Consider the following 57,671-nt stretch of genomic DNA (forward strand, 5'->3'; position numbering starts at 1 on the left):
CGTGTCCAATTCCCGGTCGAAGCGGGCCCCCTGCGAAGCAGAAGATTTGTTACTGCGCTTTCCAGTTCTTCGCTTTCGCGTTTCCCTTTCCGGCGGTTCCAACCTTACCAGACTCTTTTTCGTTTCCGTTTCCGGTCCGAATTTGATTCCGGTGGCCTTTGGAGTGGCCTTTGCCTTTCGGCGGATCCGACTTTATCAGAAGTTCTGAGTCGGAATTTCCGACCCGCTCGGGGCCGCCTCTGCGCACGAGTGCGCGGGCTGCTTCCCGGTCAGGCGGAGCCGTAAACGTACTGGAGCGGGGCGCCCGATGCAAATCGGGGGCCCCACTCCGGAGTTCGCGCCTGTCGGAGGGTCAGACCTCGACGACGACGGGGAGGATCATCGGGCGCCGACGGTAGGTGTCGGAGACCCACTTGCCCACCGTGCGGCGGACGAGCTGCTGCAGCTGGTGCGGCTCCATCACGCCGTCCTGGGCGGACTTGTTGATCGCTTCCTCGATCTTCGGTACGACGGCGCTGAATGCCGCGTCGTCGATACCGGAGCCCCTGGCATGGATGTCGGGGCCGCCCGTGATCTTGCCGGATGAGCTGTCGACCACGATGAAGACCGAAATGATGCCTTCCTCGCCGAGGATGCGGCGGTCCTTGAGGGAGATCTCGGTGACGTCTCCGACCGAGAGGCCGTCGACGTAGACGTAACCCGCCTGGACCTTGCCGACGATCTTGGCCTTGCCGTCGATGAGGTCGACCACGACGCCGTCCTCGGCGATGACGATGTGATCCTTGGGAACACCGGTAAGGGCGCCCAGTTCGGCGTTGGCCCGCAGGTGGCGCCATTCGCCGTGCACCGGCATCAGGTTCTTCGGCTTGCAGATGTTGTAGAAGTACAGCAGTTCGCCGGCCGAAGCGTGGCCCGAGACGTGGACCTTGGCGTTGCCCTTGTGGACAACGTGGGCACCCCAGCGGGTCAGGCCGTTGATCACGCGGTAGACCGCGTTCTCATTGCCCGGGATCAGGGACGACGCCAGGATCACCGTGTCGCCCTGGACGATCCGGATCTGGTGGTCGCGGTTGGCCATCCGGGACAGCGCGGCCATCGGCTCGCCCTGCGAGCCCGTGCAGACCAGCACGACCTCGTCGTCCGGCAGGTCGTCGAGGGTCTTGACGTCGACGACCAGGCCCGCGGGGACCTTCAGATAGCCGAGGTCGCGGGCGATGCCCATGTTGCGGACCATCGAGCGGCCGACGAAGGCGACCCGGCGGCCGTACTCGTGTGCCGCGTCCAGGATCTGCTGAATGCGGTGCACGTGGCTGGCGAAGCTCGCCACGATGATCCGCTTCTGGGCGTTCGCGAAGACCGTGCGCAGGACGTTGGAGATGTCCCGCTCGGGCGGTACGAAGCCGGGCACCTCTGCATTCGTCGAGTCGGAGAGGAGGAGGTCGATGCCTTCCTCGCTCAGCCGGGCGAAGGCGTGCAGGTCGGTGAGACGGCCGTCCAGCGGGAGCTGGTCCATCTTGAAGTCACCGGTCGCGACGGCCATGCCCGCGGGGGTGCGGATGGCGACCGCGAGGGCATCCGGGATGGAGTGGTTGACCGCGATGAACTCGCAGTCGAAGACGCCGATGCGCTCGCGCTGGCCTTCCGCCACCTCAAGGGTGTACGGACGGATCCGGTGCTCCTGAAGCTTCGCCTCGATCAGTGCGAGGGTCAGCTTGGAGCCGATGAGCGGGATGTCCGGCTTCAGGCGCAGCAGATACGGGACGCCACCGATGTGGTCCTCGTGGCCGTGCGTGAGGACGATGCCATCGACGTCGTCGAGGCGGTCCCGGATCGTGGAGAAGTCGGGCAGGATCAGGTCGATTCCGGGCTGCTCCTCCTCGGGGAAGAGCACTCCGCAGTCGACGATGAGCAGGCGGCCGCCGTACTCGAAAACCGTCATGTTGCGGCCGATTTCGCCGAGGCCGCCGAGCGGGGTGACACGGAGGCCGCCCTTCGGGAGCTTCGGCGGGGTGCCGAGTTCGGGATGCGGATGACTCAAAAGACTCTCCTTACCACGCACGCCACGTACCGCTGAGGCACGTGGCGTGCATGTCATTCGTGCACTTGCTGTTCTCTGACGTCGCTCTTGTGATTGTTCTTCGCTTATTCAGTTGTGAAGTCTGTGGTTACAGCTGTACCCCACCGGCGGCGAGGTCGATCTTGAGCTGGGCCGCTTCCTGTGCGGTGAGTTCCACCAGAGGGAGGCGCAGCGGGCCTGCGGGCAGGCCCTGGAGCGCCAGCGCGGCCTTGGTGGTGATCACACCCTGGGTGCGGAACATGCCGGTGAAGACCGGCAGGAGCTTCTGGTGGATCTCGGTGGCCTTCTGGACGTCGCCGCCGAGGTACGCCTCGATGAGGGCGCGCAGGTCGGGGGTGACGACATGGCCGACGACGGAGACGAAGCCGACTGCGCCGACCGAGAGCAGCGGGAGGTTCAACATGTCGTCGCCCGAGTACCAGGCGAGGCCGGACCGGGCGATGGCCCAGCTTGCGCGGCCGAGGTCGCCCTTGGCGTCCTTGTTGGCGACGATACGCGGGTGCTCGGCGAGCCGGACCAGCGTCTCTGTGTCGATCGGCACACCGCTGCGGCCGGGAATGTCGTAGAGCATCACCGGGAGACCGGTGGCGTCCGCGATCGCCGTGAAGTGGCGGAGGATGCCTTCCTGCGGCGGCTTGTTGTAGTACGGCGTGACCGCGAGAAGGCCGTGGGCGCCGGAGCGCTCGGCCGTGCGGGCGAGCTCGATGCTGTGGCGGGTGTCGTTGGTGCCGATGCCGGCGACGACATGGGCCCGGTCCCCTACAGCTTCCAGGACCGCCCGTACGAGCTGGTCCTTCTCCGCGTCACTGGTGGTCGGGGACTCGCCGGTGGTGCCGTTGATGATCAGGCCGTCATTGCCTGCGTCCACCAGGTGGGCGGCGAGCCGCTGGGCACCGTCGAGGTCGAGTGCGCCGTCCGCCGTGAAGGGCGTGACCATGGCGGTGAGGACCCGCCCGAAGGGAGTCTGCGGAGTGGAGATCGGAGCCATGGGTAACACGCTACTCGCTGCTCAGCGCCCGGTGGTCCCTCGGGGGGACGAGGGAGAGGAGCCCGGCACTGCCTGCTCGGGGGTTCAAGCAGTGCCGGGTCCGTTTGATCAGCCTAGATGAACTTCACGAAACGCCGCAATACGGACACCGCCTACGGGGCTACGCGTCCATTCTTGTTGAAGGCTGCATGGGTGAGCGGCATGAGCCGCGCCCAGTGCTCCTCCATCTGTTCGCCGACCATTTCGATCTCACGCTGCGGGAAGGACGGGACCTTCGCCAGCTCGTGCTGGGTGCGCAGACCGAGGAAGTGCATCAGCGAGCGCGCGTTGCACGTGGCGTACATCGACGAGAACAGGCCGACCGGGAGCACGGCCCGGGCGACCTCGCGGGCGACGCCGGCGGCGAGCATCTCCTGGTATGCCTCGTACGCCTGGCAGTACGAGTCCTCCATCACGCGGCCGGTGAGCTCCTGCTGGGCCGCGGTGCCCTCGACGAACTCGTACTTGCCGGGGCGGCCCTGCTGGACGAGCTTGCGGGCCTCACCGGGAACGTAGAAGACCGGCTCCAGCTCCCTGTAGCGGCCCGATTCCTCGTTGTACGACCAGCCGACGCGGTGGCGCATGAACTCGCGGAACACGAAGATCGGTGCGCTGATGAAGAACGTCATCGAGTTGTGCTCGAACGGGGATCCGTGACGGTCCCGCATCAGGAAGTTGATGAGTCCTTTCGAGCGCTCCGGGTCCTTGGTGACCTCTTCGAGGGACTGCTCTCCGGCCGTGGAGACACGGGCGGCGAACAGGACGTCGGAGTCGGCCGCGGAGTGCTTCACCAGCTCGACGGTCACATCGCTGCGGAAGCTGGGCTTTGCGGGCTCGGGGGTCTCGGTCACCGGCGGGGTCCTTCCAATTGCATCGCTCGGGCGGCGCCCACTCTACGGGCCGCCACTGACAACGTGCGTCAGAAGGTCCGTCCGAGGATTTCTTCGGCGAATTCGGCGATTCGGGGCACCGAACGGGCCCGCCGTGCGTCTGACTCGATAGCACCGCCCCTATCAGAGTTCAAGGAGAGATTCCTCATGTTCCGCCGGCGTGAAGCCGTCCCGTTCGCTTTCGTGGCCGAGGCCGACCGATTCCGCAGCAATGTCGCCCCGCCGCCCCGGGAGCGCGCCACCGTCTCGCAGCTGGCGGCCCGCTCCCTCGTGGGGCTGACCGTGATCGCCGGTCTCGCCGGATCGCTGCTCCTCGGCCTTCCCGCCCTCGCCCCGGAGCAGGCTCCGTCGCACAGCCAGCAGACCGAGGCCGCCCACCGCTGACTCGTACGGACCCCTGGGGTGGTAGGGACGGGGGCCTGCTCGGTAGCCTCACCGGGCACAGCAATCGAGCATGCTTGTGAGTGAGGATCAGTCGTGCCCCTGCCCTTCCTGACGGCCGACCGCGTGTTTGACGCGAGCGCTGAGGACATTGCGCTGCCGTTCGACGACCACGACAGCTGGCGGCGCCCCTACCGCCCCGGGCCGTGGCGGGTCGCGGCGGCGGCCACCCTGTTGTTGCTCGCCTCGTTCGTGCTCATCGCGGGCATGATCATCGCGTTTGCCGGGGCGTTGCCCGGGGCTGCCCTATGTGTCGGGCTCGCCCTTGTGGTGATCTTCTGCGCCCTGCGACTGCTGCGGGTGGGTGCCTGGGTGAGCCGGCACGGGGTGCGGCGGGTGGGCTTCTTGGTGACGACGACCGTGCCGTGGGACCGGGCAGCCACGGTCCGTACGGTGCAGCAGCCGGTGAGGTGGCTCGGATTCCCACGCACCGTGCAGGGTCAGGCTCTGATCGTCGTACGGAAGGGTGGCGAGGCCGTGCCACCGCTGCTCACCGACTGCAATGCGGACTTCCTCGGGCGTGGCGAGGCGTTCGACCGGGCCGCCGACACGATCGAGGCGTGGGGGGACGAGTACCGGCGCGGTTAAGGGTTGTCCCGTAATCCCTGGCGTATCGGCGCACGGCGTCAGATGCGGTGCTTCGCAAGGCGGAGGAGCGTCCTCATACTCGAGGCGGTCTCAACCGGTCGATGCATCACCCGTTGTGGATGATGCCGGCCGGAGGTGGGCGTAGGACTCTTGCGCGAGCAGGAAGGCGAGCTGTGGGAGTGGTGGGGACGTGGTGATCCTGGTCGGGTGATCGCCCGCGCGCTGGGCTGTCATCCCTCGCGGGTGCGCGCAGTGCCGGCCGCCTCTGGCGGGGTCTGCCCGGGGCCTCTGGTATCTGATCGCCCTCAGGCCCGGAGAGCGGCGTCGAGATCGGTCGGTCTCAGTTGGCACGGCTCAGTCTTGCCGCAGGTCGCCGGGTGTCGTGAGGCACTCGCTGCGTGCCGGGCCGGCGACACCCTCGTGGTGACCAGACTCGACCGGCTCGCCCGAGCCATCCGGGACGCCCGCGACATCGTCGACGAGCTCACCGACAGCGGCGTGAAGCTCCAGATCGGCTCCGGCGTGCACGACCCCGATGACCCCGTTGGCCGGCTGCTGTTTCAACGTCCTCGCGATGGTGCGTACCCGCGTGTGAGCCGTCGTGCGCGAGACGCCCGTCTCGGCTGCGGCATGGACTTGGCGTACGGCGGCCGGTTCTGTCCTCGGCCGCCGTACGCGCTCGAACGATGTCCTCAGTCGCCGGACGGGACCGAGGTGGCGGACGAGCCCGGTGCGCCCGTCGGCGTCGGGCTCATGTGCAGGGCGATGGCGCGCTGCATGGCCTTGCGGGCGCGAGGGGTGTCCCGGGCGTCCTGGTAGGCGACGGCGAGGCGGAACCAGCAGCGCCAGTCGTCCGGCGAGTCCTCGGTCTCCTCGCGGCGCCGTGCGAACACCGCGTCGGCCGAGTCGCGGTCGATACGGCCTCCCGGGGTACGGACCAGTTCATCGACCGGCAGGCCGCCCTCGGCGTCCAGCTCCGCAGCGAGGGCGTTGGCCCTGCGGACGAACTGGGTGTTCTTCCAGAGGAACCAGATACCGATCACCGGCAGGATCAGCACCGCGACCCCGAAGGTGACCGTGATCAGCGTGCCGTGCTCGATGAGGAGCAGGCCACGGCTGCCGACCAGGACGAAGTAGAAGACCAGGACGGCAGCGGTGACGAGATAAGTGATCTTTGCGCGCATGGCGGTGGGCTCAGTCAGTTCAGGTCGAGGAAGTGTTCCAGGCCGAAGGTGAGGCCCGGGGTGGTCGCCACGCGGCGTGCGCCGAGCAGGATGCCCGGCATGAAGCTGCTGTGGTGCAGGGAGTCGTGGCGGATGGTGAGGGTCTCTCCCTCGCCGCCGAGCAGCACTTCCTGGTGGGCCAGGAGGCCGCGGAGCCGGATCGCGTGGACCGGGACCCCGTCCACGTCCGCGCCGCGGGCGCCGTCGAGCGCCGTGGCCGTGGCGTCCGGCTGCGGGGCGCAGCCGGCCTTCCGCCGGGCCTCGGCGATCAGCTGGGCGGTACGGGTGGCGGTGCCGGAAGGGGCGTCGACCTTGTTGGGGTGGTGCAGTTCGATGACCTCGACGGACTCGAAGTAGCGGGCTGCCTGCTCGGCGAACTTCATGGTGAGGACTGCGCCGATGGAGAAGTTCGGCGCGATGAGCACACCGGTCTCCGGGGAGCCGGAGAGCCAGGTGTTCAGCTGCGCGAGCCGTTCGTCGGTCCAGCCGGTTGTGCCGACGACCGCGTGGATGCCGTGCCGGATGCAGAACTCGAGGTTCCCCATCACCGACCCGGGCGTGGTGAGTTCGACCACGACCTGGGCGTCGTTCTCGGCGAGGGTCTCCAGCTTGTCGCCTCGGCCGAGAGCGGCCACCAGTTCCATGTCGTCGGCGGCCTCGACGGCTCGTACGGCTTCCGATCCGATGCGGCCGTTGGCGCCGAGAACGGCCACGCGCAGCTTGCTCATTGCTCTGCTTCCTTACGGGTGGAGTTAGGAGACCGCTTCGTCGAGGCGGCCGGCCTGCTTGTCCTTGAGCGGACCGATGACGGAGAGCGACGGTCGCTGCCCGAGGACTTCGCCGGCCACCGCCCGGACGTCATCGGGGGTGACCTGCGCCATCCGGGACAGCAGGTCGTCGACCGACATCTGGTCGCCCCAGCACAGCTCGCTCTTGCCGATACGGTTCATCAGCGCGCCGGTGTCCTCCAGGCCGAGGACGGTGGAGCCGGAGAGCTGGCCGATGGCGCGGCCGATCTCCTCGTCGCTCAGTCCGTCGGACGCTACCCGGTCGAGCTCGTCACGGCAGATCTTCAGGACATCGTGGACCTGGCTGGGCCGGCAGCCCGCGTACACGCCGAAGAGTCCGCAGTCGGCGAAGCCCGAGGTGTACGAATACACGCTGTAGGCGAGGCCGCGCTTCTCCCGTACCTCCTGGAAGAGGCGGGAACTCATGCCGCCGCCGAGGGCGGTGTTGAGTACCCCGAGTGCCCAGCGGCGCTCGTCGGTGCGGGCCAGACCGGGCATGCCGAGGACGACGTGGGCCTGCTCGGTCTTGCGGTTCAGTACCTCGACCCGGCCTGCGGTGCGCAGGGTGCGGGATCCCTGGCGCGGTGCGACCGGGACGGCGTCGGTGCGGGTCAGCGCGCCGGCGCGCTCGAAGGCCCGGCGGACCTGGCGGACGACCGTGGCGTGGTCGACATTGCCCGCTGCGGCGACGACCAGGTGGGTCGGGTCGTAGTGCTTCTTGTAGAAGCGGGCGATCTGGCCGCGGCTGAGCGCGTTGATCGTGTCGACGGTGCCGAGGACCGGGCGGCCGAGGGGGGTGTCGCCGAGCATCGTGTGCGCGAACAGGTCGTGCACGCAGTCGCCCGGGTCGTCCTCGGTCATCGCGATCTCTTCGAGGATGACGCCGCGCTCGGCGTCGACATCCTCGGGGGCGATCAGCGAGCCGGTCAGCATGTCGCAGACGACATCGATGGCCAGCGGCAGGTCGGTGTCGAGGACCCGCGCGTAATAGCAGGTGTACTCCTTCGCCGTGAAGGCGTTCATCTCGCCGCCGACCGCGTCGATCGCGGACGATATGTCGAGGGCACTGCGCCGGTCCGTGCCCTTGAAGAGAAGGTGCTCGAGGTAGTGCGTCGCGCCGTTCAGCGTGGGTGTCTCGTCGCGTGATCCGACGTTGGCCCAGATCCCGAAGGTGGCGGAGCGTACGGAGGGCAGGGTCTCGGTGACGATCCGCAGACCGCCGGGGAGGACCGTGCGGCGGACGGTGCCGACGCCGTTGCTGCCCTTGAGAAGCGTTTGGGTACGGGCGACGGCCCGCGCCTCAAAGGAGGCGCGGGCCGTCGTCACGGAACTACGGGACGTCACTTGGCGGCGTCGTCCTTCTTCTCGTCCTCTTCGCCCTCGATCACGGGGATGAGGGAGAGCTTGCCGCGGGAGTCGATCTCGGCGATCTCGACCTGGACCTTGGATCCGACCGCGACCACGTCCTCGACGTTCTCCACACGCTTGCCACCGGCGAGCTTGCGGATCTGCGAGATGTGCAGCAGGCCGTCCTTGCCCGGCATGAGGGAGACGAACGCACCGAAGGTGGTGGTCTTGACGACCGTACCCAGGTAGCGCTCGCCGACCTCCGGCATGGTCGGGTTGGCGATCGCGTTGATCGTGGCGCGGGCGGCCTCGGCCTGCGAGCCCTGCTGGGCACCGATGTAGATGGTGCCGTCGTCCTCGATCGTGATGTCGGCGCCGGTGTCCTCCTGGATCTGGTTGATCATCTTGCCCTTGGGGCCGATGACCTCACCGATCTTGTCCACCGGGATCTTGACCGTGATGATCCGCGGGGCGTTCGGGGACATCTCGTCCGGGACGTCGATGGCCTCGTTCATCACATCGAGGATGTGGAGGCGGGCGTCGCGGGCCTGCTTCAGCGCGGCGGCCAGGACCGACGCGGGGATGCCGTCGAGCTTGGTGTCGAGCTGCAGCGCGGTGACGAACTGCTTCGTACCGGCGACCTTGAAGTCCATGTCACCGAACGCGTCCTCGGCACCGAGGATGTCGGTCAGGGCGACGTAGTGGGTCTTGCCGTCGATCTCCTGGGAGATCAGACCCATGGCGATACCGGCGACGGCGGCCTTGAGCGGCACACCGGCGTTCATCAGCGACATGGTGGAGGCGCAGACCGAGCCCATGGACGTCGAGCCGTTGGAGCCCAGCGCCTCGGAGACCTGGCGGATCGCGTAGGGGAACTCCTCGCGCGAGGGCAGCACCGGCACGATGGCGCGCTCGGCGAGTGCACCGTGGCCGATCTCGCGACGCTTGGGCGAGCCCACGCGGCCGGTCTCACCGACGGAGTACGGCGGGAAGTTGTAGTTGTGCATGTAGCGCTTGCGGGTCACCGGGGAGAGGGTGTCCAGCTGCTGCTCCATGCGGAGCATGTTGAGGGTGGTGACGCCCAGGATCTGGGTCTCGCCACGCTCGAACAGCGCCGAGCCGTGCACGCGCGGGATGGCCTCGACCTCGGCGGCGAGCGTACGGATGTCCGTGACGCCACGGCCGTCGATGCGGACCTTGTCCTTGATGACGCGCTCGCGGACCAGCTTCTTGGTCAGCGCGCGGTAGGCACCGGAGATCTCCTTCTCGCGGCCCTCGAACTGCGGGAGCAGCTTCTCGCCGGCGATCTCCTTGATGCGGTCCAGCTCCGCCTCGCGCTCCTGCTTGCCGGCGATGGTGAGCGCCTTGGCGAGCTCAGTGCTGACGGCGGCGGTGAGCGCCTCCAGGACGTCGTCCTGGTAGTCGAGGAAGACCGGGAAGTCGCCGGTGGGCTTGGCAGCCTTGGCGGCGAGGTCCGACTGGGCCTTGCAGAGGGCCTTGATGAACGGCTTCGCGGCCTCGAGACCGGCGGCGACGATCTCTTCGGTCGGGGCCTCTGCGCCGTCCTTGACGAGCTGGATGGTCTTCTCGGTGGCTTCGGCCTCGACCATCATGATCGCGACATCGCCGTCCTCGAGGACGCGACCGGCGACGACCATGTCGAAGACGGCGTCCTCGAGCTCGGTGTGCGTCGGGAACGCGACCCACTGGCCCTTGATCAGGGCGACACGGGTGCCACCGATCGGGCCGGAGAAGGGCAGGCCCGCCAGCTGCGTGGAGCAGGAGGCGGCGTTGATCGCGACCACGTCGTACAGGTGGTCGGGGTTGAGCGCCATGATCGTCTCGACGATCTGGATCTCGTTGCGCAGGCCCTTCTTGAAGGAGGGGCGCAGCGGCCGGTCGATCAGGCGGCAGGTGAGGATGGCGTCCTCGGAGGGGCGGCCCTCGCGGCGGAAGAAGGAGCCGGGGATCTTGCCGGCGGCGTACTGCCGCTCCTCGACGTCGACCGTGAGGGGGAAGAAGTCCAGCTGGTCCTTGGGCTTCTTGGACGCGGTGGTGGCCGACAGCACCATGGTGTCGTCGTCCAGGTACGCAACGGCGGAGCCGGCGGCCTGCTTGGCCAGGCGGCCCGTCTCGAAGCGGATGGTGCGGGTGCCGAAGGTTCCGTTGTCGATAACGGCCTCGGCGTAGTGGGTCTCGTTCTCCACTAGCGTTTTCTCCGATACATATCGTCTTCTCGCCCCCACGCCCGTGTGGCGGGGGACGGTGCGGAGAAGCCCTCCATCGGCGGGCCGGTCTTCGATCGAAGCACCCGGGTTGCTGTGTCCGGGGGCCACTACCGAGGACCGGCGGCGGGGAGGCTGCTTCTCGCTCGTCTGTAGGACGTTCTGGGACCAGGTTACTGAGAATCGGCTCAGCTTGGCATTCCGGTCGTCCGGGCGAGCCGGACACGTCCCGTGCATACAGCAAAGGGAGCGGCTCCCTCAGTCGTGGGAACCGCTCCCTTCACGGCGTCTTACTTGGCGCCGCCGGCCGCACCGCGGCGGATGCCGAGGCGGTCGACCAGGGCACGGAAGCGCTGGATGTCCTTCTTGGCCAGGTACTGCAGGAGGCGGCGACGCTGACCGACCAGGATCAGCAGACCACGACGGGAGTGGTGGTCGTGCTTGTGGATCTTGAGGTGCTCCGTCAGGTCCGAGATCCGGCGGGAGAGCATGGCCACCTGGACCTCGGGGGAACCGGTGTCACCCTCCTTGGTGGCGAACTCGGACATGATCTGCTTCTTCGTAGCGGCGTCGAGCGACACGCGGTACTCCTCTTTGATGTTCGATGCGCCCGCGAGTGCCCCTGGTCTTGATCTCAGGGGGTCTTCCGTTACTCGGGGGCGAAGGTCCGATGAGCGCAGCCCTCAGGATGATCCGGGGGCGCGTACACAAACGGCCGTCACACAGCGTACCAGGCCGGCGCAGCCGGTTCGGCCGGGGCGCGGTGGCCCGGGAGCGGCCGGGGGGGTCGCTTTGTTCTCGATCGCCCCACGGGCTTGTTTTTGCCCGGCTGAGAGCCTGTCGGGCGACCTTCGATCGGAAAGCGGACGCGGTCTGGTGCGTGCGATTCCAAAGCGCCGGAAGGCCCTCGGACGGGGTCTCCCCTGCTCGAACGAAGCTGAGAGCTTGGGGAAGGAGCTACTAGGGCATTTCGGCAACGCGGGAAGCGTGCGTGCCAGGGCGCGGCCGCCCGCTCAGAGGTCGCCCGACAGGCTCTGAGCTGGGTTTTTGACCGGGCGGGCCCGCAGGGTCAGCTGGTGAGGGCGCGGATCGAGTGGTAAAGATCGAAAACGGCGAGGCACAGGGGCATCAGCGTCAGGAGCACGCACGCTTCGGCGATCTCCAGGAAGCGCCCCCAGAACGGGGTGACTCCCTTGCGCGGCACGATCAGCCCTATGGCAGTGATCAGGGCGGCGCCGCCCGCGACGGCTGCGGTGAGCCAGATCGTACGGATGTCGAGTGCGGTGCTGTCCCCCGCGACGGCCTCGCGCAGCATTTCGGTCGGCGGATTGAGGGACAGGCCGAGGCCCAGGAGCACGAGTGCGCCGAGACCCGCCGCCAGGGCGCAGCCGACCTGGGCCGTGTAGCGGAACAGGTGGGAGCGCATCAGCATGGCAACTCCGGTGGCAAGCGCCAACAACTGGCCCCAGATGTTGTCCGAGAACCCCAGGACGGCTGCGGCGCCCACGGCCACCAGCGCGCATCCGCCGACCAGGCCGACGAGCAGTTCGTGGCCGCGCCGCGCCTGGGCGGCAATGCGGTCGGCGTCGACCGGCCCCTGCGGCGCCGGTTCGGACGTCCCGTAGTCACCGACGGTGGTACGGGGCGGCTCGAAGCCGATGGGGAGGCGGGCGAAGCGGGTGGAGAGACCGGGCAGGAAGGCGAGGACACCCACGGAGAGCGGGGCGCACACCGCCGCAGTCTCGGCAGGCTCCATGCCGGTCATGATCGCGATGAAGGTCACCAGCAGGCCGATGGCGGCGGCGAACACGAACGCGACGAAGAGACCGTCCCCGCCGGGGGCGGCGATCATGAGGATTACCGCCGCCACCAGCACGGCGGCGCAGGCGAGCAGGAACTGGAGCCTGCCGATGCCCTGGCCCTCGCCGAGCGGCAGCAGCCCGGCACCGGAGACCGCGGCGTTCGTAAGCGCGCCGATCCCCAGAGCTGTGGACGATCCCCGGTCGTCGTACACACGCGCGCGTACGCAGGCGAGCGCGAGAGCGAGTACGGCGATGACGGCGGCAAGGACGCCCGGCAGGCCGTGCATGTCGTGCCGGGGGCCGGAGGTCCACAGCACGAAACCGAGCAGGACCAGCAGGAGCGACCCGCCGAAGAGCCCGGCTCCGCGCATGAGGCTGTCGCCCCAGAGAATGCGGTCCCGGGCGACGGCGGTGGCGACGGCGTCGGAGACGTCGTCGAAGACCGCGGGGGGCAGCGACTCGGAGAAGGGACGCAGGGACAGCAGTTCACCGTCGAGGATGCGTTGACCGGCCAGGGTGCGCCCGCTGTCGAGGACGGTGCCGTCGCGGCGTACCAGGTGATAGCCGACCGGAGCGCCCTGGGCGGGGCTCTGCCCCGACAGCCGGAGGATCTCCGGGTACAGGTCGGCGACCGGGATGTCCTCGGGCAGCGCCACGTCGACGCGGCTGTCGGGCGCGACGACCGTGACCCGGCAGAAACCGGTTCCGTTGCCGGCCGGAACTCCGGGACCCGGCCGACCTTGTCCGGTGGCCGCCGCTTGGGCCGTCATAGTCACCTGCTGCTCCCCCTCATCGTTCCCCTGAAACGAACCCCGGGAACGCGGGCCTCGCTCGCGCCCCGAATGACCGTTTCCTTGCGGTAGTTAGCGAATGCTTACACGCGTCGCGACACCCTATCGCTCTCGGGTCATCTCGTACGCCAGTAGGATCCTCCCGCGGATGGAGCCCGTCGCCACGGGGGCGCCGATACGAACAGTTCTGTCCGGCAAGGGAATTGGTGAGCTGTGAGCCAGATTGTCGTCAAGCGCCCACCGCGGGCCCTGCCCTCCGAAGTGCCGGACGAGCAGGTGCAGTTGCAACCTCCGCCCGAGCTGCCTCGTGGTCAGCAGGAGGGGGTGATGATGCAGCTGCTGCCGATGCTCGGCATGGGTGGTTCCGTCGTCTTCTTCTTCATGACCCCGAACCCGATCATGCGAATCATGGGCATGATCATGATCGCGTCAACGATCGCCATGGCCATTGCGATGATCGTCCGCCTCCGGCAGGGCACCCAGGGGCAGCTCGCGGACATGCGGCGTGACTATCTGAAGTACCTGACGCAGACAAGACGCGCCGTGCTGAAGACAGCCCGCAAGCAGCGCGACGCGCAGTTCTATCTTCACCCGTCCCCGGAGCAGTTGTGGGCACTTGTCGCCGAGGGCAGCCGGGTGTGGGAGCGCCGCGTCGGTGACGCCGACTTCGCGCAGGTACGCATCGGCCTGGGCAGTCAGGAACTCGCCACGCCGCTCATCGCGCCCCAGACCGCGCCGGTCGATGAGCTGGAGCCGCTGACCGCGGGGGCGATGCAACAGTTCTTGACGACCCACAGCACGCTGGACGGCCTGCCCATGGCGGTCTCGCTGCGCGCCTTCTACCACCTGACAATCAGCGGCGAAGCGGAGTCCGTCCGTTCCACGGCCCGTGCGATGGTCGGTGCGCTCGCCTCGCTGCACTCCCCCGAGGATCTGATCATCGCCGTCGCGACGGGGCAGGACGCTGTCCCGCGCTGGGAATGGGCGAAGTGGCTTCCGCACGTCCAGGCCCCGGACTTCGTCGACGGCGCCGGCAGCCGCCGCCTGATCACCACCAGCATCGCGGAGCTGGAGGAGATGCTCGCGGGCCGGCTCGACGGCCGGCCGCGCTTCCAGCCCGACGGCCAGCCGCTCATGGACCAGCCTCATGTCGTCGTCGTGCTCGACGGCCAGTCCGTATCGCCGGTGTCGACGCTCGCTGCGGCCGAGGGCCTCCAGGGCGTGACGGTCGTCGAGGTCGTACCGGGTGAGGTCAACGGGGCACGCGGCGGCCTGTCCGTCGTGGTGCACCCCCATTCGCTGCGACTGGAGTCCGAGCACGGGCTGGTCTACGACGGCGTTCCCGACCTGCTCAGTTACGAGGCCGCCGAAGCACTGGCCCGGCAACTGGCGCCGCTCCATGCGACCTCGGGCGGGGACGACGACGAACCGCTGCTCGCCAATCTCGAATTCACCGATCTGCTGAACCTCGGTGACGCGGCCTCGATCGACGTCAGCAGGACCTGGCGGGCCCGCTCCCAGGCGGAGCGGCTGCGCGTCCCGATCGGCGTCGGCGAGGACGGCAGCCCCGTGATGCTCGACCTCAAGGAAGCGGCGCAGGAGGGCATGGGACCGCACGGCCTGTGCGTCGGCGCCACCGGTTCCGGCAAGTCCGAACTGCTGCGTACGCTCGTGCTCGGCCTTGCCGTCACCCACACCTCGGAGACACTCAACTTCGTCCTCGCGGACTTCAAGGGCGGTGCCACCTTCGCCGGTATGGCACAGATGCCCCACGTCGCAGCGGTGATCACCAACCTCGCGGACGATCTGACGCTGGTGGACCGCATGGGTGACTCCATCAGCGGTGAGCTCAACCGCCGCCAGGAGATGCTGCGCGACGCGGGCAACTACGCCAACATCCACGACTACGAGAAGGCACGCGCCGCGGGAGCCCCGCTGCAGCCCATCCCCTCCCTCGTCCTGGTCATCGACGAGTTCAGCGAACTGCTGACCGCCAAGCCCGACTTCATCGAGATGTTCGTGCAGATCGGACGCATCGGCCGTTCGCTGGGCGTCCATCTGCTGCTGGCCTCGCAGCGCCTCGAAGAGGGGCGGCTGCGCGGTCTGGAGACCTATCTGTCCTACCGGATCGGCCTGCGCACGTTCTCGGCGGGCGAGTCCCGGGCGGCGCTGGGTGTGCCCGATGCCTACCTCCTGCCCAACGTCCCCGGTTCCGGCTACCTGAAGTACGGCACGGACGAGATGGTGCGCTTCAAGGCCGCGTACGTCTCCGGGGTGTACCGCTCGGGCGCCCAGTCGGCCGTCTCCTCCGGCCCCCTGCCGGTGGACCGCAGGCCGGTGGTGTTCACGGCGGCTCCGGTGCCGGTGCAGTACGTACAGCCGAGCCCTCGGACCGGGGCCTCCGTACCCGACGCGCGTACACCGGAGGACGACGCCCTGGCGGACACGGTGCTCGATGTGATCGTGCGCCGGCTGGAGGGCCGGGGGGCCTCCGCGCACCAGGTGTGGCTCCCTCCGCTGGACAACCCACCGTCGCTGGACGAGCTCCTGCCGGGGCTCTCCGCGGTCGAGGGCCGTGGGCTGACCCAGCCCGGATTCGAGGGTTCGGGCCGTCTCGTTGTCCCCCTGGGCGTGGTCGACAAGCCGTACGAGCAGCGGCGCGACACGCTCTACCGGGACTTCTCCGGGGCGGCAGGCCACATGCAGATCACCGGTGGTCCGCAGTCCGGCAAGTCCACGCTGCTGCGCACACTCATCGCGGGCTTCGCACTCACCCACACGCCGCAGGAGGTCCAGTTCTACGGACTCGACTTCGGTGGCGGGGGCATGGCCTCGGTCTCCGGTCTTCCGCACGTCGGCGGGATCGCCTCCCGGCTCGACCCGGAGCGGGTGCGGCGTACGGTCTCCGAGGTGTACGGGATCATGGCGCGGCGTGAGGAGTACTTCCGCAGCGCGGGCATCGACTCCATCGCCACCTTCCGCAGGCTGCGGGCGCGCGGCGACATCTCGGTGACGGACCAGCCGTGGGGCGATGTCTTCCTGATCATCGACGGGTGGGGCAACTTCCGTACGGACTACGAGGGCCTGGAAGCGGCAGCCGTGGACATCGCGGCGCGCGGCCTCGGATACGGCATCCACTTGATCGTCACGGCGTCGCGTTCCATGGAGGTCCGGGCCAACCTCAAGGACCACCTGATGAACCGGCTCGAACTGCGGCTCGGCGACGTCATGGACTCCGAACTGGACCGCAAGGCCGCGGTCAACGTGCCGGCCGGCGTGCCCGGTCGTGGTCTCACGCCGGAGAAGCTGCACTTCATGGCCGCGGTACCGCGGATCGACGGCATCAACTCCGACAGCGACCTCTCCGAGGCAACGGCGGCCATGAACCAGGAAGTCGCCCGGCACTGGACCGCGGCGCCCGCCCCAGCGGTCCGGCTGCTGCCCCGCGAACTCCCGGTGCACAAGCTGCCCGCGGGCTACGCGCATCCGGAGCGGGGCATCGCGTTCGGTATCGACGAGAACAACCTGGAGCCGGTCTTCCTCGACTTCGAGCGTGACCCGTTCTTCCTGGTGTTCGGCGAGAGCGAGTCCGGCAAGTCCAATCTGCTGCGGCTGCTCATCAAGCAGTTGGCCGAGCGGTACGACGGGAACACCTGCAAGTTCTTCGTCATCGACAACCGGCGAGCGCTCCTGGACGTCACCCCTGCGACGCACCTGGCGGAGTACGTGCCCATGTCCAACAACATGGAGCACCACATGGACGCGCTGTACGACCTGATGAAGCGTCGTACGCCGTCGCCCGACGTCACGGCGCAGGAACTGCGCGAACGCAGCTGGTGGAGCGGCCCGACGGTGTACGTGGTCGTCGACGACTACGACCTGGTCTCCACGTCCAGCGGGAACCCGCTGGCCAAGCTCACGGAGATGCTGCCGTTCTCACGTGACGTCGGCGTCCGGTTCATCATCGCCCGTAGCACGGCGGGGGTCGGACGGGCCCTGTACGAGCCGTTCATGCAGCGCATCATGGAGCTGGGCGCGCAGGGCCTGATGCTCTCGGGCGACCCCATCGAGGGGGACGTCCTCGGCAACGTACGACCGCGCCCGATGCCCCCGGGGCGCGGGGTCTTCGTCACGCGGCGGCGGGGGAATCCGCTGGTGCAGTCCGGGCTCATGGACGGGGAGCGGTAGCGCCCGCCGGCCACGGCAGGGTGCTGGGCGGCACACCTCTGGTGGCTCGTCCGGCTCCCGGCCGTTGCTCGCAGTTCGTTCCGTCAATCCGACAATTCCGGAACCGCACTGGAGGGTTCTGCACATGGCTTGGGCCGAGTGGGAGCAGCTGAAGGCCGATGCGGCCGTCAGGAACGGCGCGCAGATGCAGCTCAACAAAGCCGGACCTACGAGCGGCGGCAGCAAACAGGGCGACCTCGCGGTCAATCAGACCGACCTTTCAGCCGTCCGTGACGAGGCATCCAAGCTGCACGGGCGCTTGTGGAAAGAAGCCCGTGTCGCAGGCCCACCAGCGAGACGGCAGCAAGCGACCTCACCACCCAAGGCCTCGAACTCGGCGGAGCCCTCCAGCACGTGGCGGACCGGTGGGACAAACAGCTCCAGTCCCTCATCGATGCCTGCGGACACATATCGAACCTCGCCTCCGCGAACGTGAGGCCGCAAGCTCCTCGAAATGATTCACCCAATGGTTGACCTGATCTGTCGAAGTTACCCAGAAGATAGATTTGCTGGAACAGTACTCTGTCAATTGTCATCTGAAATCGGCTTCAAAGGCGGGACCTGCGAATGACCACACGCGTGAATGGACGGTCCGCCTCGGCCTGGATCGCCGGGGTGACGCTGCTTCTTCTGACCGGATGCGGCGGTGAGCGTGGGAGCGGCAGCGCTGACAACAAGGCGGCGGCATTGAGCGCAAAGCAGGTGGAGTCGGCCTTGCCGGGTGGTGTGGCCATGCCGGGCTGGACGGTGGCCGAGGAGCCAGAGGCAATTCCCATGAACAGCATGTACAAGCAGCGTGTGTGCCCCAATGAGGGCAACAAGGGCTGCGAGGACGCTCGTTTCTACGGCCTCTCGACCTTCTACCGCGACGACAAGAACGCCAATGCCTACTTCCAGATGGCAGCCTATAAGGACGAGCAGAAAGCCGAGACGGCATACGACGCTCTCTGGAAGATCAACAGTCGGGGTCCAGGGCCGAAGGCGGAGGACCTGGATCTCGGCGGGCTCGGACAAGAGAGCAACGCTCGCGTCGGCACTGTGGGCTTCAAGGGGGAACCGGGAGCAGTGGCTCAGGTGCGAGTCGGCACGACGCTGCTCTGGGTTCAGGTCACTGGCGCCCACAAGGGCGACATTGAAGACGCCCTCGTCAAAGACATGGCCTCGCTGTTCAGTGAGCGCGCCGAACAGGTGCAGAACGGCGACACGCCGTCCGCCGCTCTCGGCCGCTGAGCGCCGGCCGAGCAAACGGCGCTCGGCCGTGATGTCCCCGACCCACTTCCGGCCGGGTCGCTTGGCGGTGAAATCACGGCCCGCCAGGTCCAAGACCCGGACATCCAAGTATCAACCTGTCCAGATCAGAGGAGAACTTCGCCCTGCCACCTTGGCTACGCGCCGGTCACCCGGTCAGCTTTGATCGACGCGAGCAGTGCGGACAGGCCGACACTGCTGGCGACGAGTATCACGTTTGGCTCGTCGCTTTCTCGCAGCCGGAACGTGCCATCAGACGCGCCGGCGACATTGACGCAGTTCGCGCCCTCGGTGCTGTACGAGGACTTCTGCCAGTTGTACTCGGACATGAAATGGCCTCTCAAAGACTTCTAGCGATCTTATGGACGAAGTCCCGGCTTTGCGCGGGGCTGAGCGCGCAGCTCTCCATGCGGTCCAGGACAGATCTATAGCGTGCAAGCTGTGCCTCAGCATCGAGGAAATCACAACCGTGATCGGAATCCAGCACAACGGTGTCCAACTGTGGCACCTTCCCGGCGACGTAGGTGATCGGCTGCCCAGCAGCGGGGAAGTCCTGGCGCTCGAAGGGAATCACTTGGATCGTGACGTTGTCCTGCTCCATCATCGCGGCCATGTGAAGCAACTGCGCTTGAGTGACCTCAGGTCCACCGAACCGCATACGTAGCGCTGCTTCATGAACGATGGCGGTGTAGGGAAGTGTGACCTCCCGGAAGAGCGCCGCTTGGCGCTTGACTCGGAAAGAAGCGCGATGTTCGATTTCATGGGGTCGCAACTGCGGAACGCTCTGCCTGAACACTGCTCGAGCGTGCTCCAGCGTCTGTACCAGTCCCGGCATGGAGACCACCACCCCCACGCGCACCGCGGTCGCCCAGTTCTCACACTCCGCGACCTCGATCAGTCCCGCAGGTAGCAGCTCACGGTACTCGTCCCACCAGCCGCGCTCTCGGCCACCTGTCATCTCTGCCATGGCATCCACTAGAGCGGCGTCATCGCATGAATAACTGTTCGCCATGGCACGCACTCGGTCAGCGCTCACCGCATAACGCCCAGCTTCGATCATGCTCATTCTCGCCTGCTGAACACCGACGCTCGCCGCAGCCGCCGTCGACGAGAGTCCGGCCCGCTCCCGCAGCTTGCGTAGTTCGGCTGCCAGGCGCCGCTGCCGCAGCGTCGGAGGCATCGTTCGCGCCACCCGACCCCACCTCCATTCGCGCAGGTATTCCATCCGTCACCCACACGAACGGAATACTAAACTCTCCCCATGAAAGGGATACATCTATCCCTATGCAAGCTACGTTATCAATGCGGTTCAACTCCTCCCGTCGACAGGAGACTTCGCATGGCTAACGTATCGTCACCTTCCTCCCCCACTGGCCCTCCCGATCGCTTCGCCGACGAGATCCGCGCCCTCGTCGAAGCCACCGCACCTCGCCTCTTCGCCGTGGTCGAGCAGTTCGAAACCGACAGCGGCGAGCCTGACGCCCGTGTCGCCGCGTGGGGCCTCGCGCACGACGACGGGAGCGCTCAGGTCACCGCCGTGGACGGCGGGTTCCGGATGTCGCTGCGTACTCCCGGCCGTGCGACCCAACTGATTTCCCTGCGCCCGGGAAGCATCGGATACCTGGTGGGGCCGGGGCCAACCACCCATATTACGCCCGCGAGTTGACAGAGATCAGCTCTCTCGCCCCGTACCTGCTGAGCCTCCGAGACGGGGATGGTGCTGCTCCGGGGTCCGGTGACAGCGCCCCTACCTCGTGCCCGGGGCGCTGCACTGTACTCGGCTTGGCGTTCGGGACACAGGTCAGGGTGGGCACCTCCCGTGCGTGCCCACCCTGACCTGTGTTCTGTCGAGAACTACTCGAAGTTGGCCTTCCCCCGCTTGTCGCCGGCCTGGTAAGCAATTCCAGCCTCGCGCACCTTGCGAGAAATCTCGCTCAGGGCGGTGTGAATCGCCGTGGCGTCCTCATTCCAGCCGTGCTGAGCGTGGTCATAGGCACTCTTGGCTTCGCCCACCCAGAGCTCGGACACATTGGCGATCATCCGCTTGATGGACGCAAGGTCCTCTTGGAGCTGCTTGCTCTGCCGGTCAATGGCACTGGCTGCGAGATCCAGGCTCGAGTAAGTGACAACCATCGTGCCGTCGTTGTTGTTCGGCATGCGGTCCTCCCGTGTTATCTGGGTTTGGTGTGACGGCCTCGTACGTGGTACGGGCGCGGCAAGGTCAGAAGTTGTTGAGGTTCGAGGTCCTGGCCTCCACGGCCGCGTCACCCGAGTAACCGCTGACGACGTCGACGCCCTGGAGGGCCTGCTTGACTTCGTCTTCGGTGTTGCCCGAAATGGTTCGGGCCGCCTTGATGGCCTCCTGGTACCTGACGAGCCGATGGGCGATGCTGACCATCTTCTGGTTGATCTCGTCCTGCTTCGTGTTGAAGGCGCCGGCGCCGATGCCCTTCCAAGCGCCTTCCAGGCTGTCGATCGTCGCCTGCAGCGTCTTCAGCTGGCCTTTCACGGAGTCGAACCGCGTGGAGAGCTCGCCCTCCAGCTTGAGGAGAGCGGCATCTGAGAGCTTCTGATCAGCCATGTTTTCGGCTTCCTTTCTTGTGCCCTTATTCGGTCCGGCTGTACTCGCCGGTGGCTACGGGTGAAGGACCTACGGTCAGTCAGGCGGTGCGGCGCTTACGGACGAGCGCGAAGGTTCCGCCGCTAAGCACGATTACCGCTGCCGCTCCGCCGAGGATCAGGCCCAGTTGACTGTTGTCGTCCTTCTCAGCGCTGGAGCCTGCCACGACGGTGTCCTCAGCCTTTTCTTTCTTCTCGGGCTGTGACGAAGCTGATGCGGACGGGGCGGATGAGGCCGGAGAACCGGACATCTTCTCCTTGGTGAGAGGGCTGATGTCCGGGGCGCCAGGGTTGCCCTTGCCCTTGAGGATGTTCATGGAGGGGCGGATCAGGCCGTGGCCGAGGTACTTGCTCAGCGTGCCCTTCTCCCAGTCACGGCCGGCGGTATCGAAGAGCACATTGAGGACCTGGTTCGCGGTCCAGTCCGGGTGGGCGGACCACACCAGGGCTGCGGACGCAGATGCGATGGCTGTGGCAGCACTCGTTCCGCCATCGCCGTCGCAGTAGCTTTGAAATGCGGTGTCGCACCAACGTGGGATGTCATTGCCAGGAGCGGCGATATCTACGATGTTCCCGTTTTGGGAATACTCGGCCACCTTGCCATCACGGTCAGCTGAGGAGACGCCAACGACCTGCGGGTACGCGGCAGGATATTGCTCTCTGTTATTTGCCTCCGCATTGTTCCCCACGCCCGCAAAAAACAGCTTCCCCTTACTCTGGGCGTACTTGACAGCTTCTCGTTCTTCTCTGCCTGGAAAGTCACTACCGAACGACATACTGATGATCTGCGCATCACTGTCCGCCGCAGCTCGGATAGCATCCTCGGAGTCATGCGCATTCACCGAATGCTCATTCTGGAACTCCGTATCGGTGATACGCATCGGGATGATCTTCGCACCTGGGGCGAGGCCTTGCAGGCCCCCTCCCTTGCCCGTTCCAGCAATCAGCTCAGCCATGGTGGTGCCATGCCCGCGATAGTCGTCGTACTCATCACCATCGGCTCCCGTGGCGTCAAGCCCTTTCAGGACCTGCCCTTTAAGAGACGGCGTCGATGAGTTGACGCCACTATCGATGACAGCAACCTTTATGCCCTCACCCGTGGTAACTTTCCACATTTCCTCGGCCTGCATCGCGCTGAGGTACCACTGCTTCGATTGGACGTCCGCGGCGATTGCGGAGGGAGCCACCCCTGCGAATCCCACGCTCCAGGCAGCGGCCACAACCACCGCGCCGAGCAGGCGTCCTCGCAATCCGAGAGACATGCGGCGCTTCCGGGTCTGGCTCATTCCTGCTGTCATCCTGACTTCCGAATCTTCCCTGTACCTACTCGATCACCGGAGGTGCGACTCCACGCCGTCCGGCCTCCCACGTCTCTCTGTCTTCCGTCAGGTAGTCCGGACGCGGCGTGCCGCCATCCTGATCCTCGTTGTCAGAGTCCCTGCGGCCTGCAGGTCCACGTACGAGGCCTGCGCCTCCAGCGGTGAAGCCCTTTGCGCCGCCGGATCCGGCAGCACCACCACGAGCCGTACCCACGACTCCGTTCGAACTGGGAGTGCCTCGTCCACCAGGCCGAGGCGCGCTGCTCGCTCCCCCGGCTCCGATCACTCCCCGTGGGTTGGCACCACCGGCAGATCCGCGCGTTTGTGCTGCACCTCCGGCTCCGATGACCGTGCCGCGCGAAACACCACGGGCTCCCCCAGGCGTACCCGCGCCTGGGGTGGCGCGCTGCGGCGTTCCACCTACGATGCCGCTTGCCCGGCCAGCACGCGGCCCGGCGGTTCCGGATGTACCTGCATGGCCTCCTGCCACGGGCCTTCCGCCAGTCACACCGGACCGGCCGGCAACAGGGGACTGGCCCCCGCCGCCGCGTCCGGATGTGCCTGAGGCCGAACCTCCGCCCAGGGGAGTCGGACGCCCCACCGGGGCTCCGGCGCGACCATTCGCCGCAGGGCCACTACCAGTGGAAACCGCGGCTTTGGATGCGCCGCCCCCGGGCTGTCCGACTGCCCTGGGCGCGCCTGCTGATCCCTGGGACCACCGCGCGCTACCTGTCGCGGGGTTCACAAAGCCATTCGCCATGGGCGGAGTCGGGCCGCCGCCTGGGACCGTAGGACCTGTGGCTGGAGAGGCTGGAGAAGCTGGAGAGGCATTGGGAGCGGTCACTGGAGCCGGTGGCGTGGCCACACTGTTGATCTCTGTCGAGGTGCTTTTGTCCAGCACGGGTGCAGTTCCGAGCGCCTCGATCGCAGCTTGCCCACCAGTACCTGTGGCACCCGTGCTGGCTGCACTGCGCGTGGCAGCCTGCTCCGAACTCTCTCGTGACGTGCCGTTCCCCACCGCCTCAGAGCCTACTGATGAGTTGCCGGAGTCAAGAGGCGTTCCAAAGCGCCCCCGCGGCCGCGGCATGGCAACATCAAGCTGCTTGTCGAACCGCGGCGGCTCCTGCGCCGCTAACATCTCCTCCGAGACCGAGTAGTACGACGCCAGTCGGTTCGCCTGGTTGATGGCCTCCTGGCGGTCCTTCTCGACCTTCACCGCCGCGGCGTACTCCGGGTTGCCCTCGATCCGCTTCGGGGCCTCGATCTCGTCGGGGGACTTGCGACTGAGACGGCTGTCACGGGGCGGCAGTGAGTTGCGTACCGAGGCGAGGCCTGTCCCCGCGACCGTGATCTGCGTGCCGGCCGCCTGCGCGAACTCACCCAGCTTGTCCGCATGGGCGACCAAGCCATTGCCCCAGTCACGGAAGGCGGTTCCGGACTCGCCCTCCCAGTGGACAGCCGCGATGAAGTCGCCCAGTTCCTTCGAGGCGTCGCTGATAGCGGTCCTTGCCTTCAGGAGCGCCCGACCCGCCTCCTCGAGGTGCTCCGGGTTGGAGTTCTCCATCAGGTCGATCATCGCGTTGAGCTCATGGCCCTCGAACGAGGTCCGTCCCGAGGAGCCGGAGCTCCCGAAGCCGAATACCTCCAGGACGCCCTGGAGCTGCCGGTTGACGTCGGTGACGAGCAACTGGCCCTGGACGCGTGCCTGATCCTGCTCCTGCTGTTCCTGCTGAGTCAGTTCCGGCTTCTTCGGTTCGCTCATTCGGCTGCCCACCCCGAGTCGCTCTGCTTGTCAGCGTTCTGCTCAGGCTTGCCCGTCTTCTCGGCCTGCGCCCTCTCGCGCTCAGCGTCCAAACGCACCTGGATCTCGTAGAACCGCCGCCGCACGTCGTCGTCCACGTTGTCGAAACCCACAGCCGCCGCGTGCACGCCGAGGCTCAGGTACTCGATCTGGTCGCCCAGCGATTGCGAGAGCGTGACGAGCGACTCGTGGACGCGGTTGTACTGCGTGTAGAGCCCGTCCGCTTCCGCAAAGCACGCGTTCTGACCGCTCAAGGAGGCGCGCGACACCGCCTGTGCCGCGATTTTCGACTTGCCGGCTGCCGAACCTTCGAATTCCGCCAGCAACGCGTTCACGCGCTTCTGGAACTGTTCGAGGGCTCCTACGCCGCGCTGGAGATCCCCCGAGCCTCCCCAATCCGTACCGTCGGTCACGATACTGCCCTTCCCCGATTCCCCGTTTACTCAGACCGCCTCACGTTGCTATCGCACCCGCGTGAACAGGTCTGGCCTCATAGCATCAACCCTAGCCAATGGAACTGACATGACCAACTGTCTTGTCCATCACGTGACTTCTCGGATTGACGCAATCCACGTGTCCGAGTGCCGATCGCCGCGGCAATGTCAGGTACCGCCAATTCGCCCCGGACGCCCGGACCGTCGTCGCATGTCGCGCACGGCCACGGCCGCACCCGCTATGGCGGCGACCAGTACGCCCCCGCCCACCACCACATAGGTCGCCAGGCGTGCGTTGCGTTCGTCCGCCGTTTCGCCCAGGTGGAGTTCAGCCGGTGTCGGCGCTTCGCCCTTGCTCACACCTTCGTTCGCCACCGGGCGTTCGATGGGCTTGTCGTCCTCCGTCAGGGCACGCACCGGGTCGACGACGCCCCAGCCCACCAGACGGTCGTGTCCCGCGACCGAGCGTTCCGCCGTCTGCTGGATCTGGGCGACGATCTGCTTCTGCGTCCAGCCCTGGTGCTTGGCCTTGATGAGGGCGGCGACTCCTGCGACGTACGGGGCCGAGAAGCTGGTGCCGTTGTCGGCGCAGTGTCCGCCGCCGGGCACCGTCGAGATCATGTCCACGCCGGGGGCGGCCACGCCCACGAATTTGCCGGACTGGGAGAAGGCCGCCCGTTCGTTGTTGCGGTCCGACGCGGCCACGGCCAGGACACCGTCGTACGAGGCCGGGTAGGTCTCCTTGACGTTGCCGCCGAGCCCGTCGTTGCCGGCGGAGGCGACGATCACGATCTCCTTGGCCAGGGCGGCGTCCACTGCCTGCTTCAGAACGCCCGCGGGCTTCACCGCGTTGGCCGTGTCCTGGGAGATGTTGATGACGTCCGCATCGGCGACGTCGGCTGCGTAGGTGATGGAGGCGGCCAGCGATTCGGCCGTTCCGTGGCCCTGGGCGTCGTTCTGCTGAATCGGAATGATCGTCGCGTCCGGAGCCAGGCCCGTGAAGCCGGTGCCCTTCGCCTCTCGTGCTGCAATGATTCCGGCGACCTTGGTGCCGTGACCGACCGTGTCGGTGGTGCCGTTCTCATTGCCGCGCTCGATCTTGCTGCCGTTCTCGTCCTTGAGGTTCTTCCGCAGGAAGTTACGGCCGCTCCTGACGTCCACGGCCGCCTTGAGCTGAGGGTTCTTGACGTCCACACCCGTGTCGATGACGGCCACCCGTACCCCCTTGCCGGTGGACTGCTTCCACAGCTCGTCCATCAGGACACGCTGCAACGCCCAGGGGCGGCCCGCGTACTTCTTCGAGGGGAAGGTGCACTGGGTTGAGTCGTCCGCGGCGGCGGGCAGTACGGGCAGCGTGACGAAGAGGACGGCGGTGGCGGCTGCGGCTGTCAGCGGACGCCGGTACGGAGAGGAGTGCGTCGTCATGTGGATGCGCTCCTCAGGAACCCTGCGGCTGACGGGCCGCGCCAGTCGACAGGCGTGGTCCCGTGGGCAGGAACGAGGACCAGGCGGCCGGGATGGGCGCGGGCACGACGTCCTTGTATCCGAGCTGGTTCTGCGCTTGTTGCGCCTCCTGCTGCCGCTGCGCCCTCTCCTCCTTCGTGCCTGATTCGCCGATGCCGGAGTCGTCCTGCACGCTGTCGCCGTTGGACTGCATGGCATAGCGCAGACCGGTGTCGGTGACCAGGAAGAGGGGGCCGGAGTCGGCGCTGGACCCCTTGAACTGCCGGAAGAGCTGTCCGGATCCGGGGGTGACGTAGGCGCTGCTGGAGCCGGTGGGGAGCGTTGCGGGGAAGCTCGTGCCCGCCCACGTGCTGAGCGTGCCGGCCCCGTTCTTCGTGGCGACACCGCGCAGGACGTTGCACACGGTGTTACGGCTGCCGGCCGCGGCGCTCGCGGAGTTGACGGGCTTCGGCTCCCTCGTGGGCCAGTCCATGTCCTGCCCGAAAGCCTCGCCGGGCTCGAACGCTCCTGCGCTGACAGACCTCTCCTTGCTGTCCTGGCCGAGGTTGACCAGGGCCCGGCTGCTGAGCAGGAGCTTCGCGACGAAGTCCGATACGGGGGCGACCCGGCCGCGCAGGACCACGTACTGCTGGGTCCTGGTGCCGGACGGCGCCGCGAGGACCATGCCCACCCTGTTCGCCTCGGGCGGCAGCTCCCCCGGGATGCCCGCGTCGGCGCGGGGGGTTCCGGGGACGGTCGGGAAGTCGATCGCGTCTCCGGTGTGCAGGGTGTCCAGCCACGCGGAGGAGACCCGCTGGGGGGCGCGGCCGTCGCCGACCAGGGTGCGAAGCAGCAGTTCGTCCTTCTTCACCTTGTACGCCTTGCCCGCGGCGTCCACGATGTAGCGGGTTCTGTCCGGTCCCGGTCCCTCGACGTACATCAGCTCACCGCCGTGCAGCCGGCCCGCGCCCTCGGTCTTCTTCTGCTCGCGCTCCGCGAAGACGAACGCCGCCTTCTGGATGGCCCTGCCGCCCTCGCCGGGCCGCTCGCAGACGGCCCACCGCTTCTTCGATCCGGCTTCGCCCTTGTCCGGCAGCCGGTCGGGGGCGTACGGGATACCAAGGGTGGCGCCGTGCGGGATCTTGCCGTTGTCGAGGACCGATTCGTCGACGTTGATGACCTTGCCCTTGTCCGGGTCAAGGAGGAGCTTGGCCGAGGACATGTTCAGCACCGGGTGGAGCTGCGTCTTGCCATCGGTTTTCAACACCACATATCGCGTGGTGGATTTGCTGGCGATAATGACATTCTCGTAGGGGGTGTCCCATTTCTGGGGTGCTACGGGCTTGAACATCCCCCAAGCTCCGAACACCGCGAGGATGACGACGCCGACGATCACACCGGGCACCACCGCACGCAGGGGGCGCGGTGCACCCTCCTCCGAGCCGGTCGGGTTGGGTTGCAGGAACTGTGCGATCAACCTCCGCTTCGCGAAGGTGTAGGCGTTGAGTTCGTCCCGCCGTGATGCCATCTGTCCGCTGCCCCTTTTCCCCAGTGGGCGACCAGGTTCCCACACACGCCGTGGGCCACTGTCGTCGACTGGGCCCCCTACTATGCCTGTTGGCGCTTGACCGTCACTGCTCAGGTTAGGGTGATCACCCGGTCAACGCCCGTGAAAAGAAACGGTAAACAGGGACACGAGGGGGCAATGCGGCGATGGGTGCAGCGACGCGCGAGCGCACGGGGCGGTCTACCCATCGAGCGTCCAGCCCTTCCCGAAGGCAACACGGCAACGAGCCGGACGGCGCAGCACCCACCCCGTCGGTGAACGCCCCTGCGGCGACGACTCTGCGGCCGATCTCGCGGACCGGTCGCCTCGGTCCCGTACTCCGCCAGATGGTGCTCGTCGAGGCGGCCCTGGCGGTCGCCGCGGTGGGTGCCGCGCTCGGCGGTCCCTGGCTGGTGCCCGCAGTCGCGGTCGCCTGCCTGCTGGTGCTCCTCGCGGTGGTACGTCGCCGGGGCCGCGCCGTGCAGGACTGGCTGTCGACGACACTCTCCCTCCGCGATCGCAGGCGGACCGCCGTGGCATCCGCCGCGGATGCGGAGCCGCAGCTGGCGCCGGTGGCGGAAAGTGTGCCGGGATTCGCTCCGTACATCTACGTCGACCGGGACCGCCGCACGGTGGGCATGCTCGGGGACGGCACGTTCCTGACCGCTGTCGTACGGGTCGAGGCCAGCGGTGAATCGCTCCGCCAGGCGCTCGGTGTGCGGGCGCTCCCGCTGTCCCTCCTGGGCGATGCCCTCTCGGTGGACGACATCGTGCTGGAGTCCGCGCAGCTCGTGCAGCAGGTACGCCCCGCTCCGGCGCAGCATCTGCCGCAGCAGTCGGCGGCGCGGCTCTCCTACGCCCCCCTTCAGGAGCAGACCGGGGCGACCGCGCTGCGGATGACCTGGGTGGCCGTGAAACTGGATCCGGAACTGTGCCGGGAGGCGGTCGAGGCGCGCGGGGGCGGAATCGGCGGAGCTCAGCGCTGTCTGGTTCGGGTCGCGGACCATGTGGCGAGCCGGATCACCGGCGCCGGATTCCGGGCCGTGGTGCTGGACCAGGAAGAGCTGCACTCCGCCGTGGCGACATCCGCGTGCGCCAATCCCATCCTGTCGGCCCGCGCCGGACGCCGGGATGCCGCGCCGCAGCGGCGGACGATGGAGACATCGAGGGTCTGGCGGTGCGACGACCGTTGGCACACCGCCTATGCGGTGGACCGCTGGCCCGAGTTGGGCCGAGGGGCGACTCCTCTCCCGCGCCTCGTATCGCTGCTGACCTCGGTCCCCGCGTATGCGACGACCTTCAGCCTGACGGTGCGACGCGGTTCACACCAGGGCGATGTGTCCGTGTCCGGTCACGTACGGATCACCGGCGGCTCCGATACCGAACTGGTCGGGGTGCGAAGGACATTGGAGCAAGCCGCACGGCACGCCAAGGTCGGCCTGGTGCGACTGGACCGCGAGCAGCTGCCGGGCGTGCTGGCGACGCTCCCGCTGGGAGGCGCACAGTGACGAATCGCACCGAGCGGAGGCGGGGACTGCGCGGCCCTCGCCACGCGGGGCACACCCTGGCGACGGAGCACCTGGGCGCGCTGTCCTTGCCGGTCGGGGACGACGGCGTGATCATCGGCAGCGATGCCGAGGGGCGCCCGCAGATGATCGGGTTCCACCGCCCGGCGCCGTACGACGTCCTGTTGATCGGCGGCCTGTGGACCGCGCAGGTGCTGGCGCTGCGCGCGGCGGCTACGGGTGCGCGGGTAGCGGTCGAGACCGGGCGCACCCAGGCCTGGACCACTCTGGCGCAAGCCGCGGGTGCCGGTCTTGAGTGCGTCTCCCTCCATGACGTGGGCCGGGTTCCGCCGACCGGAGCGACCGTGGGCAGCCCGGTGGTGGTGGTGCGCGACTGTGGTATGCGCCCGCCCCGTGGCCGGGTGGTGTCCTCGCCATGGCAGTCGGTGTTGACGCTGCTGCCCTATCTGAGTCCTGTGGCGCCCCGGTTGATGCGGGCTTCGACGCTCGTGGGTATCCAGCGGGTCTCGCCCGCCGAGGCGGACCAGATCGGCCGGATCCTGGGGCTTACTCGGGCCGAGAGCGAGGCTCTGCCCACCCTGGCGGACGGTGTCACGCTCTGGGTGGCGGGCCGCGAGCGCCACTGGGTGATGACCAGTGCGACGGATATCGAGAACGGCCTGCTGGGCACTGCTCGCCGGATGGACTGACTACTGTTTCGTTCGCAACCCCGGGCCTGCCACTTCCGGGGAGGATGGCCGGGGAACGGCACGGTTCGATCGAAGGGACGCCGACATGGGCACCCAGCAGGAAAAGGAAGAGCTCTACGCTCTCGACATCTCGGATGTGGAGTGGCTGAGCGCACCGGGGACCGAGAACGTCGAGGAACGGGTCGAGATCGCGCATCTGCCGGGCGGTGCAGTCGCCATGCGCTCGTCACTGGAACCGGAGACCGTGTTGCGGTACACGGAGGCCGAGTGGCGCGCCTTCGTCCTGGGCGCACGGGACGGTGAGTTCGACCTCACGTAGGCAAGGGTCAGGTGAGAGGGTGGCTGTCCGGACACGACGGCCACCCTCTCACCACGCCTGGGTATGTACCGAGTTGGCCGCTTCGGACCGTGCGCGCTGCCGTACTCGGGGCACTTGAGGACGGTGCGCGACCTACTGGACAGTTTCTGCCGAGCGGAGCGGCCTGCCGGAGCGAGCCCCATGACGATTAGGGTGGGTCCGGGCGCGGCAGAAGAACCTGCGGGCAGGCGATGCGTGTCCCGGGGGAGAGCCGGGCGGTTCGGAATACGGGAACGGCCGCCCCCACCCACCACGGCACAAGGGTGCTCGACCACACCAGGAGGCAAAGTGAACGGCGATCGGGACGAAATCCGAGGGGGCTGGAGCAGGCCCGTCGACGAGTCGTCCGACGCGGAGCCCGCCGAGATGACGGGTGAGTTCACCATCGACTACACCCCGCCCGCCTGGTACACGCAGAACGCGTCGGGGGACTCGTCGGGCGGGGCCGGAACGCACCTGGCGCCGCCTCCGCCGCCCCATGGGGCGCCTGTGTCCGCGCCCGGGCTGCCGGCCGGGGGCGGCTTCGAACCCGACTGGACCCCGGCGCCGCCCGCGCCTGCGCCCGTTCCGCCTGTGGGTCAGACGCCTCCTGTCGCTTCCGCCGCCGCTCCTTCGCCCGCCCCTGCGGAGGGCGCGGGGAACGGTGCGCCGGATCCGTTCGGGGGCGATGATGTGGAGAGCGGCGCGACCATGCGGTTCTCACCTGCCGCGCTGAAGCGCGAGATCGCGGAGCGGGAGGCGGCTGCGGACGGGGTGCGGGTCGGATCCGGTGCCGGTTCCGAAGGCCCTGGCGGCGGCCCGGTCGGTACGGACGCGGGTGTGACGGCCGGAGCCGATTCCGTACCGTCGGATTCCGTCCGGTCCGAGCAGCCCGAGCAGCCCAGCCGGACCGATGCCGCACAGCCTTCCGACGCGGCGGCCGACAACGGTACGGACTCCGTTGCCGAGGAGGCTCCGGATGACGGCGCCGACGCTCCGTCCGACGCGCCCGCCGACTCCGTGCCCGCGGCTGCCGCTCCCGCTCCGGCACCTCAGGACGCCACGCCGCCCGCCGCTCCGGCTCCGGCACCTCAGGACGCCACGTCCCCGGCCGCACCGACACCGTGGACCCCGGCGCCGCCCGCGCAAGGCGGTCTGCCGCCGCTGCCGCCCGCATTCCAGCCCGCCACTCCGCAGCCCAACGCGCCCCAGCCGGCGCCGCAGTGGCCCGCGACAGCTCCGGCTCCCGCTCCGGCGAGCGAGGCGCCCAGTGGTTACGGATTCCCGAACGCTGTCCAGACACCGCAGGCGCCCCAGGCACCGCAGTTCCCGCAGCCCGCCCAGCTGCCCGCACCGCAGCCGCCCGCTCAGGCATCACCACCGCAGCAGGGCAGTTACGGATTCCCCCCCTCACCGCAGGCACCCCAGTGGTCCGCACAGCAGGAGGCACCACAGGACGGTTACGGATTCCCGCAGGCGCTCCAGCCCCACCAGCGGCCCCAGCCCCACCAGGCGCTCCAGCCCCACCAGCCGCCCCAGCCCCACCAGGCGCTCCAGCCGCCCCAGGCGCCCCAGCCGCCGGTCCAGGGCGCTCCCCACCTGCCCGCGCCGGTCGCCCCGCAGCCGCCCTCCCATCAGCAGCTGCCGCAGCAACAGCCCCAGCAGCAACATCCGCCGCAGGGACCGCCCGTAGATCCGCGGACCGGGGCGGCCTGGCCGACGGCGGTCACGCATGACCAGCGCGAGCGGTCCGTACCGGGTGCTCCGCTCGGCTACACGGCGGCCGTCGAGCTCTCCTCCGACCGTCTGGTCCGGGGCAAGCAGAAGGCGAAGAGCAGCCGCGCACCGTCCGCTGCATCCCGCTTCAAGCTGGGCAGCAAGAAGGAAGAGGCCGAGCGGCAGCGCAAGCTCGACCTGATCCGTACACCCGTGCTGTCCTGCTATCGGATAGCCGTCATCAGCCTCAAGGGCGGCGTCGGCAAGACCACGACGACCACCGCGCTCGGCTCGACCCTGGCCACCGAGCGGCAGGACAAGATCCTCGCCATCGACGCCAACCCGGACGCCGGCACGCTCGGCCGCCGGGTGCGCCGCGAGACCGGGGCGACCATCCGTGACCTGGTCCAGGCGATCCCGTACCTCAACTCGTACATGGACATCCGCCGCTTCACCTCGCAGGCGCCGTCCGGCCTGGAGATCATCGCCAACGACGTGGACCCGGCGGTCTCGACGACCTTCAACGACGAGGACTACCGGCGCGCGATCGACGTCCTCGGCCGGCAGTACCCGATCATCCTCACCGACTCGGGCACCGGTCTGCTCTACAGCGCGATGCGCGGAGTGCTGGACCTCGCCGATCAGCTGATCATCATCTCGACCCCGTCGGTCGACGGTGCGTCCAGCGCCTCCACCACACTGGACTGGCTCTCGGCGCACGGGTACGCGGATCTGGTGCAGCGGTCGATCACCGTCATCTCCGGGGTCCGCGAGACCGGCAAGATGATCAAGGTTGATGACATCGTGCAGCACTTCGAGACGCGCTGCCGGGGGGTGGTCGTCGTGCCGTTCGACGAGCATCTGTCGGCCGGTGCCGAGGTCGACCTCGACATGATGCGCCCGAAGACGCGTGAGGCGTACTTCAACCTCTCCGCGATGGTGGCCGAGGACTTCTCGCGCGCCCAGCAGCAGCAGGGGCTCTGGACCTCGGACGGCAGCAACCCGCCGCCGCAGTACGCTCCGCCGATGCCCGGACACCAAGTGCCCGGTCAGCAGCAGTACGCACCGCAGCAGCCGGGTCAGCCGTATCCGCCCCAGCAGCCTCAGCAGCCCCAGGGCCCGGGACATCCGTACCCGCCTCAGCAGCCGTACGGCGGCCGGCAGACCCAGCAGCCCTACCCGCCGCAATCGGGCCCCGGCGGGCAGCAGAACGGCTGGCAGCAGCAGCCTCCGCAGCTGCCGCCAGCGCCTCAGCAGTAAGGCATCAGAGGTCTGAACCAATGAGGGCCCGCACCGTTCCCACGGTGCGGGCCCTCTGCGCATTCCTGCAGCCCACACGCCATTTGGCACACCGTTGACGCGCCTCGACCACCGCTGATAAACCTTCGCTTCACCAGCTGGCGAACCAGAGATCAAGCCGCCTTCTCCGTGCGAGTCATGACGCGAGGTCCCCGTCCATGGTCACAAGAGTCCCACCACCCTCCGCTCAGCCACGCTCACGTCTGCGTACCCTTCTGGCTTCCGGTGCCGCGGCCCTTGCCCTGGCCGCCGGGTCGATCGTCCCGGGGATGCCCCTCGGCGCCGCGCCTCAGCAGGCACAGGCCGCCGACAACGGCAAGACCACGCTGACTGTCGCGGTCGCGCAGAGCGTCGACTCGCTGAGCCCGTTCCTCGCTCAGCGGCTCATGAGCACCAGCGTCCACCGGCTCATGTACGACTTCCTCACCAACTACGACGCCAAGGACAACCACACGATCCCCGGCCTCGCCACCAAGTGGGAGCCGTCCGCGGACAAGTTGACGTGGACGTACACCATTCGGCCCAACTCCAAGTGGTCGGACGGACAGCAGGCCACCGCCGAGGACGCGGCGTGGACCTTCAACAAGATGATGACCGACGAGGGCGCCGCCACCGCGAACGGCAGCTTCGTCGCCAACTTCAGGAAGGTCACGGCACCCAGCCCGGACAAGCTGGTCATCGAGCTCAAGGAACCGCAGGCCACCATGGCCGCGCTCGATGTACCGATCGTTCCCCAGCACGTCTGGGAGAAGGTCGGGGACTTCTCGAAGTTCAACAACGACACGAAGTTCCCCATCGTGGGGAACGGGCCGTTCATCCTGACCGACTACAAGGTCGACCAGTATGTGAAGCTCAAGGCCAACAAGAACTTCTGGCGCGGTGCGCCCAAGTTCGACGAGCTGGTCTTCAAGACGTACAAGGACCAGGACGCCGCGGTCGCCGCGCTGCGCAAGGGTGAGGTGTCATTCGTCGCGGGCGCCCCCGCGCTGACGCCCGCCCAGGCCGCGTCCCTCAAGGGCGACAAGAACATCAAGGTCAACGAGGGGCCGGGCCGCCGCTTCTTCGCACTGGCGACCAACCCGGGCGCGCAGACCAAGGACGGCAAGAAGTTCGGCAACGGCAACAAGGCCCTGCTCGACCAGAAGGTGCGCCAGGCGCTCTTCCTCTCGGTCGACCGCAAGACCATCATCGACAAGGTTTTCCAGGGGCACGCCGTCGAGGGCCAGGGGTACATCCCGCCGCGCTACGGGGACTACTTCTGGCAGCCGTCCGACAGCCAGAAGCTGGCGTACGACCCGGCCCGGGCGGCCAAGCTGCTCGACCAGGCGGGCTACAAGCTCAAGGGTGACCAGCGTGTCGGCAAGGACGGCAAGCCGCTCGACCTGCGCATCCTGTGCCATGCCACGGACCCCAATGACAAGGCGATCGGCAAGTACCTCAAGGAGTGGTGGGGCAAGCTCGGCATCGGGCTGAAGGTGGACTGCCTCGACAACGTCTCCGTGCCCTGGTACGCCGGTGAGTACGACCTCGCGTTCGACGGCTGGTCCGTCAACCCGGACCCGGACTTCGTCCTCGGCATCCACACCTGCTCCGCCCTGCCCGCCAAGGCCAAGGAGAGCGCCGCCACGGACAACTTCATCTGCGACAAGACGTACGACGAGCTGTACAAGAAGCAGCTCGCCGAGTACGACCCGGCCAAGCGGGCGGGCACCGTCAAGCAGATGGAGTCGTGGTTGTACGACTCCGGGTACATGAACATCATCGCGTACCCGAACGCGGTCGAGGCGTACCGGACGGACCAGATCAAGTCCATCACGACCATGCCCGAGGCGGCCGGCAACATCTACGGCCAGGATGGGTACTGGAGTTGGTGGTCGGCCGTTCCGGCGGCCGACGGCAAGAGCGGTTCGGGCAGTGACAGCGGTGGCGACTCCACCGGTGTCGTCATCGGCATCGTCGTCGCCGTGGTGGTGCTCGCCGGTGGCGGGTTCCTCATCACGCGTCGCCGCCGCACCACGGCGGAGGACCGCGAATAATCACGCGAACGGGATGAGAGGGACCGGCAGCACGGGGTCGCGACACCCTCCCTGCCGGTCCCTCCAAGTGCAGCACGAGTAACGAGAGTTCCCCATGAAAGCTGACAGCACTCCGGCGCTCGTGCAGAACGCGGATGCGGACACCGACGGCCCGGCTCCGGCCGGGCCGTCGGCCGCCCGCGGCCCACGGGCGCGCAACACCAAGGCCTATCTCCAGTACGTGACAGCCAAGATCGCGGGAGCGGTCGTCTCACTGTTCGCCGTTCTGGTCACCAGCTTCTTCCTCTTCCGGCTCATCCCCAGCGACCCTGTGAAGCAGATGACCGGCGGCCGCCGTGTCTCCGCCGAGCAGCTGGAATCGCTCAGACACCAGTTCGGCCTCGACCAGCCGCTCTGGAAGCAGTTCACGAGTTACGTGGGTGACGCCCTGACCGGGGACTTCGGTACCTCGTTCCAGTTCCACGCCCCCGTCATCGACAAGATCACCGAGGCCCTCCCGGCAACGCTGCTGCTCACCGGAACGGCATACGTCCTCTACACGGCGCTCGGCATCTGGCTGGGCACCCGTACCGCCTGGCGCAACGGCTCCCGCAGCGACCGTTTCAACACCGCGTTCGCGCTCACGCTCTACTCGGTGCCGTCGTTCTGGCTCGGTCTGCTGCTCATCATCGTCTTCTCGGTGGGCATCGGCCCAATCCCCGGCATGTTCCCGACGGGGGGCCTGGAGTCGGGCGGGGAGACCGGCTTCGCCTACGTCATCGATGTCGCCCATCACCTGGTGCTTCCCGTGATCACACTGGTCGCGGTCGGCTATGCGCAGACGCTCCTCGTGATGCGTTCCTCGCTCCTCGACGAGATGGGCAGCGACTATCTGACGACGGCCCGCGCAAAGGGGCTCCGTGACGATGTCGTACGGCGCAAGCACGCCGTCCCGAACGCGATGCTGCCGACATTCACACTGATGTTCGTGAACCTGGGGCATGTGGTGGCGGGCCAGATCCTGGTCGAGACGGTGTTCTCCTGGCCTGGTCTCGGCGGTCTCTTCTACCAGGGGCTGAGCGTTCCCGACCTTCCCCTCGTCCAAGGGCTGTTCTTCGTCTTCGCCACTGCGGTGATCCTGGCGAACACCCTCGCCGACGTGCTGTATCCGCTGCTCGATCCCCGGGTGGGCCGATGACGACCGAACCATTGCCCGTGCAGAACGAAGCGGGCGCGACCACGAACCCGCGCGCCCTGGCCCGGGCCCGTAAGCGCCAGTCCCTGGCCCGCTTCTGGCGGGAGTACCGCACACACCGGGGCGGCCTGTGGGGGCTGGCCGGGCTCATCCTGATCGCGCTGATCGCCGTGTTCGCGCCCACGCTGGCCGGCGCCGATTCGCAGAGCGTCACCGCCGCACCGGGCGGCGCCCTCGAATCGCCCAGCGGAGAATTCCCGCTCGGTACCGACCAGTTCGGACGCAGCGTCCTGGCACTCCTGGTGTGGGGCGCGCGCGTCTCGCTGACCGTGGGGCTGCTCGCCGCGTTCCTGTGCGTGGCGATCGGCACGGTGGTCGGGATCGTCGCGGGCCACTTCCACGGCTGGTACGCGACGGTTCTGATGCGCGTCACCGACTGGTTCCTGGTGATGCCGACCCTGGTTCTCGCGATCGCGCTCGCCACCGTGATGAACCGCTCCATCTGGACGATCATCATCGCGATCGGCGTCACGACCTGGCCGATCACGGCCCGGCTCGTCCGTGCCCAGACGCTCGCCGTGGAGTCACGCCCGTACATCGAGCGCGCCCGCGCGCTGGGCGGCGGGCACGGGCACATCATGACCCGCCATGTGCTGCCGAACGTGATGCCGCTGGTGCTTGCGCAGACCACACTCGTGATCTCCAGCGCGATCCTCACCGAGGCCACGCTCGCCTTCCTCGGCCTCGGCGACCCGACCATCACCTCCTGGGGCGGCATGCTCCAGGACGCACGTGAGGCTGGCGCGGTGAGCGCGGGCGACTGGTGGTACCTGGCACCGCCCGGTGTCGCCATCGCCCTGGTGGCCCTGTCGTTCACTCTGTGCGGCCGCGCGATCGAGTCCGTCCTCAACCCCAGGCTGGGGGTGGCCCGTTGAATACACCGAGTACGCAGAAAGCGCCCCTGCTGGACGTCCGCGACCTCTCGGTCACGTACGCCGGCGGTGCCCGCGCGGTCCGCGGCGTGAACCTCACCGTCGACGCGGGCCAGAAGCTCGGCATCGCCGGGGAGTCGGGCTGCGGCAAATCCACGCTGGCGCTGGCCCTGCTGCGGTTGCTGCCCGCCGGGACGAAGGTCTCCGGCCAGATCCTGCTGAACAGCGAGGACGTCCTCACCATGAAGTGGGGCCAGGTCAGGGCAGTGCGCTGGGCAGGCGCCTCGATCGTGTTCCAGGGCGCGATGCATTCGCTGAATGCCGTGCACCGCATCGGGGACCAGATCGCCGAGCCGATCCTGCTGCACAGGAAGGCCACGCCGTCCGGGGCGAAGAAGAAGGTCGGCGAACTCCTGGAGCAGGTGGGGCTGCCGGCCGCCCGGGCCGACGCCTATCCGCACGAGCTCTCCGGCGGGCAGCGGCAGCGCGTGATGATCGCGATGGCGCTCGCCTGCGACCCGGGTCTGATCATCGCCGACGAGCCGACGACCGCGCTCGATGTGATGATCCAGGCGCAGATCCTGCGTCTGATCGAGCAGCTGGTGTCCGAACAGGACCTGGGTCTGATCATGATCAGCCATGACCTGGCCGTGCTCTCCGACACCTGTGACCGGCTCGCGGTGATGTACGCGGGCCGGGTCGTGGAGGAGGGCCCGGCGTCCGCGGTCTACGAGGACGCGCACCATCCGTACAGCAAGGCCCTGTCCGGCGCGTTCCCGCGCATCGGCGACCCGGCGTCCCGGTTCGCGCCCCGCGGGCTGCCCGGCGATCCGCCTGACCCGTCGGCGCTGCCCGCCGGCTGCACGTTCCATCCGCGCTGTCCGGTAGCGCTGGACTCCTGCACCACGCAGGACCAGGAGCTGCGGGAGTCGGGTTCCCTGCGGCGGGCCGCCTGTGTGCTGGTGGAGCCGGGGGCGGCCGGCGCCGCGCCGCGGCAGGGTGCCGAGGAAGCAAGGAGCACAACATGACCACCCCCACTCCCCTGCTGAGCGCGGAGGAACTGAAGGTCGCCTTCCCCGGCCGGCGCGGAGCCGCGACGGCGCGCGCGGTGGACGGTGTCGACCTGGACATCCGGCCCGGCGAGATCGTCGCGCTGGTCGGCGAGTCCGGGTGCGGCAAGACGACGCTGGCGCGCTCCCTGCTGGGGCTCGTCCCCCCGACGTCCGGCCGGGTCACGTTCGGCGGCAAACCGCTCGACTACTCGGGCCGTGCCCTGAAGGCGTACCGCAAGCGCGTCCAGCTCGTACTGCAGGACCCCAGCGGCTCGCTCAACCCGCGGCACACGGTGTACGACGCGGTCGCGGAGGGGCTGCGGATCCACGGGTACGCGGGTGATGAGCGGGCGGCGGTCGCGGAGGCGCTGTCGCGGGCGGGGCTGCGGCCTCCCGAGCGGTTCTTCCTGCGCTATCCGCACGAGCTGTCGGGCGGTCAGCGCCAGCGCGTCGTGATCGCGGGCGCCCTCGTCCTGGAACCGGAACTCATCGTTGCCGACGAACCCGTGGCCTCGCTCGACGCCTCGGTGCGCGGTGAGATCCTGGCCCTGCTGCTGCGGCTGAGGGACGAACTGGGACTGTCCGCACTGGTGGTCACGCACGACCTGGGGCTGGCGTGGAACATCGCCGACCGGGTCGCGGTGATGTATCTCGGCCGGATCGTGGAGACGGGCGAGGTCGAGCAGATCCTCACGGCTCCGCAGCATCCGTACACCCAGGCACTGCTGTCGGTGCTGCCTGAGGCCGAGGGCGATCCGGTGATCCTCACGGGCGAGCCGCCGGACCCGGCCAAGGTGCCGTCCGGCTGCCGGTTCCATGCCCGCTGCCAGGTCCTCGCGTCGGGCGAGGCCGAGCGGGCGGGGGTGGCGGATGCCTGCCGTACGAAGGATCTTCCGGTGCTCGCGGGCAGCGGGGAGACGCAGGTGGCGTGCCACTGGGCGCAGGCGATGGCGGGCGTGGAGATGTAACGGCCTCCCCCACGATGGGGAGTGGATCAGCGAGCGGCGTCATGCGGCTTCGATGGCACGGCGGAGGACGGAATCGACGCGGAGCGTCGGTGACTGACGACAACGCCGCAAGCGGAGTCGCAGGGCGTCGGGAGCCCACTCCCTATCGCGGGGGAGGCCGTAACGACCTCACCCACGATGGGCAGCGGCGTCGCAGCGCCTGGGGCCTCCGCCTCCCGCGTTGTCGTCAGTTGCGATGTTCCCCAAGCTCTCGGCTCCGCTCGAGCAGGGGAGGCCCCATTCGCCATCGCTCCCTCCTCCGCCTTGGATTCGAAGGCCCCAGACACCGCTCCTTCTCCCACTGCCAATCGTGGGTGAGGTCGTAAGGCCGACCCGCGCCCTGCACGGCTCCGGCCGGGACCGCTGCCCGCGGTTCCGGCCCGAGGCGTACCCGACGAAGGTCAGCCGCGGTCGTACGCCGCGATCAGCTCGCCGGCCCGCTTCACATCGGCGGCCATCGCCACCAGCAGGTCGTCTATCGAGTCGAACTTCTGCATCCCGCGGACGTACGCGAGGAAGTCGACGGAGACATGCAGCCCGTACAGATCAAGACCGACGCGGTCGATCGCGTACGCCTCGACCGTCCGCTCCGTGCCGTCGAACTGCGGGTTCGTGCCGACCGAGATCGCGGCGGGCATCGCCTCGTCGTCCACGTTCAGCCAGCCCGCGTATACGCCGTCGGCGGGGATCGCAGTGTGCGGCAGGGTCTCCACGTTCGCCGTCGGGAAGCCCAGTGCGCGGCCGCGCTGCGCGCCGCGGACGACGATGCCCTCGACCCGGTGCGGGCGGCCCAGGACCTCGGCGGCGCCCGCCACATCGCCCTCGGCGACGAGCCTGCGGGTGAGGGTGGAGGAGAACGGCTCGCCGCCTCCCGCCTCACCGCTCAGAACCAGATCGATGACCTCGACGCCGTAGTCGTACGTCGCGCCGAACTCGGTGAGCAGCTGCACGTTCCCCGCGGCCCTGTGACCGAAACGGAAGTTGGGGCCCTCGATGACGAGCTGCGCATGCAACTTGTCGACCAGCACCTTCACGATGAAGTCGGCGGGCGCCAGCTTCGAGAACTCGGTGGTGAACGGCAGGATCAGCAGCGCATCCACGCCCAGCTCGGCCATCAGCTCCGCGCGCCGGTGGTGCGGGGCGAGCAGGGGCGGGTGGCTGCCGGGCCGTACGACCTCGCTGGGGTGCGGGTCGAAGGTCACGACGACCGACGGAACGCCGAGCTCGCGCGCCCGGTCGACGGCTCTGCCGATGATCAGCTGGTGTCCGCGGTGCACCCCGTCGTAGGAGCCGATGGTGACGACGCCGCGTCCCCAGTCCTGGGGGATGTCCTCCAAGCCACGCCAGCGCTGCACTCTGACCGCTCCTCGCCCGAACCTGTGTACGTGGGTGTATCTCTTATGCAGGTCTAAGACTGCCATGCCCACGACCCGCGGCCTGCATCGGCATCGGCATCGCGGTGGGCACCGCCTCCACGGTCCGCCGCGCACCGGGGCCGATGACCGCCGCCCACTCCTGCGGGGCATCGGCCAGCCACCCGGTGACCAGTTCCGCAAATCCGGGCACGTCCCGGGCCAATTCGACCAGCCGGCGATCGAAACGGGCGGCGCCCTCAGGGGTGCGGACCATCAGCATCCCGGTGCGGTGGACGAGCGCCCGGGTACGGACCTGCGCACGCCGGTCGGATCCGGCGGCCGCCGCGCAGAGCAGCGCGTCGAGGACGACCGGGTCCCGGTGGGCGCCCTGCTCGAACTCCAGCAGGACTTCCAGCAGCTCGGCCCGCAGCACTCCGGAGGCGGGCGTACCCGGCGCGGCAAGCACCCGGGCGAGCGCGCCGCGCACGGGCGCGGGAGCGGCCCGGTCCCGCAGGAGGCCGGTCACCAGGGGCAGCAGCAGGGCGCGGGCGGCGGGCCCGTGCTCCAGCCTGCGGTCGAGGTACGCGGCCACGTGCGCGCCGCCGTCCGGATGGCTGTCGGCGTACGCCCGTACCAGCCCGGCCGCGTGCAGGGCCAGCGCCGGGGCGTCGATCCCGGCGAGGGAGCGCAGCGCCTCACCCGCACTGTCCCCGGGCCGGGTGAGCCGGTCCCGGAACGCGCCGATCACCGGCTCGCGATGCGTCGGCAGGGCGACGGCGAGCTCGGCCGCGGACAGATACGGATCGCCCTGCACGAAGACCCGCAGGGCCTGGGGCAGATAGCGGTCCCTGGTGTGCGGATCGCGCACCAGGAGGACGAGCGCGGCCCCGTGCAGATCGATGTCGCCGGGGTGGGCCAGCAGGGAGAGCGCGGAGCGGCGCAGGAGCTCACGGTCGGTGTCACGGGTGGCGTGCGGTGCGGTGACAAGCCCGTACGAGGCGGCGGCAACGCGCCGGGCCCGCCGGTCGTCGTCGCGTGCCCAGCGATCGACGGCCCGGCAGAGCACGGCCGGCTCGTCCTCGGCGAGCGCGGTGAGCAGCTCGTCGGCGCGGGGATGCACGGTCGCGACGAGGGCGTCGGTCAGATCGTCGACCGCGAGATCACGGCGGGCGTACAGCAGCGCCTGCGCGGCGGCGGCCACGGTCGGCCGCATCGCCGCACCGTCCTCGGCGGGCAGCGGGCGCTCATCGGTGAACCAGAGGCAGAGAAGGGGCTGCACGGTCCGGGGCTGGGCGACGAGCCGCCGGGCCACCACGTCCAGGAACCGCTCCTCCCCGTTGCTGCCGCCGTCACGGGCGTCGTCCTCACCGTCCCGGCCGGTGTCCCGGTCGCGGCCCCCGTCCCCGCATGGGGGACCGTCCGCGGGCAGCAGCCGCCGCAGCAGATCGATCCGGTCCGCCTCGGGCAGCCGCAGCCGCCGCCAGAACCACGGGCCGAACTCGCCGTAGGCCCCGAGCGCACCGGCGCGTCGGACGATGCGCCCCGTGAGCAGCCGGGCCACCCCGAGGTACGGCCTGGCGTCGGGCACCCGGAGCAGCGTCTCCGCGAGCAGGTGGGCGGCCCACCAGGAGGCATCGCGCAGCGGCCCGGCCCTCTCGGCGCCGTCGGCCGGTGCCCGGCCCTCGGCTTCCCCGTCCGTCCGTGTCGACAGCCGGTCCATCGCCTCGATCAGATCGGCCAGCCGGTGGGCGAGCGCGGCAGAGCCCTGGCGGCGGCCCAGGAGCAGGAGTGCCTGGATCACCGGGCCGATCCGATGGCGCGGTACGGGGAGGGTGCGGCGCTCCCGCGACGCCGCCGGAGCTGTCGGTTCCGCACCGGGCAGTGTCCGGCGGCTGTCCGGCTGGGAGCTCCGGGGTGCCGGAACACGCTCCTGCGCCGCCGCCTGCGCCGCCCTCCCCGGCTGACCCGGCTCGTCCGCGTGCCACCGGTGCACCAGGGCCCGGAGCGCCGCGTCCAGGTCCAGATGCGCGCCCTGCACCCAGTCCCCCAGCTCCTCGTGGGCGAAGCGGTAGCCCGCGCCCGCCGGGATGAGCAGCCCCTCGGTGAGGACCGCCGGGGCCCAGCCCGTGCGCCAGGGGAAGACCTCCTCGAAAGCCGCCCGGTCCAGTTCCCCCTGCCCCGGTCCCAGACAGCGCCGTGCGGCCTCGTGGACCTGCCCGGCAACCTGCGCGGCCAGCCGCCGCACCGCCGTGCCCCTGAGGGCCGGGCGGGACGCCGCAGCGATACGGACCGCGATGCGCAGGCACATCAGGTCCAGATGGGCGCCGAAGACGTCCTCCGAGTCCGGCTGCCCGGGCACGTCCGCGGGGAGCGCCCTGCGTACCTCGGCGAGCAGCCGCAGGGTGAGCGGGTGCCGGTCGTGGCCGGGGGCGAGGGCACCGGACGGGAGGGCGTACCGCTCCCGGGCCTGTTCGGCCTGGCTCGCGGTGAGATCGCCCAGGCGCACGGCGGACGGAAGTCCGCGGGCCGGACCGGCGGGGCGGTGCAGTGCGTCGGGCGGGCAGAACGCACCGGCGGTCTCCCAGTGCTCGGGCCGGCAGGCGACCACGAGGCGCACCCCGTTGTCCCGCAGCCATCCGACCGTTCCGGCGGTCCACCGGTCCAGCCGGTGGGCGAGGAGGGGCGGTATCTCCTCGGGGCCGTCCAGCAGGACGAGCACCGGGTTTTCCGAGTCCGCGGCGAGCTGTGCCACCCGCTCGGGAGTGGCGGTCGCCATGTCGCCCCCGGCCCCGGCCGCGGTGACGATCCGCCCGGCCCGGCCGAGCGTACGGGCGATCGCGTCGGCCACCGAGGTGTCCTCGGCCAGCAGGTCGGCGCCACGCAGCCAGACGGTGAGGGCGGGGTCGGAGCCGCGGGTGCGGCGGGCGGCGAGCGCGGCGAGTTCGGTGGTGCGGCCGGTACCCGGTACTCCCACCAGGCCGAGGACGACCTCGGGACGCTCTCCGGCGGCCGTGAACGCCGTGAACTCCGCAGTGGTGTCCGGGCGTTCGACGGGGTCGGGCCAGGCGCTGGGACCGCCTGCCGAACCGATCGACATCGCGGTGAGCTGCAGGGCGCCCGCAAGATTGAGGTCACGCCCGTACCCGGGGACGCTTGTCGCGTTGCGCCGCAGCAGCGCGCCCAGCGGCCCTTCGGCTTCCCCGCCCGTGAGCGGCACCGCGAACCCGGCGGCAGAGTGTGCGGCGCGCAGGGCGGTGCCGAGCACCGCGATGACAGCGCCGGTCTGCGGATCGAGCACGGGCCCGCCGATCGCCGCGCCGCGCAGCCGCAGGGCGTCGCTGCCGTCCGTGCCGAGCGCCAGCTCCAGGGCGGCGCCGACCCGGTGAGAACGGCCGGCCGCGCCGTACGTCACGGGCACCATGCCCAGCACCCGCGCCTCCCGCCACCCATGGGCGGCGATGCGCACGTACGTACCCGGCTCGATCCGGTCCCGCAGGACGATCGGCAGCGGCTCCACGCCGAGCACATCGAGCCCCCCGGTGCGCACGAGCGCGAGGTCCAGCTCCGGGAGCGCGGTGATCGCCTCGGCCCCGACGGAGCGGCTCCGGTCACCTGTTCCGTACAGGACGAGCCGGGCAAGTCCGTCGACCGCTTCATGACTGGTCACGACCGTGCCGCGGTCGTCCGCGACGAACCCGGTCCCTCGGAGCCGGCCGGCCGGATCGCAGATACGTACCAGCGTCGACCGGTCCCCGCTTCCCATGGTCCGACGTTAGGTCGGCGATGATCGGCGCGAGAAGCACTCGGAGCAAAAGCGCCCCCAAGTGCACCCCTGAGTCACTCCGAGCGCCTGCCCATTCAGGTGATTCAGCGGGTTCCGGTGGACAGACACCAGAGGGGGGATCGTGGAGCGGGCACGGGGGGCTGCCCGCTCCACGATGGGGAACCGGATCAGGGACCGGCGGAACCCGTCCCCTCAGAGCCTGTCGGGTGACCTCTGATCGGGCGGCCACGCTTTGGCACGCACGCTTCCCGCGTTGCCGAAACGCCCTAGTAGCTCCTTCCCCAAGCTCTCAGCTTCGTTCGAACAGGGGAGACCCCATCCGAGGGCCTTCCGGCGCCTTGGAATCGCACGCACCAGACCGCGTCCGCTTTCCGATCGAAGGTCACCCGACAGGCTCTCAGGCGAAGACGGCGAGGCTCTTGGCCTTGCCCTTCTGCTCCTCGACGAGCACCAGGAAGGTCCCGTCGGGCCCGAAGACCGCGACCGGCCCCGGCGGGTAGGAGGGCATGTCCAGCCGCACGCCGTTCAGCAGCAGCTTGGCCCGCTTCTCGTCCACGTCCCAGCGCGGGAACGCCGCGGCGGCGGCCTCCGCGACCGGCATCACGGTCAGCTTCTCCTGATGCTGATCGAGCGTCCGCGCCGCATCGAGACCGTACGGACCGACGCGGGTGCGCCGCAGCGCGGTCAGATGCCCGCCGACGCCGAGCCCGGCGCCGAGATCGCGGGCGAGGGCACGGATGTACGTACCGGAGGAGCAGACGACGGAGACGACCAGGTCGACGACCGAAGTCCCGTCCTCCGCGACCGCCTCACGGACGTCGTAGACGTTGAAGGACGAGATGGTCACCGGCCGGGCCGGGATCTCGAACTCCTCGCCGCCGCGCACCCGTGCGTACGACCGCTTGCCGTCGATCTTGATGGCGCTGACCTTGGACGGCACCTGCATGATCGCGCCGGTCAGTGCGGCGACACCCGCGTCGATGCCCTCACGCGTGACGCCCGACGCGTCGGTGGACGACGTGATCTCGCCCTCCGCGTCGTCCGTGACGGTGACCTGGCCGAGGCGGATCGTGCCCAGGTACTCCTTCTCGGTCAGCGCGAGGTGACCGAGCAGCTTGGTGGCCTTCTCGACGCCGAGCACGAGAACGCCCGTCGCCATCGGGTCCAGCGTGCCGGCGTGGCCGACGCGGCGGGTGCGGGCGATGCCGCGCATCTTGGCGACGACGTCGTGCGAAGTGAAGCCGGACGGCTTGTCGACGATGACAAGGCCGCCCTCCCGTCGCCCGCCGCCACCCTTGCCCGAGGTCGCTTCGCTCCCGCTCCTCTGACCGGGCGTCTTGTTCTGCTGTGTCATTCGGAGGCTGAGCCCTCGTTCTCGTCGGACTCGTCGGCGGCATCCTCCGGCTTGCGGTACGGGTCGGCGTCGCCCGCGTACTTCGCACCGGTGGACACCTCGCGGACCTCCGCGTCCTTGGCCCGCGCCTTGTCGAGGAGGTCCTCGATGGTGCGGGCATTGTCCGGCAGGGCGTCCGGGACGAAGGCCAGGGTCGGCGTGAACCGGACCCCGGTCTGCCGGCCGACCTCGGACCGGAGCACGCCCTTGGCGCTCTCCAGCGCCGCGGCGGAGGCCGCCCGCTCCTCGTCGTCGCCGTAGACCGTGTAGAAGACCGTGGCCTCCCGCAGGTCGCCGGTGACCCGGGCGTCCGTGATCGTCACGAATCCGAGCCGCGGATCCTTGATACGCCGGTCCAGGGTCTCCGCGACCACGACCTGGATGCGATCGGCCAGCTTTCGGGCCCGCGCGTTGTCGCTCACCGGTCCGTCACTCTTCCTTCTGGGGTTGCTTACGGTCCGACGCTTCCGGCGTCCTGCGCTTCCGCATCGGACGATTCCACGTCTGACTGTTCTGATGTTGTTCAGTCTTCGTCGCTGTGCAGCCGCCGCCGAACCGACAGCAGCTCCACCTCGGGCCGGGCGGCCACCAGCCGCTCGCACCGGTCCAGTACGTCCGTGAGGTGCCCGGTGTCCCCGGAGACCATGGCAAGACCGATCTCGGCCCTGCGATGGAGATCCTGTCCGCCCGTCTCCGCCGCACTCACCGCGTACTTGCGCTGGAGCTCGGCGACGATCGGACGGACGATGGAGCGTTTCTCCTTCAACGACCGTACGTCGCCGAGGAGCAGATCGAAGGACAGTGTCCCCACATACATGGATGTCCGGATGTCCCGCCGGTTCGGGTTCGCGCCCTGCCAGCGCTTGGCAGGGACACAAGAACCGTACACGGAACGGCCGGGGCCGATCGACGGAAATACGACCCGTCGACCGGCCCCGACTGTTGAGGTACGGGTCAGCCTCGCGGCTTCTCGCGCATCTCGTACGTCGCGATGACGTCGTCGATCTTGATGTCGTTGAAGTTTCCGAGGTTGATACCGCCCTCGAAGCCTTCGCGGATCTCGGTGACGTCGTCCTTGAAGCGGCGCAGACCGGAGATGTTGAGGTTCTCCGCGATGACCTTGCCATCGCGCAGCAGGCGCGCCTTGGTGTTGCGCTTGACCTCGCCGGACCGGACCAGCACACCGGCGATGTTGCCCAGCTTGGACGAGCGGAAGATCTCGCGGATCTCCGCCGTACCGAGCTCGACCTCTTCGTACTCCGGCTTGAGCATGCCCTTGAGGGCCGCTTCGATCTCTTCGATCGCCTGGTAGATGACCGAGTAGTACCGGACGTCCACACCTTCGCGCTCGGCCATCTGCTGCGCACGCCCTGCGGCGCGCACGTTGAAGCCGATCACGATGGCGTCGGAGCCGGTCGCCAGGTCGATGTCCGACTCGGTGACCGCACCCACACCGCGGTGCAGGACCCGGATGTCGACCTCGTCACCGACGTCGAGCTGGAGCAGCGAGGACTCGAGAGCCTCCACCGAACCGGACGCGTCGCCCTTGATGATGAGGTTGAGTTCCTGGACCAGACCGGCCTTGAGCGCCTCGTCGAGGTTCTCCAGGGAGAACCGGACACCCTTGCGGGCGAAGTTGGCGTTGCGCTCACGGGCGGCACGCTTCTCAGCGATCTGACGGGCCGTACGGTCCTCGTCGACGACCAGGAAGTTGTCGCCGGCGCCCGGGACATTGGTGAGACCGAGTACCAGGACGGGGGTCGACGGACCCGCTTCCTCGACGTTCTCGCCCTTGTCGTCGAGCATCGCGCGGACTCGGCCGTACGCGTCGCCGACCACCATCGTGTCGCCGACCCGCAGCGTGCCTCGCTGGACCAGGACGGTCGCAACGGCACCGCGGCCGCGGTCGAGGTGGGACTCGATCGCAATACCCTGCGCGTCCTGCTCCGGGTTGGCCCGCAGGTCGAGCGAGGCGTCGGCGGTGAGGACGACGGCCTCCAGAAGAGCCTCGATGTTGAGGCCCTGCTTGGCGGAGATGTCGACGAACATCGTGTCGCCGCCGTACTCCTCGGCCACCAGACCGAACTCGGTGAGCTGACCGCGCACCTTGGTCGGGTCGGCACCCTCGACGTCGATCTTGTTGACCGCGACCACGATCGGCACGTCGGCCGCCTTGGCGTGGTTCAGCGCCTCGATCGTCTGGGGCATCACACCGTCGTTCGCCGCCACCACGAGGATCGCGATGTCGGTGGACTTCGCACCACGGGCACGCATGGCGGTGAACGCCTCGTGACCCGGGGTGTCGATGAAGGTGATCCTGCGGTCCTCACCGTTGACCTCGGAGGAGACCTGGTACGCACCGATGTGCTGCGTGATGCCGCCGGCCTCGCCCGCAACGACGTTCGTCTTGCGGATCGCGTCCAGCAGTCGGGTCTTACCGTGGTCGACGTGACCCATGACGGTCACGACCGGCGGACGCGAGACCAGAGCCTCTTCGCCGCCCTCGTCCTCGCCGAACTCGATGTCGAAGGACTCGAGCAGCTCGCGGTCCTCCTCCTCCGGGCTGACGATCTCGAGGATGTAGTTCATCTCGTCGGCCAGCAGCTTCAGAGTCTCGTCGGAGACGGACTGCGTGGCAGTGACCATCTCGCCGAGGTTCATCATCACGGCGACGAGCGACGCCGGGTTGGCGTTGATCTTCTCTGCGAAGTCGGTGAGGGAGGCACCGCGCGACAGCCGGACAGCCTGTCCGTTGCCGCGAGGCAGCATGACGCCGCCCACCGACGGGGCCTGCATGGCCTCGTACTCCTGGCGCCTCTGCCGCTTCGACTTGCGACCACGACGCGCGGGACCGCCGGGACGGCCGAACGCACCCTGTGTGCCACCACGGGCACCGGGGCCGCCGGGGCGTCCGCCGAAGCCGGGACGACCGCCGAAGCCGCCGCCGCCACCACCGGGACGGCCTGCGCCGCCACCGCCACCGCCGCCACCGGGGCGACCGGCGAAGCCGCCGCCACCGCCACCGGGACCGGCCGGACGACCGGCGAAGCCGCCGCCGGGACGACCTGCACCGCCGCCACCGCCACCGGGACGGCCTGCGCCGCCACCGGGACCACGGCCACCGCCGGGGCCACCACCGGGACGCGGGCCGGCAGCGGGACGCTGCGGCATCATGCCCGGGTTCGGACGGTTACCACCGGGCGCACCGCCCGGACGCGGAGCCTGCGGACGGGGCATGCCGCCCGGAGTCGGACGGGCACCGCCCTGGCCCTGCGGACGCGGGGCGCCACCGGGGCCGCCCTGCGGACGCGGGGCGCCGGGACGCTCCTGGCCGCCACCGGGACGCGGGGCGCCACCGGGACGGGGTGCCTGCGGACGGGCCATGCCCGTCGAGCCACCGGAGGTGAAGGGGTTGTTGCCCGGACGGGGACCGGCCGGACGGGAGCCGCCGGGGCGCGGGGCGCCCTGGCCTGCGGGACGGGCCGGACGGTCGCCGCCACGGCCACCGTCACGCTCGCCACCACGGCCACCGTCACGGCCACCGTCACGCTCGCCACCGCGGCCGCCGTCACGCTGACCGCCGGCCGGGGCCGGACGGGCGGGGCGAGGACCGGGGGTGGCAGCCGCGGGACGCGGGGCCTGCTGCGGCGCGGCCGGCTGGGCCGGAGCGGAGAACTCTGCCGCGGGCACCGGGGTGACCGGAGCGGGCTTCGGCGCGGGCTTCGGACCCGGACGCGGGCCCGCAGACGGCGCGGAAGGCGCGGCAGCGGAAGGGGTGCTGCTGGGGGCCTCGGCTGCGGCCGGCTTGGGGGCCGGGGCGCCGGGCTTCGGGGCAGCGGGACGTGCCGCAGCGGCCGGGGAGGGCGCTGCGGGCTTTACGGGCGCGGCCTTGCGGGGCGCGCCAGGCTTCGCAGCGGACTTGCCGGCGTTGCCGCCGGGCCCCTGCAGTGCGTCAGTCAACTTGCGTACAACCGGCGCCTCGATCGTCGAGGACGCCGAACGGACGAACTCACCGAGTTCTTGGAGCTTGGCCATGACGACCTTGCTCTCGACGCCGAACTCCTTGGCGAGTTCGTATACCCGGACCTTAGCCACTTCGCTCCTTTTAGGTCCGGGTTACCGCCGGACCGTCGCTACTTCATGGGCGTACTCATCGCGTACTCATCGAGTGCTCATCGCAATCTCGACCTACTTCCAACTCGCGAGGTACCTGACCGCACGGGGTCCCGTGCCGTTCTCGTTCCTTACGGTGTCACCCGCTCGACATACCGCTGCACTGCCGTGGAATCGAACGACCCCTTGGCCTTGAAGGCCCGGGGGAATGCCCGACGGCGAACCGCCAGGTCGAGACAGACAGTGACGGGGTGCACGTATGCACCCCGGCCGGGCAGCGTACCGCGAGGATCGGGGACGCATGCGTCCTCATCCACCACGATGCGCAGCAGCTCGCTCTTGGCCGCTCGCTCCCGGCATCCCACGCAGGTTCGCTCAGGGCAAGCGCGGGCGTGCGTCCGGCCAGACACGGTTAAGTCTACCTCCCCGCACCGACCTCACCCCTTTGGGGTAAAAATCGAACGGACGTTGTCGTGATCTCAGCGGCATTCCGCGTGGATTTATTCCCCGGGACCGGCATCGGTCCCGTACTCCGGACCCGGGCCCGGCCGGTCTCCGGACCGTTGCGGTCCATCGTCCGGACGGCGCCGGTCCACTCCTCGGACCGGTCCCGTACCGGTTCAGCCGCGCTCGGACCGGTCCCGGGCCCGCTCGGCCCGCTCACGGTCGGCGATGTCCCGCTCGGCGTCGGTCTCGGTGTCCGGGCGGATGTCGATGCGCCAGCCGGTGAGGCGGGCGGCGAGGCGGGCGTTCTGGCCCTCCTTGCCGATGGCGAGCGAAAGCTGGTAGTCGGGGACCGTGACCCGGGCGGACCGCGCTCCGAGGTCCACGACCTCGACCTTGCTCACCCGGGCGGGCGACAGCGCGTTGGCGACCATCTCGGCCGGGTCGTCCGACCAGTCCACGATGTCGATCTTCTCGCCGTGCAGCTCGGCCATGACATTGCGTACACGGCCGCCCATCGGGCCGATGCAGGCGCCCTTGGCGTTCAGACCCGAGCGGGTCGAACGGACCGCGATCTTGGTGCGGTGGCCGGCCTCGCGGGCGATCGCGCAGATCTCGACGGAACCGTCGGCGATCTCCGGGACCTCCAGCGCGAAGAGCTTCTTGACCAGGCTGGGGTGCGTCCGGGAGAGGGTCACGGACGGACCGCGGACGCCCTTGGCGACCCGCACGACATACGTACGCAGCCGCAGCCCGTGGGTGTAGTCCTCGCCCGGCACCTGCTCCTGCACCGGCAGGATCGCTTCGAGCTTGCCGATGTCGACCAGGACGTTCTTCGGGTCCTTGCCCTGCTGGACCACACCGGTGACGACATCGCCCTCGTGGCCCGCGTATTCGCCGAACGTCCTGTCGTCCTCGGCGTCGCGCAGCCGCTGCAGGATGACCTGCTTGGCGGTGGTCGCGGCGATCCGGCCGAAGCCGGACGGGGTGTCGTCGAACTCCTTCGGCTCCTGGCCCTCTTCGAGGTCGGCCGGGTCCTCCTTCGCCCACACCGTCACATGGCCGCGCTCGTCGAGCTCCACGCGCGCACGGCGGTAGCTCCCGTCGGTGCGGTGGTAGGCGATGAGGAGGGCCGACTCGATCGCCTCGACGAGCACGTCGAAGGGGATCTCCTTGTCCTGTGCCAAGCCCCTCAAGAGCTTCACATCGATGTCCACGGCTACGCCTCCTCTTCCTTCTTGTCCTTGCGGTTGAATTCGATCTCCACGCGCGCCTTGGCGATCCCGTCGAAGGGGACCCGGCGGGACGTGGGCTTGCGGCCCTTGACGCCCGGCACTTCGAGGTCGAGCCCCTCGTCGTCGACAGCGATGATGCGGGCGACCAGCTCGCCGCCCTCATGCAGCTGCAGCTTGGCCAGGCGACCGGTGGCGCGTACGTAGTGGCGGTGCTCCGTCAGCGGACGGTCGGCACCGGGAGAGCTCACTTCGAGGACGTACTCGTCCTCACCCATCGCGTCGGTCTCGTCGAGCTCCTCGGAGATCGCGCGGCTCAGCTCCGCGCAGGCGTCGAGCTCCACGCCCTCGTCGGAATCCACGACGATGCGCAGCACACGTCGGCGGCCGGCCCGGGACACCTCGATCTCTTCAAGATCCAGCTGCTTGGCGCTGACGAGCGGTTCGAGCAGCCCGCGCAGCCTCTCGCTCTGGGTGGTGCTCATCCGGGTGACTCCTCGGCCGCGTGTGCTGTTGTGTGGTTCGTCGCGTGTCAGGTCAAAGGGTATCCGGTCCCGAGGGGTGTTGCCGTCCGCCGACCGCTCAGCCGCGGGTACGCTCGCCTGCAGTGATCACTTCAGGACAGATCCAGTCAGGACAGATCAATGCCCGAAGGAGAACAGGTGCGGCGCACGGGGACGACGCGCAGGGGTGCGCTCACCGTAACGGGGGCGATCGCCCTGGGGGCGGCGCTGGCCGGCTGCGGCGACGGCGACAGCGGCAAGGGCCGAAAGGGTTCTGCGCCGGCCGGTGCGCGGGAGGCGGCGGCGAAGACAGAGAGCACGCTGCGGATGACGGCCGCGCGGACGAGCGGCACCCTGCTCGCCCAGTACGAGCAGGTCGTCACGGCCCATCCGGCGACCGCGGCCGGGCTCGCACCGCTGCGGGACGCCGTACGGGCCCATACGGAGGCGCTGTCGCCCGGGGCGGACAGGACGGCGCGGCCGGGTGCCGGCGAAACCGCGGGCACGACTGCGATGCGCGGCGCGGACCGGGCACCGGCCGTTTCGGGTCCACCCGCCCCCTCGGGTTCGCCCACCGTTTCGGGTTCACCCACCGCCGACGCCAAGACCGCCGTCAAGGAACTGGCCGCGGCGGAACGCCGCACCGCTGACGCCCACACGGCGACGCTCCTGACAGCGCCACCCGAGCTGGCCCGGCTGCTCGCGTCGATCGCGGCCGCCGGCGCAGCCCACGCCTACCTGTTGACCGAACTGGCCAAGGAGACCTCGTCATGAGTGCGCTGACGCTGCAGGCGGCGCAGGCATCGCTCGCCGCCGAGCATGCGGCGGTGTACGGGTACGGGGTGGTCGGCGGCCGGGTCGCCGGCGGCCGCCGGGCGGAGGCGACGGCCGCCTACCGCCAGCACCGGGCCCGGCGCGACACACTGGTGCGGACCGTACGCGACCTGGGCGGTGAGCCGGTGGCGGCGGAGTCCGCGTACGCTCTGCCGTTCGCGGTGCCGGATTCGGCGGCAGCGGTGAAGCTCGCCGCCGTGCTGGAGGACCGGATCGCGGGCGTCTACTCCGACCTCGTACGGGCTGCCGGGGGGCCGCTCAGGCGAGAGGCCGCAGACGCACTGCGGGAGGCCGCGGTGCGTGCGGTCCGCTGGCGAGGCAGCGGCGTAACCTTTCCCGGACTCACCGAGCGGTCCGCCGACGGCACCGCCTGAGCGGGCTGGCCTGCAGGGCTGATGCGACGGGCAGGACCGAAGCGAAGCCCGGGACCGGTCCGACGGACGTGACCGACGCGAAGACCGGGACCGGTCCGACGCACTCATGAAGGCTCTGAAAGGGAACACAGCACGTATGGGTTTCGAACCGCCGCAGCGTCTGGTGCGAGCGCTCGGCGAGGTGCACGGGGAGACGGCCGCCGCCGACTGGCTCGCGCGGCTCCCCGAGCTGATCAACGAGTCGCTGTCCGCCAACGGGCCGGAACTGACTGTCGAGCGTGTGGCTGCCCCCGGTGGGCGCAGCAGCCTGGTTCTGCTGGTGCGCCGCGCCGACGGCACCCCGGCCGTGCTCAAGATCGCTCCCGCCGGGGCGGCGCCCGATCTGGAACAGGCGGCGCTGGCGCACTGGAACGGCTGGGGAGCGGTCCGGCTTCTCGGCTCCGGCGGCGACGCGCTGCTGCTGGAACGGCTGCATCCCGAGGTGTCGCTGCGATCGCTGCCGGAGGCGAAGGCACTCCTGGAGGCGGCGGGTACGGTACGACGGCTGTGGGTCGAGCCGCCCAGCGGGCACTCCTTCGAGACGGTCGCCGAGCGGACCGGCCGGTGCACGGACCCGATGCGGGCCGCCGCCGCGGCCGACCCGGCGCTCGAACCGCTGGTCTCCGCGGCCCTGGCCGCGCGGGAGGAGCTCGTCGCCCACTCCCCCGAAGTCCTGCTGCTGCACGGCAACTTCCGCCAGAGCAAGGTGCTGGCGGGGGAACGGGCGCCCTGGCTGACGGTCGGCCCTGAGCCGCTGGTCGGCGAGCGTGCCTACGACCTGGCGCGGCTGGTACGGGACCGGGTGGAGGACCTCATCGCCTCCCCGGGCGGCCCCGTGACGGCCCGTCGCCGGATCAACAAGCTCGCGGATTCACTGGACGTGGACCGGGAACGGCTCCACGGCTGGACGTTGTTCCGTGCGGTGGAGTCGGGCACCCGCGCGCTGACCGTCGGCCGTCGTCAGGAAGGCGAACTGTCGCTGGAGTTCGCGGGCTGGCTGTAGGGCCCCGGCCCCGCAGAACGGCCGAAGGCCCCCGTGCTGTAGGACAGCACGGGGGCCTTCGGCGATTCCGGGTGTCAGCCCTGGGCCACGAGACGGGCGATCGCCTCGTCGACCGTGAGCTCCTCGCGCTCGCCCGTACGGCGGTCCTTGAGCTCCAGGACGCCCTCGGCCGAGCGGCGGCCCGCGACCAGGATCTTCGGGACACCGATCAGCTCGGCGTCGGTGAACTTCACACCGGGCGAGACGCCCGCACGGTCGTCGACCAGGACCCGCACGCCCGCGGCGCCGAGCTTCTCGGCGACGTCGAGGGCCAGCTCGGTCTGGAGCGCCTTGCCCGCGGCGACCAGGTGGACATCGGCCGGGGCGATCTCGCGGGGCCAGCAGAGACCCTGCGCGTCGGCGGTCTGCTCGGCGAGAGCGGCAACGGCGCGGGAGACGCCGATGCCGTACGAGCCCATGGTGACCCGGACCGGCTTGCCGTTCTGGCCGAGCACATCGAGCTGGAACGCGTCCGCGAACTTGCGGCCCAGCTGGAAGATGTGACCGATCTCGATGGCACGGTCCAGCCTGAGGCCGGTGCCGCACTTGGGGCACGGGTCGCCCGCCTCGACCACGACGACATCGAGGTAGTCGTCGACCTCGAAGTCGCGGCCGCAGACGACGTTCTTCGCGTGGGTGCCGGGCTTGTTGGCGCCGGTGATCCAGGCGGTGCCGGGGGCGATGCGCGGGTCGGCGATGTAGCGGACCTTCTCCAGACCTTGCGGGCCGACGTAGCCACGTACCAGGTCGGGACGGCCCTCGAAGTCCTCCGCGGTGACCAGCTCGACCACGGCGGGGGCGAGGTGCTCGCCGAGCTTGCCGAGGTCGACCTCGCGGTCGCCGGGCAGGCCCACGGCAACGATTTCGCCGTCGACCTTGACCAGGAGGTTCTTCAGCGTCGCGGAGGCCGGGACACCGAGGTGCGCCGCGAGCGTCTCGATGGTCGGGGTGTCGGGGGTGTCCAGCTCCTCGACGGGACCGTGCGCCGAGCCGTCCGCGGGGGTGGCCTTGAAGGTCACGGCCTCCGTGTTGGCCGCGTAGTCGCAGGCAGGGCAGTCGACGAAGGTGTCCTCACCGGCCGGGGCGGGTGCCAGGAACTCCTCGGACGCCGAGCCGCCCATCGCACCGGAGACCGCGGAGACGATGCGGTGGTCGAGACCGAGCCGCTCGAAGATGCGGATGTAGGCGGCGCGGTGCAGCTGGTAGGCCTCGATGAGACCCTCGTCGGTGGTGTCGAAGGAGTACGAGTCCTTCATCTGGAACTCGCGGCCGCGCAGCACGCCGGCGCGGGGGCGGGCCTCGTCGCGGTACTTGGTCTGGATCTGGTACAGGATCACGGGCAGGTCCTTGTAGGACGTGATCTGATCCTTGACGACCTGGGTGAAGATCTCTTCGTGGGTGGGGCCGAGGAGGTACTCGGCGCCCTTGCGGTCCTTGAGCCGGAAGAGCAGGTCGCCGTACTCGTCGTAGCGGCCGCTCGCGTCGTACGACTCCTTGGGCAGCAGTGCGGGCAGCAGGACTTCCTGGCCGCCGATGGCGTCCATCTCCTCGCGCACGACGCGGGTGATGTTCTCCAGGACCTTCTTGCCCAGGGGCAGCCAGGTCCAGATGCCGGCCGCGGTGCGACGTACATAACCGGCCCGGACGAGTAGCTTGTGGTTGAGCGTCTCGGCGTCCGCCGGGTCGTCGCGCAGTGTCTTGATCATCAATCGGGACATGCGCTGGACCTGGGCCATGATGAACTCCTGCTCGGAAGGGTGATGTGCAGGAGGTTAGCCGGGTGGCGGGGGCGGGCGGAAATCGATTGGTTCAGCCCCGGTCCCGGCGGCGCAGCGGAAGAGGCGCTCCCATCACCGCGTACGGCTTGGGAGCGCTGGGAAACAGCACCTTCCGGGCCAGGTCCCGGTAGCCGAGGGTGCGATACAGACCACGTGCCGGGCTCTCCGTGTCGATGGCGGAGAGGATGGAGCGCGGCTGATCGACGGCGTCCGTGATGGTGGTGATCAGGGTGCGGCCGATGCCCCGGTTCTGGAACTCCGGATGGACATGCAGTTCGGTGATCACGAAGGAGTCGTCGAGCCAGTCCTCGGAGCCGGTGGCCCGCAGATAGGGCTCGACGACGGTGGACCACCAGTGGCCGCGTTCGTTGGGCATGCCGTAGACGAACCCGACGAGTCGGCCGGTCGCGGTGGTGGCGCCGAGGGCGCGGGCGCAGGGGTGCTCGAGGTGCCTGAGGACGATATGGCGACGTACCTGGACCTCGTCGTGACCGAGACCGAAGGCGACGGCCTGCACGGCAAGCGCCTCGTCCACCCGCGCGGCGAGATCGATCGGCCCGACCAGAACACTGGGAGTGCGGGCGCCGCCCCCTGAATCAGCTGCCATGCGCCGAACCCTACTGTCCGCGCCGGGCTGTGGGGTACGTGTCAGGGGTGCTCGCCGTTACGGGGAGGAGCGCTGCCGACGGCTGCGTCGAGCGGGCACTCCGGCGGGGCCGTTCCGCTCCCGGCCACTTCGTCCCGGTCAGAAGAGCACGCTCATGAACGCGCCGACCTCACGGAAGCCGACCCGGGTGTATGCCCTGCGGGCCGCGGTGTTGTAGTCGTTCACGTACAGGCTGACGACCGGTGCGACATCGGCCAGTGCGTAGCGCAGGACCGCTGCCATCCCGGTCTCGGAGAGGCCGCGGCCGCGGTGTTCGGGGGCGACCCAGACGCCCTGGATCTGGCAGGCCTGCGGGGTGGCAGCGCCGATCTCCGCCTTGAAGACAACCTTGCCGTCCTCGATCCGGGCGAAGGAGCGGCCGGTGCCGATGAGTTCGGCGACGCGTGCCTGGTAGAGGAGTCCGCCGTCACCGGCCAGCGGCGAAATGCCCACCTCCTCGGTGAACATCGCCACGCAGGCCGGCATCAGGACCTCTATCTCGTCCTTGCGGATGCGGCGTACCAGCGGGT

47 protein-coding genes and 1 pseudogene (1 of these 48 running past the window's edge) are annotated in these 57,671 nt (G+C 69.2%); 19 read left to right on the forward strand and 29 right to left on the reverse strand.

Features of this window, described 5'->3' with window-relative positions; all coding sequences use genetic code 11:
* A partial coding sequence (locus ACWD6R_RS23125) for a hypothetical protein (RefSeq protein ID WP_451820432.1) occupies positions 1 to 208 on the forward strand: 208 nt, incomplete at its 5' end.
* 144 nt (positions 209 to 352) lie between these two features.
* On the opposite strand, the gene ACWD6R_RS23130 is transcribed toward ACWD6R_RS23125, so the two are convergent.
* The 3 genes from ACWD6R_RS23130 to thyX form a co-directional block, all read right to left on the reverse strand.
* A complete protein-coding gene (locus ACWD6R_RS23130; RefSeq protein ID WP_451820433.1) occupies positions 353 to 2,038 on the reverse strand; it encodes a ribonuclease J in 1,686 nt (561 codons plus the stop codon).
* Between the two features lie 127 nt (positions 2,039 to 2,165).
* Positions 2,166 to 3,065 (reverse strand): 4-hydroxy-tetrahydrodipicolinate synthase, encoded by a 900-nt coding sequence (gene dapA / locus ACWD6R_RS23135; RefSeq protein ID WP_451820434.1) that lies wholly within the window; start codon positions 3,063 to 3,065, stop codon positions 2,166 to 2,168.
* A 152-nt stretch (positions 3,066 to 3,217) separates the two neighbouring features.
* Positions 3,218 to 3,955, reverse strand: a complete 738-nt coding sequence (gene thyX / locus ACWD6R_RS23140) for an FAD-dependent thymidylate synthase (RefSeq protein ID WP_393308818.1) — start codon at positions 3,953 to 3,955, stop codon at positions 3,218 to 3,220.
* A gap of 186 nt (positions 3,956 to 4,141) precedes the next feature.
* Between thyX and ACWD6R_RS23145 the strand changes: the two genes are divergently transcribed.
* From ACWD6R_RS23145 to ACWD6R_RS23155, 3 genes and pseudogenes are all read left to right on the forward strand, one after another.
* On the forward strand, positions 4,142 to 4,378 hold the full coding sequence (locus ACWD6R_RS23145; protein WP_366137095.1) for a hypothetical protein: 237 nt from the start codon (positions 4,142 to 4,144) through the stop codon (positions 4,376 to 4,378).
* 93 nt (positions 4,379 to 4,471) lie between these two features.
* Positions 4,472 to 5,023: a hypothetical protein gene (locus ACWD6R_RS23150; RefSeq protein WP_451820435.1), complete on the forward strand. Its 552-nt coding sequence runs from the start codon at positions 4,472 to 4,474 to the stop codon at positions 5,021 to 5,023.
* Between the two features lie 423 nt (positions 5,024 to 5,446).
* Positions 5,447 to 5,527 (forward strand): annotated as a pseudogene (locus ACWD6R_RS23155) (hypothetical protein); the annotation flags it as partial.
* Positions 5,528 to 5,715: 188 nt separating this feature from the next.
* Here ACWD6R_RS23155 and ACWD6R_RS23160 read toward each other — a convergent pair.
* The 6 genes from ACWD6R_RS23160 to eccD form a co-directional block, all read right to left on the reverse strand.
* Positions 5,716 to 6,207, reverse strand: coding sequence for a hypothetical protein (locus ACWD6R_RS23160; protein ID WP_451820436.1), 492 nt, complete (start codon positions 6,205 to 6,207; stop codon positions 5,716 to 5,718).
* A gap of 14 nt (positions 6,208 to 6,221) precedes the next feature.
* A complete protein-coding gene (dapB, locus tag ACWD6R_RS23165) occupies positions 6,222 to 6,974 on the reverse strand; it encodes a 4-hydroxy-tetrahydrodipicolinate reductase (protein ID WP_451820437.1) in 753 nt (250 codons plus the stop codon).
* Positions 6,975 to 6,998: 24 nt separating this feature from the next.
* Entirely contained in the window at positions 6,999 to 8,378 is a 1,380-nt protein-coding gene (locus tag ACWD6R_RS23170) for a M16 family metallopeptidase (protein ID WP_451820438.1), read from the reverse strand.
* Positions 8,375 to 10,588, reverse strand: coding sequence for a polyribonucleotide nucleotidyltransferase (locus ACWD6R_RS23175; RefSeq protein WP_451820439.1), 2,214 nt, complete (start codon positions 10,586 to 10,588; stop codon positions 8,375 to 8,377). Before ACWD6R_RS23175 ends, ACWD6R_RS23170 begins: the two co-directional genes overlap by 4 nt.
* Before the next feature lie 308 nt (positions 10,589 to 10,896).
* Entirely contained in the window at positions 10,897 to 11,187 is a 291-nt protein-coding gene (gene rpsO, locus ACWD6R_RS23180) for a 30S ribosomal protein S15 (RefSeq protein ID WP_406422327.1), read from the reverse strand.
* Positions 11,188 to 11,675: 488 nt separating this feature from the next.
* Positions 11,676 to 13,178: a type VII secretion integral membrane protein EccD gene (gene eccD / locus ACWD6R_RS23185; protein ID WP_451820472.1), complete on the reverse strand. Its 1,503-nt coding sequence runs from the start codon at positions 13,176 to 13,178 to the stop codon at positions 11,676 to 11,678.
* 234 nt (positions 13,179 to 13,412) lie between these two features.
* On the opposite strand from eccD, the gene eccCa reads away from it, so the two are divergent.
* Both eccCa and ACWD6R_RS23195 read left to right on the forward strand, forming a co-directional pair.
* Positions 13,413 to 17,387: a type VII secretion protein EccCa gene (eccCa, locus tag ACWD6R_RS23190; protein WP_451820440.1), complete on the forward strand. Its 3,975-nt coding sequence runs from the start codon at positions 13,413 to 13,415 to the stop codon at positions 17,385 to 17,387.
* Positions 17,388 to 17,993: 606 nt separating this feature from the next.
* On the forward strand, positions 17,994 to 18,656 hold the full coding sequence (locus tag ACWD6R_RS23195; protein WP_451820441.1) for a hypothetical protein: 663 nt from the start codon (positions 17,994 to 17,996) through the stop codon (positions 18,654 to 18,656).
* Between the two features lie 155 nt (positions 18,657 to 18,811).
* Here the strand turns inward: ACWD6R_RS23195 and ACWD6R_RS23200 are convergent, their stop codons facing one another.
* Both ACWD6R_RS23200 and ACWD6R_RS23205 read right to left on the reverse strand, forming a co-directional pair.
* Positions 18,812 to 19,003 (reverse strand): DUF397 domain-containing protein, encoded by a 192-nt coding sequence (locus tag ACWD6R_RS23200; protein WP_451820442.1) that lies wholly within the window; start codon positions 19,001 to 19,003, stop codon positions 18,812 to 18,814.
* Between the two features lie 11 nt (positions 19,004 to 19,014).
* Positions 19,015 to 19,866 (reverse strand): helix-turn-helix domain-containing protein, encoded by an 852-nt coding sequence (locus tag ACWD6R_RS23205; RefSeq protein WP_451820443.1) that lies wholly within the window; start codon positions 19,864 to 19,866, stop codon positions 19,015 to 19,017.
* 147 nt (positions 19,867 to 20,013) lie between these two features.
* Here ACWD6R_RS23205 and ACWD6R_RS23210 point away from each other — a divergent pair, with 147 nt between their 5' ends.
* Positions 20,014 to 20,340: a hypothetical protein gene (locus tag ACWD6R_RS23210; protein ID WP_451820444.1), complete on the forward strand. Its 327-nt coding sequence runs from the start codon at positions 20,014 to 20,016 to the stop codon at positions 20,338 to 20,340.
* Between the two features lie 188 nt (positions 20,341 to 20,528).
* On the opposite strand, the gene ACWD6R_RS23215 is transcribed toward ACWD6R_RS23210, so the two are convergent.
* The 6 genes from ACWD6R_RS23215 to eccB all read right to left on the reverse strand — a co-directional run bounded on the left by ACWD6R_RS23215 (position 20,529) and on the right by eccB (position 27,818).
* A complete protein-coding gene (locus ACWD6R_RS23215; RefSeq protein ID WP_451820445.1) occupies positions 20,529 to 20,831 on the reverse strand; it encodes a WXG100 family type VII secretion target in 303 nt (100 codons plus the stop codon).
* 64 nt (positions 20,832 to 20,895) lie between these two features.
* Positions 20,896 to 21,255, reverse strand: a complete 360-nt coding sequence (locus ACWD6R_RS23220; protein ID WP_451820446.1) for a WXG100 family type VII secretion target — start codon at positions 21,253 to 21,255, stop codon at positions 20,896 to 20,898.
* 79 nt (positions 21,256 to 21,334) lie between these two features.
* On the reverse strand, positions 21,335 to 22,591 hold the full coding sequence (locus tag ACWD6R_RS23225) for a S8 family serine peptidase (protein ID WP_451820447.1): 1,257 nt from the start codon (positions 22,589 to 22,591) through the stop codon (positions 21,335 to 21,337).
* A gap of 1,779 nt (positions 22,592 to 24,370) precedes the next feature.
* On the reverse strand, positions 24,371 to 24,826 hold the full coding sequence (locus ACWD6R_RS23230; protein WP_451820448.1) for a hypothetical protein: 456 nt from the start codon (positions 24,824 to 24,826) through the stop codon (positions 24,371 to 24,373).
* Between the two features lie 189 nt (positions 24,827 to 25,015).
* Positions 25,016 to 26,272: a type VII secretion-associated serine protease mycosin gene (gene mycP, locus ACWD6R_RS23235; RefSeq protein WP_451820449.1), complete on the reverse strand. Its 1,257-nt coding sequence runs from the start codon at positions 26,270 to 26,272 to the stop codon at positions 25,016 to 25,018.
* A gap of 13 nt (positions 26,273 to 26,285) precedes the next feature.
* A complete protein-coding gene (eccB, locus tag ACWD6R_RS23240; RefSeq protein WP_451820450.1) occupies positions 26,286 to 27,818 on the reverse strand; it encodes a type VII secretion protein EccB in 1,533 nt (510 codons plus the stop codon).
* 185 nt (positions 27,819 to 28,003) lie between these two features.
* Between eccB and eccE the strand changes: the two genes are divergently transcribed.
* The 9 genes from eccE (at position 28,004) to ACWD6R_RS23285 (ending at position 39,565) form a co-directional block, all read left to right on the forward strand.
* A complete protein-coding gene (eccE, locus tag ACWD6R_RS23245; protein ID WP_451820451.1) occupies positions 28,004 to 29,344 on the forward strand; it encodes a type VII secretion protein EccE in 1,341 nt (446 codons plus the stop codon).
* Complete coding sequence (locus ACWD6R_RS23250; RefSeq protein ID WP_451820452.1) at positions 29,341 to 30,051, forward strand: hypothetical protein; 711 nt, start codon at positions 29,341 to 29,343, stop codon at positions 30,049 to 30,051. Before eccE ends, ACWD6R_RS23250 begins: the two co-directional genes overlap by 4 nt.
* A gap of 85 nt (positions 30,052 to 30,136) precedes the next feature.
* Entirely contained in the window at positions 30,137 to 30,370 is a 234-nt protein-coding gene (locus tag ACWD6R_RS23255; RefSeq protein WP_327272584.1) for a DUF397 domain-containing protein, read from the forward strand.
* A 327-nt stretch (positions 30,371 to 30,697) separates the two neighbouring features.
* Entirely contained in the window at positions 30,698 to 33,364 is a 2,667-nt protein-coding gene (locus ACWD6R_RS23260; RefSeq protein ID WP_451820453.1) for an SCO5717 family growth-regulating ATPase, read from the forward strand.
* Between the two features lie 197 nt (positions 33,365 to 33,561).
* Positions 33,562 to 35,439 (forward strand): ABC transporter substrate-binding protein, encoded by a 1,878-nt coding sequence (locus ACWD6R_RS23265; protein WP_451820454.1) that lies wholly within the window; start codon positions 33,562 to 33,564, stop codon positions 35,437 to 35,439.
* Positions 35,440 to 35,533: 94 nt separating this feature from the next.
* On the forward strand, positions 35,534 to 36,616 hold the full coding sequence (locus tag ACWD6R_RS23270) for an ABC transporter permease (protein ID WP_451820455.1): 1,083 nt from the start codon (positions 35,534 to 35,536) through the stop codon (positions 36,614 to 36,616).
* Positions 36,613 to 37,548: an ABC transporter permease gene (locus tag ACWD6R_RS23275; RefSeq protein WP_451820456.1), complete on the forward strand. Its 936-nt coding sequence runs from the start codon at positions 36,613 to 36,615 to the stop codon at positions 37,546 to 37,548. The genes ACWD6R_RS23270 and ACWD6R_RS23275 overlap by 4 nt, the downstream gene beginning before the upstream one ends.
* Positions 37,545 to 38,573 (forward strand): ABC transporter ATP-binding protein, encoded by a 1,029-nt coding sequence (locus ACWD6R_RS23280; RefSeq protein WP_451820457.1) that lies wholly within the window; start codon positions 37,545 to 37,547, stop codon positions 38,571 to 38,573. The genes ACWD6R_RS23275 and ACWD6R_RS23280 overlap by 4 nt, the downstream gene beginning before the upstream one ends.
* Complete coding sequence (locus ACWD6R_RS23285; protein ID WP_451820458.1) at positions 38,570 to 39,565, forward strand: oligopeptide/dipeptide ABC transporter ATP-binding protein; 996 nt, start codon at positions 38,570 to 38,572, stop codon at positions 39,563 to 39,565. The genes ACWD6R_RS23280 and ACWD6R_RS23285 overlap by 4 nt, the downstream gene beginning before the upstream one ends.
* A gap of 440 nt (positions 39,566 to 40,005) precedes the next feature.
* Here ACWD6R_RS23285 and ACWD6R_RS23290 read toward each other — a convergent pair whose 3' ends face one another.
* The 9 genes from ACWD6R_RS23290 to rimP all read right to left on the reverse strand — a co-directional run bounded on the left by ACWD6R_RS23290 (position 40,006) and on the right by rimP (position 52,410).
* A complete protein-coding gene (locus tag ACWD6R_RS23290) occupies positions 40,006 to 40,959 on the reverse strand; it encodes a bifunctional riboflavin kinase/FAD synthetase (RefSeq protein WP_451820459.1) in 954 nt (317 codons plus the stop codon).
* A 43-nt stretch (positions 40,960 to 41,002) separates the two neighbouring features.
* Positions 41,003 to 44,722, reverse strand: a complete 3,720-nt coding sequence (locus ACWD6R_RS23295) for a trypsin-like peptidase domain-containing protein (protein ID WP_451820460.1) — start codon at positions 44,720 to 44,722, stop codon at positions 41,003 to 41,005.
* Between the two features lie 418 nt (positions 44,723 to 45,140).
* Positions 45,141 to 46,097 carry a tRNA pseudouridine(55) synthase TruB gene (gene truB / locus ACWD6R_RS23300; RefSeq protein ID WP_451820461.1) on the reverse strand — a complete coding sequence of 319 codons (957 nt, stop codon included), beginning with the start codon at positions 46,095 to 46,097 and terminating at the stop codon, positions 45,141 to 45,143.
* A complete protein-coding gene (gene rbfA / locus ACWD6R_RS23305) occupies positions 46,094 to 46,558 on the reverse strand; it encodes a 30S ribosome-binding factor RbfA (RefSeq protein ID WP_451820462.1) in 465 nt (154 codons plus the stop codon). The genes truB and rbfA overlap by 4 nt, the downstream gene beginning before the upstream one ends.
* Before the next feature lie 101 nt (positions 46,559 to 46,659).
* A complete protein-coding gene (locus tag ACWD6R_RS23310) occupies positions 46,660 to 46,953 on the reverse strand; it encodes a DUF503 domain-containing protein (protein WP_267001152.1) in 294 nt (97 codons plus the stop codon).
* Positions 46,954 to 47,090: 137 nt separating this feature from the next.
* Entirely contained in the window at positions 47,091 to 50,231 is a 3,141-nt protein-coding gene (gene infB, locus ACWD6R_RS23315; protein ID WP_451820463.1) for a translation initiation factor IF-2, read from the reverse strand.
* 149 nt (positions 50,232 to 50,380) lie between these two features.
* Complete coding sequence (locus tag ACWD6R_RS23320) at positions 50,381 to 50,659, reverse strand: YlxR family protein (protein ID WP_451820464.1); 279 nt, start codon at positions 50,657 to 50,659, stop codon at positions 50,381 to 50,383.
* Positions 50,660 to 50,869: 210 nt separating this feature from the next.
* Positions 50,870 to 51,910: a transcription termination factor NusA gene (gene nusA / locus ACWD6R_RS23325; protein ID WP_451820465.1), complete on the reverse strand. Its 1,041-nt coding sequence runs from the start codon at positions 51,908 to 51,910 to the stop codon at positions 50,870 to 50,872.
* 2 nt (positions 51,911 to 51,912) lie between these two features.
* Complete coding sequence (gene rimP, locus ACWD6R_RS23330; protein ID WP_451820466.1) at positions 51,913 to 52,410, reverse strand: ribosome maturation factor RimP; 498 nt, start codon at positions 52,408 to 52,410, stop codon at positions 51,913 to 51,915.
* 177 nt (positions 52,411 to 52,587) lie between these two features.
* Between rimP and ACWD6R_RS23335 the strand changes: the two genes are divergently transcribed.
* From ACWD6R_RS23335 to ACWD6R_RS23345, 3 genes are all read left to right on the forward strand, one after another.
* The gene (locus ACWD6R_RS23335) at positions 52,588 to 53,202 is read left to right on the forward strand and encodes a hypothetical protein (RefSeq protein ID WP_451820473.1); all 615 of its coding nucleotides are present in this window, start codon (positions 52,588 to 52,590) and stop codon (positions 53,200 to 53,202) included.
* A complete protein-coding gene (locus ACWD6R_RS23340; protein ID WP_451820467.1) occupies positions 53,199 to 53,636 on the forward strand; it encodes a ferritin-like domain-containing protein in 438 nt (145 codons plus the stop codon). The genes ACWD6R_RS23335 and ACWD6R_RS23340 overlap by 4 nt, the downstream gene beginning before the upstream one ends.
* 136 nt (positions 53,637 to 53,772) lie before the next feature.
* Positions 53,773 to 54,678 carry an aminoglycoside phosphotransferase family protein gene (locus ACWD6R_RS23345; RefSeq protein ID WP_451820468.1) on the forward strand — a complete coding sequence of 302 codons (906 nt, stop codon included), beginning with the start codon at positions 53,773 to 53,775 and terminating at the stop codon, positions 54,676 to 54,678.
* A 74-nt stretch (positions 54,679 to 54,752) separates the two neighbouring features.
* Here ACWD6R_RS23345 and ACWD6R_RS23350 read toward each other — a convergent pair whose 3' ends face one another.
* The 3 genes from ACWD6R_RS23350 to ACWD6R_RS23360 all read right to left on the reverse strand — a co-directional run.
* Positions 54,753 to 56,453: a proline--tRNA ligase gene (locus ACWD6R_RS23350; RefSeq protein WP_451820469.1), complete on the reverse strand. Its 1,701-nt coding sequence runs from the start codon at positions 56,451 to 56,453 to the stop codon at positions 54,753 to 54,755.
* Positions 56,454 to 56,526: 73 nt separating this feature from the next.
* Complete coding sequence (locus tag ACWD6R_RS23355) at positions 56,527 to 57,102, reverse strand: GNAT family N-acetyltransferase (protein ID WP_451820470.1); 576 nt, start codon at positions 57,100 to 57,102, stop codon at positions 56,527 to 56,529.
* A gap of 138 nt (positions 57,103 to 57,240) precedes the next feature.
* Positions 57,241 to 57,671: the 3' portion of a GNAT family N-acetyltransferase gene (locus tag ACWD6R_RS23360; RefSeq protein WP_451820471.1), read on the reverse strand. 430 nt of this gene lie beyond the right edge of the window; only the last 431 of its 861 coding nucleotides appear in the window; its start codon lies beyond the right edge, outside the window; its stop codon occupies positions 57,241 to 57,243.

It is taken from the genome of Streptomyces sp. NPDC005151, assembly GCF_053599875.1.

Excerpts from the sequence above, each read along its gene's own strand:
- dapA (WP_451820434.1), bottom strand. The coding sequence starts at position 3,065 with ATGGCTCCGATCTCCACTCCGCAGACTCCCTTCGGGCGGGTCCTCACC.
- ACWD6R_RS23145 (WP_366137095.1), top strand. The coding sequence starts at position 4,142 with ATGTTCCGCCGGCGTGAAGCCGTCCCGTTCGCTTTCGTGGCCGAGGCC.
- ACWD6R_RS23160 (WP_451820436.1), bottom strand. The coding sequence starts at position 6,207 with ATGCGCGCAAAGATCACTTATCTCGTCACCGCTGCCGTCCTGGTCTTC.
- dapB (WP_451820437.1), bottom strand. The coding sequence starts at position 6,974 with ATGAGCAAGCTGCGCGTGGCCGTTCTCGGCGCCAACGGCCGCATCGGA.
- eccD (WP_451820472.1), bottom strand. The coding sequence starts at position 13,178 with ATGACGGCCCAAGCGGCGGCCACCGGACAAGGTCGGCCGGGTCCCGGA.
- ACWD6R_RS23195 (WP_451820441.1), top strand. The coding sequence starts at position 17,994 with ATGACCACACGCGTGAATGGACGGTCCGCCTCGGCCTGGATCGCCGGG.
- ACWD6R_RS23200 (WP_451820442.1), bottom strand. The coding sequence starts at position 19,003 with ATGTCCGAGTACAACTGGCAGAAGTCCTCGTACAGCACCGAGGGCGCG.
- ACWD6R_RS23210 (WP_451820444.1), top strand. The coding sequence starts at position 20,014 with ATGGCTAACGTATCGTCACCTTCCTCCCCCACTGGCCCTCCCGATCGC.
- ACWD6R_RS23215 (WP_451820445.1), bottom strand. The coding sequence starts at position 20,831 with ATGCCGAACAACAACGACGGCACGATGGTTGTCACTTACTCGAGCCTG.
- ACWD6R_RS23220 (WP_451820446.1), bottom strand. The coding sequence starts at position 21,255 with ATGGCTGATCAGAAGCTCTCAGATGCCGCTCTCCTCAAGCTGGAGGGC.
- ACWD6R_RS23225 (WP_451820447.1), bottom strand. The coding sequence starts at position 22,591 with ATGACAGCAGGAATGAGCCAGACCCGGAAGCGCCGCATGTCTCTCGGA.
- mycP (WP_451820449.1), bottom strand. The coding sequence starts at position 26,272 with ATGACGACGCACTCCTCTCCGTACCGGCGTCCGCTGACAGCCGCAGCC.
- eccB (WP_451820450.1), bottom strand. The coding sequence starts at position 27,818 with ATGGCATCACGGCGGGACGAACTCAACGCCTACACCTTCGCGAAGCGG.
- eccE (WP_451820451.1), top strand. The coding sequence starts at position 28,004 with ATGGGTGCAGCGACGCGCGAGCGCACGGGGCGGTCTACCCATCGAGCG.
- ACWD6R_RS23255 (WP_327272584.1), top strand. The coding sequence starts at position 30,137 with ATGGGCACCCAGCAGGAAAAGGAAGAGCTCTACGCTCTCGACATCTCG.
- ACWD6R_RS23265 (WP_451820454.1), top strand. The coding sequence starts at position 33,562 with ATGGTCACAAGAGTCCCACCACCCTCCGCTCAGCCACGCTCACGTCTG.
- ACWD6R_RS23270 (WP_451820455.1), top strand. The coding sequence starts at position 35,534 with ATGAAAGCTGACAGCACTCCGGCGCTCGTGCAGAACGCGGATGCGGAC.
- ACWD6R_RS23275 (WP_451820456.1), top strand. The coding sequence starts at position 36,613 with ATGACGACCGAACCATTGCCCGTGCAGAACGAAGCGGGCGCGACCACG.
- ACWD6R_RS23285 (WP_451820458.1), top strand. The coding sequence starts at position 38,570 with ATGACCACCCCCACTCCCCTGCTGAGCGCGGAGGAACTGAAGGTCGCC.
- ACWD6R_RS23295 (WP_451820460.1), bottom strand. The coding sequence starts at position 44,722 with ATGGGAAGCGGGGACCGGTCGACGCTGGTACGTATCTGCGATCCGGCC.
- truB (WP_451820461.1), bottom strand. The coding sequence starts at position 46,097 with ATGACACAGCAGAACAAGACGCCCGGTCAGAGGAGCGGGAGCGAAGCG.
- ACWD6R_RS23310 (WP_267001152.1), bottom strand. The coding sequence starts at position 46,953 with ATGTATGTGGGGACACTGTCCTTCGATCTGCTCCTCGGCGACGTACGG.
- rimP (WP_451820466.1), bottom strand. The coding sequence starts at position 52,410 with ATGAGCACCACCCAGAGCGAGAGGCTGCGCGGGCTGCTCGAACCGCTC.
- ACWD6R_RS23340 (WP_451820467.1), top strand. The coding sequence starts at position 53,199 with ATGAGTGCGCTGACGCTGCAGGCGGCGCAGGCATCGCTCGCCGCCGAG.
- ACWD6R_RS23345 (WP_451820468.1), top strand. The coding sequence starts at position 53,773 with ATGGGTTTCGAACCGCCGCAGCGTCTGGTGCGAGCGCTCGGCGAGGTG.
- ACWD6R_RS23350 (WP_451820469.1), bottom strand. The coding sequence starts at position 56,453 with ATGGCCCAGGTCCAGCGCATGTCCCGATTGATGATCAAGACACTGCGC.
- ACWD6R_RS23355 (WP_451820470.1), bottom strand. The coding sequence starts at position 57,102 with ATGGCAGCTGATTCAGGGGGCGGCGCCCGCACTCCCAGTGTTCTGGTC.